The following is a 55,168-nucleotide window of genomic DNA, read 5'->3' as shown; positions in this document are numbered from 1 at the left end:
GGCCCTCCCACGAGTTGCCGTCCAGGGGGAAGCCGTGGATCAGGACGACGGGCTGACCCTGGCCCTTGTCCTCGTAGTGGAGCGCGATGTCGACGCTGTTCTCGGTCCCGACGGTGATGGATCCCATGGTGTTCCTCCTGGTGAAGTGCACTGAGGCCGTCCAGAGAACGGTCGTTCTCCGGCGGTGTCGCCTACACTAGAGAACGATCGTTCCCGACGCAACCCCGTCGTCGTGGACACCGAGTGGACGGAGCATGGACATGGCGACGAGCACGGTCGAACCCGAGACGGCAGCACGGATCGTCGAGACCGCGGACACGCTCTTCTACACGCGCGGCATCCAGGCGGTCGGCATGGACGAGATCCGCTCCACCGCCGGCGTCTCGCTGAAGAAGCTCTACGCCGCGTTCCCCGGCAAGGAGCAGCTCATCGCCGCCGTCCTCGCCGGCCGTCACGACTTCTGGGAGCAGGGCATCCGGGCCGCGGTCGACGCCGCCGACGGCCCCCGTGCGCAACTGCTCGCCGTCTACGACTTCCTCGAGTCCTGGTTCGGGGACGAGACCTTCCGCGGCTGCGGCTTCATCAACGCGTTCGGGGAGCTCGGCGCGACCTCCCCCGCCATCGCCGAGATCGCCCGCGCGCACAAGGACTCGTTCCAGCGCTTCGTCGCCGGGATCACCGCGCAGGCCATCCCGGACACCGACCGGGCGGAGGAGCTCGCAGCACAGCTCGCGCTGCTGGCCGAGGGCGCCCAGACCACCGCTGCCATCGCGGGGACGACCGAGGCGGCCGTGCACGCCCGCCGGGCGGCTGCGGTGCTGATCGACGCCGCGACGCACTGAGGCCGGCGGACCCGGCGCCCGACGGGCCCGCCGCCCAGCATCCGCCCGCTGCCGGTCCGGTCACCCACCCGCCGCCCGCATCGCTAGGTTGGGGCGATGGCCACTCCGTTCGATGGACCGAGCACCCTCCCCTACGCCCTCCCCCCGTTCGACGACGTCCGGACCGAGCACTACCGGCCGGCCTTCGACGCGGGCATGGCCGAACACCGCGCGGAGGTCGAGGCGATCGCCACCGACCCGGAACCGCCGACCTTCGAGAACACCCTGGTCGCGCTCGAGCGTGCCGGGCAGCTGCTGCAGCGCGTCGAGATGGTCTTCTCCACCGTCACCTCGGCCGACTCCACCGACGAGCTCCGTGACCTCGAGGCCGAGCTCTCCCCGCTCCTCGCCGCCCACCGGGACGCCATCGTCCTGGACGGCCGCCTGTTCGCCCGGGTCCGCGCCGTGCACGACGCGCTGGATGCGACCCCGGGCCGTTCCGACGAGGACCGCCACCTGGCCGAACGCACGCTGACCGAGATGACCCTCGCCGGCGCCGGACTCGACGACGCGGGCAAGGAGCGCCTGACCGCGATCAACCAGGAGCTGTCGACCCTCACGACGACCTTCGAGCGGAACCTGCTCGAGGACACCAACGACGCCGCGGTGCACGTCACCGACGAGTCCGAACTCGCCGGCCTCGACGACGGCGCGAAGTCCGCCGCCGCGGGTGCCGCCGCCGACCGTGGTCTCGACGGCTGGCTCGCCACCCTGCCGCTCTACACCGGACACCCGTGGCTGGCGACGCTCACCGACCGTGGCCTGCGCCAGCGGATCATGGAGGCGTCGCTCTCCCGCGGCCGTCGCAGCAACGCCTTCGACAACCGGGACGTCCTGCTGCGCATCGTCCGCCTCCGCGCCGAGCGAGCCGAACTGCTGGGCTTCCGCGACCACGCGTCGGTCGTCACCGCGGACGAGACGGCCGGCACCCCGGAAGCCGTGGCGGGCCTCCTGTCCTCCCTGGTCACCGCCGCCGTCGGGAACGCCCGCGACGAACGCGAGGCACGCGCCCGCACCGTCGGCCACGACGTCGAGTCGTGGGACTGGGCGTACGCCACCGAGGTCCTCCGCGGTTCGCAGTTCGCCGCGGACAGCAGCGCGCTCCGCCCGTACCTGGAGGCGGACCGGGTCCTCCGCGACGGCGTCTTCCACGCGGCGGGCGCCCTCTACGGCCTGCGGTTCACCGAGCGCCCGGACCTGCACGGCTACAACGACGAGGTCCGCGTCTTCGAGGTCGTCGACGAGCAGGACGCCCCGGTCGGGCTCTACCTGCTCGACCTGTACACGCGCGACGGCAAGCGCGGTGGGGCGTGGATGAACCCCGTCGTCGAGCAGTCACACCTGCTCGGCACACTGCCCGTCGTCGTGAACAACCTCAACGTGCCGAAGCCCGCGGCCGGCTCGCCCACCCTGCTGACGCAGGACGAGGTCGAGACCCTGTTCCACGAGTTCGGCCACGCCCTGCACGGGCTGATCGCCCGGACGACGTACCCGCGGTTCTCCGGCACGAACGTCGAGCGCGACTTCGTCGAGTTCCCGTCACAGGTGAACGAGATGTGGGTCACGTGGCCGTCGGTCCTGGCGAACTACGCCAAGCACCACGAGACCGGCGCGTCGATGCCGCCCGAGCTCGTCCTGGGGCTCAGCGACTCCGAGGGGTTCAACGAGGGGTTCGGCACGACCGAGTACCTCGCCGCCGCGCTGCTCGACCAGGCCTGGCACCGACTCACCGCCGCCGAGGCCGCTGCCGTCACCGACGTCGAGGCATTCGAACGGGAGGCCCTGGTCGCCTCCGGCATCGACGCCCCGGCCGTCCCGCCCCGCTACTCGTCGACGTACTTCGCGCACACGTTCTCCGGCGGGTACGACGCCGGCTACTACGGGTACATCTGGAGCGAGGTGCTCGACGCCGACACCGTGGAGTGGTTCCGCGAGCACGGCGGACTGTCCCGCGAGGCCGGTGGACGCTTCGCGCGGCTGGTGCTCGGCGTCGGTGGCGCGAAGGACCCGCTCGAGGCCTACCGTGAGTTCCGCGGCCGCGATGCCGAGGTCGGCCCGCTCCTGCGGCGCCGCGGCCTCGAGTAGCGGCGCGGCCGGCCGGTCCAGTCCAGTCCACGAAACACCGGTGTTCGTCGGTTGCGCCGCGGAAAGACGCGGCGTGACGCACGAACACCGGTGTTCCGCGAACTCGGCGGACGGACGGGAGGCGCGGTGCCGGCCCGCCCCGTGCGTCCGACTACGCGGACTTCTCGACGCGCTTCGGTGCGGACCGCGGCACGATCGTCGGCGCCGCGTTCTCGAGCACCGACGCCCGGGTGACGACCACACGGGCCACGTCGTCGTCCGAGGGGACGTCGAACATGATCGGCCCGAGGACCTCTTCCATGATCGCGCGGAGGCCGCGGGCACCGGTCTGGCGGAGGACCGCCAGGTCGGCGATCGCCTCGAGCGCCGCGTGGTCGAACTCGAGCTCGACGCCGTCGATCTGGAACATCCGCTGGTACTGGCGCACCAGGGCGTTCTTCGGCTCGGTCAGGATCTGCATGAGCGCGGCCTGGTCGAGCTTCGACACCGTGGTGACGACGGGCAGACGACCGATGAACTCGGGGATCAGACCGAACTTGTGCAGGTCCTCCGGCAGGACCTCGGAGTAGAGGTCCTGGTGGTCGGTCGGGCTGTGCAGCTGGGCACCGAAGCCGATGCCGTGCTTGCCGACGCGCGACGAGACGATCTCTTCCAGCCCGGCGAACGCCCCGGCGACGATGAACAGCACGTTCGTCGTGTCGATCTGGATGAACTCCTGGTGCGGGTGCTTCCGACCGCCCTGCGGCGGCACCGAGGCGACCGTGCCCTCGAGGATCTTGAGCAGCGCCTGCTGCACGCCTTCGCCGGAGACGTCGCGGGTGATCGAGGGGTTCTCGGCCTTCCGCGCGATCTTGTCGACCTCGTCGATGTAGATGATGCCGGTCTCGGCGCGCTTGACGTCGTAGTCGGCCGCCTGGATCAGCTTGAGCAGGATGTTCTCGACGTCTTCGCCGACGTACCCGGCCTCGGTCAGGGCGGTGGCGTCCGCGACGGCGAACGGCACGTTCAGCCGCTTGGCCAGGGTCTGCGCCAGGTACGTCTTGCCACAGCCGGTCGGGCCGATGAGCAGGATGTTCGACTTGGCGATCTCGACGTCGTCGCGGTCCTCGGCGGCGGTGATCTGCCCCTGCGCCCGGATCCGCTTGTAGTGGTTGTAGACGGCGACCGCGAGTGCGCGCTTCGCCGGGTCCTGGCCGATGACGTACTCCTGCAGGAAGTCGAAGATCTCGCGCGGCTTCGGCAGGTCGAACTCGCCGCTGCCGGTGTCCTCGCCCGCTTCGGCGAGGCGCTCTTCGATGATCTCGTTGCAGAGCTCGACGCACTCGTCACAGATGTAGACGCCGGGTCCGGCGATCAGCTGCTGTACCTGCTTCTGGCTCTTCCCACAGAAGGAGCACTTCAGGAGGTCGGCGCTCTCTCCGATGCGTGCCATGCTCTCGGCCTTCCCTGGTCGACGTGCACCGCCAGTGCGGTCCACGAGGTCGTCGTGGGACCGAGCCTAACCGCAACCAGGGACACAGTCGGGGACCCCCGGCCGCGTTCGCCCAGGGCGTGGTCGGCCTGGTAGCGTGAGGGGCGTTTCTCTACAAGTTGTAGAGAACGGCTCCTGGAGGAACCATGCAGAAGCGCCTCGCCACCGGCGGTGTCGTGACCCTCGGCGTCGCCGCCGCCATCGTCCTCGGCACCGCGGCCTCGGCCAGCGCCCACGTCGAGGCCGAAGCGTCGTCGACCGCCGTCAACTCGTACACCACCGTCACGTTCTCCGTGCCGCACGGCTGCGACGGCTCCCCCACCACGAAGCTCCAGTTCCACGTGCCCGAGTCCGTGATCGAGGTCACGCCGACCGTGAACCCGAACTGGACCATCACGAAGGCCACCGAGCCCTACACGGCCCCGAGCTCCGCCGCCGGTTCCGACGAGGACGAGGCCGAAGCCGCCGCCGAGCGCGTCACCAGCGTCACCTACACCGCGAAGACCCCGCTCCCCGCCGACGAGCGCGACACCTTCTCGCTCTCGTTCTCCCTGCCCGACGGCAAGGCCGGCGACACCGTGTCGATGCCCGTCACGCAGACCTGCGAGAAGGGCTCCACCGAGTGGGACCAGGCCACCAAGGCCGGGCAGGCCGAGCCGGAGCACCCCGCGCCGACCATCACGCTGACCGCCGCCGCCGCCGGCGACGACGAGCACGGCACCACCGCGTCGACCGAGTCCGACGAGGCCGCCGCGACCACGGCCTCCAGCGCGTCCACCTCCGTCCCGGCGGACCCGGACCTGGTCGGCCGCTTCCTCGGCCTCGGCGGTCTGCTCCTGGGCGCCGTCGCGCTGGTCGTCTCGGTCGCCGCCACGCGGCGACGCGGCAGCAGCAAGTGACGACGGGCGAGCGGCCGGGCACGCATCCGGCGGCGCGCCGCCGGGTCCGGGCCGGGAGGCTCGGTGCCGGGACGCTCGCCGCCCTCACGCTCGTGGGTGGTGCGGTGCTCGGCCTCGCGGCCCCGGCCAGCGCGCACAACTACGTCATCGCCGCGACCCCGGCGTCGAACAGCACGCTGACCGAACTGCCGAAGACCTTCGCGATCACCACGAACGACCGCCTGCTCGACATCGGCGACACCGACTCCGGGTTCGCGTTCCGCATCGTGGGTCCGGACGGCCGGTACTTCGAGAACGGCTGCGTCGACGTCGAGGGCCCGACGATGTCCACCGCGGCCGCGCTCGGGAAGTCGGGCAAGTACCAGGCCGAGTGGCAGATCATCTCGGCCGACGGGCACACCGTCTCGGACTCGTACGACTTCACGTGGAAGGCCCCGGCGGGCTTCTCCCCCGCCACCGGCACCACGAAGCCGCCGACCTGCGCCACCGCGGGCAACGGTTCGACCGCCGCGGCGAGCACGACGGGCACGGAGTCCGGCACCTCGGCGTCGACGACGTCCGACGCACTGTGGATCGGTGCCGGCGGGCTCGTCGTCGTGGCCGCGGTCGTCGCCGTCCTGTTGCTCGTGCGTCGTCGCCCGGCGCCCGCCGCTGACGCCGACGAGGACTGACCGGCACGCCACGCCCGCCGGCGTCGTCCCGACCGGTCGAGACACCCCGCTCACCTCCGCCGAGCGGTCACGAATCGTCGGACTGGCCTCGCGAGAGCGACCGTTCGTGACCACTCGGCGAGACGCATGCGGGCGTAGCGGATCCACTCACCCCGGTGACGACGACCGACCCCGGGTACGACGACGGCCCCGCACCGAAGGGGTGCGGGGCCGTCGTCGTACCGAGCGCTACTTGACGAGCGCGGGGAGGTTCTTGCGGCTGGTGAGGACCTGGTCGATCAGGCCGTACTCCACGGCTTCCTGGGCGGACATGATCTTGTCGCGCTCGATGTCGTGGTTGATCTCGGCCGGCGTCTTGTTCGAGTGCTTCGACAGCGTCTCCTCGAGCCAGGTGCGCATACGGAGGATCTCCGCTGCCTGGATCTCGATGTCGGACGCCTGGCCACCACCCTGCTGGACGGCAGGCTGGTGGATGAGCACACGGGCGTTCGGGAGCGCCAGGCGCTTGCCCGGCGTGCCGCCGGCCAGGAGCACCGACGCGGCCGAGGCCGCCTGACCGAGGCAGACCGTCTGGATCTGCGGACGGATGTACTGCATCGTGTCGTAGATCGCCGTCATCGCGGTGAACGAGCCACCGGGCGAGTTGATGTACATCACGATGTCGCGGTCGGGGTCCATCGACTCGAGCACGAGCAGCTGGGCCATGACGTCGTCCGCGGACGCGTCGTCGACCTGCACGCCGAGGAACACGATGCGGTCCTCGAAGAGCTTCGCGTACGGGTCCTGACGCTTGTAGCCGTAGGCCGTGCGCTCTTCGAAGCTCGGGAGGATGTACCGATCAGAGGGGGCCGGGACGTTCTGCGCGCCACCGAGCATGGGGAGATGCATTCTCGTTTCCTTTTCTTCGGTGGTGATCAGGACTGGGCGTCGGGCTCGGCCGCAGGGGTCTGCGTCTCGCCGTCGTTGACGGTTCCGCCACCACCGACGACCTCGGCGGACGAGGCGCGGAGGTGGTCGACGAAGCCGTACTCCAGGGCTTCCTGCGCCGAGAACCAGTTGTCGCGGTCGTTGTCCTTGAGGACCTGCTCGATGGACTTGCCGGTCTGCTCGGCAGTCAGCTCCGCCATGCGCTGCTTCATGTCGAGGATGACCTTCGCCTGCGTCTGGATGTCGGCAGCGGTGCCACCGAACCCACCGGACGGCTGGTGCAGGAGCACACGGGCGTTCGGCGTGATGTAGCGCTTGCCGGGCGTGCCGGACGAGAGCAGGAACTGCCCCATCGAGGCGGCGAGGCCGATGCCCACCGTGACGATGTCGTTCGGCACGAACTGCATCGTGTCGTAGATCGCCATGCCGGCGGTGATCGAGCCACCGGGCGAGTTGATGTAGAGGTAGATGTCCTTCTCAGGGTCCTCGGCGGCGAGCAGCAGCAGCTTGGCTGCGATCTCGTTCGAGTTGTCGTCGCGGACCTCGGAGCCGAGCCACACGATCCGGTCTCTCAGAAGGCGGTCAAAAACACTGGGGTTCAGTGTTGCTTCGGCCATGGAAAAGCTCCCGTTCAGTTGTCGCTTGTTGTCGAACTTATCGGTTGCAACGCACGTGGTCGCGTGTGTTCGCTGTCGGCGGTCAGCAGGTCAGGGAACGCGGTCGGGACGTGCGGTGGAACGAACGGGAGGCACGGTGCCAGCTGGCACCGTGCCTCCCGTTCGTGCGGATGGTCGCGACTACTTCGCGTCGGCCTCGGCCGACTCGTCGTCCGTGTCGGTCGACTCGTCGCCGGCGTCCTCGGCGACACCCGCGGTGAACGCGGAGAGGTCGACCGGCTTGCCGTCGGTGTCCTTCACGGTGACCTTCGACAGGACGGTGGCGACGGCCTTCGAGCGAGCGACCTCGCCGACCATGCCGGGGATCTGGCCGTTCTGGTCGATGACCTTGATGAACTCGGCCGGCTCCATGCCGTACTGCGCAGCGGCCTGGATCAGGTACTGCGTGAGCTCTTCCTGCGAGACCTGGATCTGCTCCTTCTCGGCGATGGAGTCGAGGAGGATCTGCGAGCGGAAGGCCTTCTCGCTGGACTCGGCGACCTCCTTGCGGTGCTCGTCGTCCTCCAGACGGTTCTCCTGCTCGAGGTGACGGTGCACCTCGTCCTCGATGAGCTTCTCGGAGATCGGGATCTCCACCGACTCGAGGAGCTGCTCGACGAGCTTGTCGCGAGCGGCAGCGCCCTGGCCGAAGGTCTTCGACTTGGCGATCTGCTCCTTGAGGTCCGCCTTGAGCTCGTCGAGCGTGTCGAACTGGCTCGCGATCTGGGCGAACTCGTCGTCGGCCTCGGGGAGCTCGCGCTCCTTGACGGCGGTGACGGTCACGGCGATCTGGGCGGTCTCGCCCTCGCGGTCGCCACCGACGAGCTTCGACTCGAAGGTGGTGGACTCGCCGGCGGTGAGGGACTCGAGCGCCTCGTCGATGCCCTCGAGCAGGTCGCCCGAACCGATCTCGTAGGAGACGCCGGTGGCCGAGTCGACCTCGTCGTCACCGATGGTGGCGGTCAGGTCGAGCTGGGCGAAGTCGCCCGAGGTGGCCGGACGGTCCACGGTCACGAGGGTGCCGAAGCGCGTGCGGAGGTTCTGCAGCTCTTCGTCGATCTCGTCGTCGGAGACCTCGACCGCGTCGACCGTCAGCTCGAACGAGCTGTAGTCGGGCAGGTCGAACTCCGGACGGACGTCGACCTCGAAGGTGAGGACGAGGTCGCCGGAGAAGTCCTTGACGTTCGGGAGCTCGGCGACGTCCGCCTCGGCACGGCCGAGGATGCGCAGTTCCTGCTCGTCCACCGCCTGGCGGTAGAAGGTGTCGATGGCGTCGCCGACGGCGTGGTTCAGGACCTCGCCACGACCGACGCGCTGGTCGACGATCGCCGGCGGGACCTTGCCCTTGCGGAAGCCGGGGATGTTGATCTGCTCTGCGATGTGCTTGTACGCGTGGTCGATGCTCGGCTTGAGATCGTCCGGCGTCACGTTCACGGTGAGCTTGACGCGGGTGTCGCTCACCTTGTCGACGGTGCTGGTGGCCAAGGGATGTTCTCCTGTTGGTTGACGTTCGATGTGACCTGGTCGGGGCGACAGGATTTGAACCTGCGACCTCCCGCTCCCAAAGCGGGCGCTCTACCAAGCTGAGCTACGCCCCGGTACGAGGGCCAGGATCGTCGCGTGCGCCGTTCAGCGCGCGGGCAGGACGAGTCCAGCCCAGCGACCTCGACGAGTCTAGCGGGCTCCAGGTGCACGATCCCCGGTAGGACTCCCGGTTGTGGGAAGTCAGTCGTCCGCGGCCCGTCGCAGACCCCGTCGCCACTGCACCCCGACGACGACCTGGACCGCCAGGGCAGCCGCCCCGAGGAGCAGGCCGGCGACGATGCGCCACACGTGCAGCAGGGCGTGCCAGGGCTGGGTCTGCGGGTCGCCGAACAGGTCCGGGCGGAGCGAGAACACCACCGCGGCCAGGGCCACCAGCACGTAGGACAGCACCCGGGAGCGCTTGATCGTGCGCTGCGACGACTCGTCCGGCGGCGGCAGGATCATGGCGGTGTCGATCGTCCGGTATGGTGGTGGGGCTGCGACACGTGCGCAGGCGCGGGGATGTAGCTCAATGGTAGAGCCCCAGTCTTCCAAACTGGCTACGCGGGTTCGATTCCCGTCATCCCCTCCAAATCCGGGCTGTCACTATGCATCCGGGCTGGCACTGCACCGATCCGCGATCCCCGCCATCCCCTTCACCTCCGAGCTGGCACTGCGCCGATCGGCGATCCCCGCCGTCCCCTCCACTTCCCCGTTCCAGCGTCGGTTGGCGCCAATCTGGCCCGCCGTCTGGCCGGCGCTGCTCGGGCGCGCCGTCGTCCCGCTCGCGCGAGTCCTCCGCGACGGCGACAGCCCCGCCCGAGCACACGCGCACGGCCGTCGACGGCAGCGCTTGACAGTCGCCGGGCACGGTCCCTATGGTCATGGAATCGATTCCATGGAATCGATTCCATGACTCGCCCAACGGAGTGCTCACCGATGAACACCGTCACCATCAAGGACGTCGCCGCCCGCGCCGGCGTCTCCGCAGCGACGGCCTCCCGCGTGCTCTCCGGCAACGCCGCCACCAGCGAAGAGTCCCGCCGAGCGGTCGAGCAGGCCGCGAAGGACCTCGACTTCCGGCCGAACCTGCAGGCCCGCGCACTGCGCTCCACGCGGTCGGACACCATCGGCCTGCTGGTCTCCGACGTCCGCAACCCGTTCTTCGCCGACCTCGCGCACACGATCGAGCAGGCGGCACTGGCCGAGGGCTACGTCACGCTCCTCGGCAACGCGAACGAGCGCGCCGACCAGCAGAACCGGTACCTCGACACGCTCATCGCCCGTCGGGTGGACGGCGTCATCGTCGCGCCCCAGGGCAACGACACCGGCACCGTGCAACAGCTCGTCGACCGTCAGGTCCCGACCGTCTTCGTGGACCGCGTGATCCCCGGCCTCGACGTGCCGAGCGTGACGACGGACAGCAGCACCGGCATCTGCCAGACCGTCGAGCACCTCGCCGCCCTCGGCCACACCCGCATCGGCTACATCGCCGGCCCGCAGAGCGTCTCGACCGGCCGGGAGCGCTTCACCGCCTACCAGGACGCCGTCGCCGCAGCCGGGCTGAGCGAGGACCCCGACCTCATCGTCTTCGGCGACTTCCAGGCCGCGTCGGGTTCCGCCGGGGTCACCACACTGCTGCAGCTCGCCGACCCGCCCACCGCGATCTTCGCCGCGGACAGCCTGATGGCCGTCGGGGCGATCGCGATCCTGAACCGTCTCGGGCTGCGCCTGGGGCGGGACATCGCACTGGTCGCCTTCGACGACATCGAGTGGTTCTCCCTGCTGGAGCCCGCACTCTCCGTCGTCGCCCACAGCGTGGAGGACATGGGCCGCGTCGCCGTGGACCTCCTCCGCGACGTCATCGACGGCGGCCGTCCCGAGTCCGTCCGTCTGCCGAGCGAACTGATCGTCCGCGCTTCCTCGGCCGCCCCCATCCGACCCGTCCGGCCGGCCGCATCGTCGCGCCCCGCCGCAGAGCAGCACCCGGAGAACTGACATGGCCCAGACACCGCTCCTGACCCTCGACCGCGTCAGCAAGTCGTTCGGTCCGGTCCAGGTCATCACCGACGTCACGGTCGACGTCCACGCCGGCAAGGTCCAGGTCCTCCTGGGCGAGAACGGTGCCGGCAAGTCGACCCTCATCAAGATGATGTCGGGGATCCACCAGCCCGACGGCGGACGGATCCTGGTCGACGGAGCCGAGGTGAGCCTCCCGACCGTCACCGCCGCGGAGCGGCTCGGCATCGCGACGATCCACCAGGAGCTCAACCTGGTCGGCACGCTCAGCGTCGCCGAGAACGTGATGATGGGCCGGATCCCGACCCGCTTCGGGCTGGTCGACCGGAAGACGCTCCGTCGTCAGGCCGAGGCCGCGCTCGCCGTGATCGGGCTCGACGTCGACGTCGACACGCCCGTCGGCGAGCTCGGCATCGCCCGACAGCAGCTGGTAGAGATCGCGAAGGCGCTCAGTGTGGAGGCGCGGATCCTGATCCTGGACGAGCCCACGGCAGCACTCACCCGCCACGAGACCGAGGCGCTGTTCCGGGTCGTCGCCGACCTGCGCGCCCGGGGCGTGGGGATGCTGTTCATCAGCCACCACCTCGACGAGATCGCCGAGATCGGCGACACGGTCGCCGTGCTGCGCGACGGACACTTCGTCGCCGAGGTCCCGGCGTCGACCCCGGAGGACGAACTCGTCCGTCTGATGGTCGGCCGGAGCATCGAGGAGCAGTACCCGACCGGCAGCGCCGTCGTGGACCGCGCCGACCCGGTCCTGCGCGTCGAGCACCTCACGGCGGCCGGTCGGTTCCAGGACGTCTCCTTCGACGTGCACGCCGGCGAGATCGTCGGCATCTCCGGACTCGTCGGCGCCGGTCGGACCGAACTGGTCCGGGCGATCGCCGGGGCGGACGGCTACGACAGCGGCACGGTCACGGTCCGCGGGCGGCAGCTCGGCAAGGGCAGCGTCGCCGGGGCGATCCGCGCCGGCATCGGCCACGTGCCGGAGGACCGCAAGGGCCAGGGCCTGGTGCTCGGTGCCTCGGTCAACGACAACCTCGGCTACGCCACGCTCGCGTCCAGCGCCCGGGGCGGACTCGTCGACTTCGCCGGACAGAAGCAGCGTGCCGAACAGGTCGCCGCCCGACTGCGGATCCGGATGCACGACATCGAGCAGCCGATCGGATCGCTCTCCGGCGGCAACCAGCAGAAGGCCGTCTTCGGGCGGTGGATCCTGGCCGGCTCGAGCGTGCTCCTGCTCGACGAACCCACCCGCGGCGTCGACGTGGGAGCGAAGGTCGAGATCTACGAACTCGTCAACGCCATCACCGCGGCCGGAGGCGCCGTCGTGATGGTGTCGAGCGAGCTGCCCGAGGTGCTCGGCATGAGCGACCGGATCCTCGTGATGCGGGACGGCCGGATCGCCGGCGAACTCGACGGCGCCGATGCCACCGAGGACGCCGTGATGACCCTGGCGGCCCGCGACGTCCCGGACACCGAGGCCGACGCCGCCTGAGCCGCCGGTCGCCCGAGCGACTCCTCCCCCGCACGGCCCGACGCGGCCGCGCGCCCTCCCCGCGTACAGCGCAGTACCCACCAGAAAGCACAAGCCGCATGTCATCGACCACTGTGAAGGCCTCGAACCGGTCCTCCTCGTTCACGAAGTTCCTGGCGAACAACGGCGCCCTCGTCGGCCTCGTCGTGCTCTGCATCGCCCTCTTCATCGCGACGCCGGACTTCCTGACCGGCCGCAACATCCTCAACATCGGCATCCAGGTGTCGACCGTGGCCGTGCTCGCGTTCGGTGTCACGTTCGTCATCGTCGCGGGCGGCATCGACCTGTCCGTCGGCTCCGTCGCGGCACTCTCGGCGATGGTCTCGGCGTGGTTCTTCGCGACCGCAGGGCTACCCGGCTGGCTCGCCCTGGTCGGCGGTCTCGTCGCGGGGCTCGTCACCGGCGTCGTGAACGGTCTGGCGAGCGCCTACGGCAAGCTGCCGTCGTTCATCGCGACCCTGGCGATGCTCAGCGTCGCCCGTGGTCTCACGCTCGTGCTCTCCGACGGCAAGCCCGTGCCGACCTCGCCCCAGGTGTCGTTCCTCGGTGGGGACATCGGCCCCGTGCCGGTGCCGATCATCGTCCTCGTGGTCGCCGCCCTGATCGCGTCGTTCATCCTCAACCGCACCGTGATCGGTCGGAGCATGTACGCCGTCGGCGGCAACGCGGAGGCAGCACGGTTGTCGGGCCTCCCGGTCAAGCGCATCGTCGTCGTCGTCTTCGGCCTGTCCGGGCTGTTCGCCGCCCTCGCCGGTCTGCTGCTGGCGGGTCGCCTCGACTCGGCGCAGCCGCAGGCTGCCAGCGGCTACGAGCTCGACGCGATCGCGTCGGTCGTCATCGGTGGCGCCTCACTCGCCGGTGGTGTCGGCCGGATCTCGGGCACCTTCATCGGTGCGCTCGTCCTCGTCGTGATCCGCAACGGGCTGAACCTGCTCAACGTCAGCTCGTTCTGGCAGCAGGTCGTCATCGGCCTGGTGATCGCCGTCGCCGTCGGCTTCGACGTGCTCCGCCGCAAGACGCGCAGCAGCTGACGCGCGTCCCCCACAGCTTCCTCACTCCCCCACCCCTCTCCCCACTCCCTCTCCCTCTCCCCCAAAGGAATCAACGATGAAGTTCTCCTCCTTCCAGAAGGTCGCCACCGTCGGCGTCGTCGCCGGCCTGGTCGTCCTCGGCACCGCCGGGTGCAACCGCACGAGCAACACCGGCGCCTCAGGCGCTGGCGACATGAAGATCACGCTCGCCCTCTCCACGCTCAACAACCCGTTCTTCGTCGAGGTCCGCGACGGCGCGAAGGCCGAGGCGAAGAAGCAGGGCGTGACCCTCGACGTCGTCGACGCGCAGAACGACTCCGCCCAGCAGGCCAACCAGCTGCAGACCGCCTCGAGCGGCAGCACGAAGGCCGTCATCGTCAACCCGGTCGACTCCGACGCCGCCGGCCCGAGCGTCACCGCCCTGAACAAGGCGAAGATCCCGGTGGTCGCTGTCGACCGCACCGTCAACGACGCCTCGGTCGACTCGTTCATCGCGAGCGACAACGTCGCCGGTGGCAAGCAGGCCGCCGACGACCTGGCGAAGGCGATCGGCGAGAAGGGCGAGATCCTCGTCCTGCAGGGTCAGGCCGGCACCTCCGCCAGCCGTGACCGCGGCAAGGGCTTCGCCGAGGGCATCAAGGCCTACCCGGGCATCACGGTGGTCGGCAAGCAGACCGCGAACTTCGACCGCGCCACCGCACTCGACGTCACCACCAACCTGCTGCAGGCTCACCCCGACGTCGTCGGCGTCTTCGCCGAGAACGACGAGATGGCCCTCGGTGCGATCAAGGCCCTCGGTGCGAAGGCCGGCACGAGCGTCAAGGTCGCCGGCTTCGACGGCGAGGCCGACGGCCTGAAGGCGATCGAGGACGGCACGCTGAGCAGCTCGGTCGCCCAGCAGCCCGCCAAGCTCGGCGCCCTCGCGGTCGACCAGGCCGTGAAGGCGGTCTCCGGCAAGGCCGACAAGACCGTCCAGGTACCCGTCGTGTCGGTGACCAAGAGCAACGTCGGAGACTTCACCAAGTGAGCCGTCCCACTGGAACCGTGGTCGTCGTGGGTTCGCTCAACGTCGACCAGGTCGTGACCGTCGATCGCCACCCCGCGCCGGGTGAGACGCTCGTCGCGACCTCCTTCGCCCTGCTGCCCGGCGGCAAGGGCGCGAACCAGGCGGTCGCGGCCGCCCGCCGGGGTGCACCGACCGTGATGGTGGGGAGCGTCGGACGAGACGGTGCGGCGGAGGTGGCCACGAGCCTCCTGGCCGACAGCGGCGTCGACGTGACGCACGTCCGCGCGGTCGACGTCCCCACCGGGCTCGCGACCGTGACGGTCGACCGCACCGGCGAGAACACGATCGTCGTGGTCCCCGGGGCCAACGCGTCCACCGGTGCGGAGGCCGTGCTCGCGGCCTCGGACACCGTCGCGTCGGCCGCCGTGGTCGTCCTGCAAGGCGAGGTCCCTGCAGACGGCATCGCGGCCGCCGCCACGGCGGCGACCGGGCGGGTCCTGCTCAACCTGGCACCCGTGGTGCCCGTCGGACGGCAGGTCGTGCTCGCGGCCGACCCGCTCGTCGTCAACGAGCACGAGGCAGCCCTCGTCCTCGCGCAGCTCGTCCCCGGCTCAGCGGTGCCGACCGACGAGGCAGCGCTGGTCGGAGCACTGCGGTCGCTCGGCATCCGTTCGGTGGTCGTGACGCTCGGTGCACGCGGTGCGCTGGTCTCCGACGGAGAGCACGACGACGCCGGCGCCCGGCCCGTCGTGGTCGCCGTGCCGTCGCCCCGGGTGACCGCGGTGGACTCCTCGGGCGCCGGCGACGCGTTCGTCGGCGCGCTGGCGGCCGGGCTGGCCGCGGGCGACACCCTGCTCGGGGCAGCTCGACAGGCCGTCCGCGTCGGTGCGTTCGCCGTGCAGGGCGTCGGCACGCAGCCGTCCTACCCGACGCTCGACGACGAGCTGCCGCAGGTCGAGACCGAGGACGCGGAGGTCCGCGCGTGAAGAAGAGCGGGATCCTCAACGCCGAGCTGAACGCCGGGCTGAGCCGACTCGGGCACGGGGACCTGGTCGTCGTCGCGGACTGCGGACTGCCGATCCCGCCCGGGGTGCCGGTCGTCGACCTCGCCCTCGTGCACGGCGTCCCGCGGTTCGTCGACGTCCTCGGCGCACTGCTCGGCGACGCGGTGTTCCAGGAGTGCATCGCGGCGTCCGAGGCCGCAGGCACCGAGGCCGACACCTGGCTCGGCGACCGGTTCCCGGACCGCCGTTCGGTGTCGCACGAGGAGCTGAAGGCGATGTCCGCCCAGGCACGGCTGTTCGTCCGCACCGGCGAGGCCACGGCGTTCGCGAACGCGGTGCTGGTCTGCGGCGTCCCGTTCTGACCGTTCCCGCGGTGCTGCCGGGCTGACGTCGGCCGGTCTCGACCGGCCGGCCGGCGTCAGCCCAGCAGTGCGCGCAGGGCCGCGACGTGTCCGCGGTAGGCGATGCGACCCTCCGGGGTGAGTGCGAGCCACGTCTTGACACGTCCCTTGCCGGTCGGCTTGCGCACCGTCAGGTACCCGGCGTCCTGCAGCACCTTGACGTGCTTGCTCGTCACCGAGTCGCTCGCGCCGAGCACGTCGCGCACGACCGAGAACTCGGCCTGGTCGAGCGGCTCGAGGAACGCGCAGATCTGCAGACGGTTCGGCGCGTGGACGACCTCGTCGAACGCCCCGCTCCCGCCGCTCCCCCGGTCGGTCGTCGGCGTGGTGGTCACGAGACCCGGACCCGGCCGCGACGCAACTCCGACCGGAGCCGACGGTCGAACCGGCTGCCGGCCATGACCATCGCCAGGGCGACGACCACGGCCAGGACCCACACCGGCCACCGGAGGCCCGTGGACTCGTGCACGACGAAGGCAGCGAGCACCGCGACCAGGTCGAAGACCCCCACCGCCACAGCCCACCACGTCGCGGACCCGGCGCGGAGCCCGGAGACCCACACGCCGGTGAGTCGTCGGTAGGCCGAGACCAGCGCGATGATCCCGGCGAAGAAGACGAGGAGCACGACCACGCGGACGCGGGCGTCGCCGAGCACGTAGCCGACCAGGTACCCGCCGCTGAGCAGGCCGAGGACGGGGTGGTACCACAACGGGGTCACCAGACGATCGGCGACGGAGGCCCGGGTCGCGTCGACCGCGGCGAGCGCCTGTCGGGCGTCGGTCGGGTCCTCGTGGTCGACGTGCGCCGATTCGTTTTCCATGTCGGCAAGTCAATCACTTGCCGTTGCGGAAAGTCAATGGCCGGACGACACCGGAGGGTCGTCGCGCAGCCGCTGGAACATGCGGTGGTCCTGCCACCGGCCCGCGATCTCCAGGTACCGCGGAGCGAGCCCGTACTGGAGGAAGCCGTTCCGGACCAGGACCTGCTGGGACGCGGTGTTGTGGACGAGGGTCTCCGCCTGGACCCGGTGCAGGCCGAGGTCATCGAACGCGTGCCCGAGCGCGGCGGCGACCGCCCGGGTGGCGAGACCGCGGCCGGTGCGGTCCTCTGACAGCCAGTACCCCATCGCGCACGACCGGAACGGACCGCGCACGATGCCGCTGAGCGTCAGACGTCCGGCTACCTCACCGGCGGCGTCGAGGACCACGAACGGTACGCTCTCGCCGCGACGGTGGCGCTCCAGGGCCAGGTCGATGTCCCGCCGTTGCCCCTCGACGGTCTCGTGGTCGTCGGCGCGGATCGGACTCCACGGGGCGAGGAACGCCCGGTTGCGGACGAGCAGGTCGGCGAGCGCCGCGCTGTCGTCCGGTTCGACCAGACGGATCACGGTCATCGCGGGCGCCCGTCGAGCACCCGGACGAGTTCGAGCGTGTCGCCCGCCGTGAACCCGATGGGCCGTGTCCGCCCGGTCGGGACGAACCCGTGCCGCGTGTAGAAGCGTCGCGCTGGCTCGGCGTGCTCGTCCACGTACAACCGGAGGCGCGTGGCACCTCGTCCGTGCGCCCACCGGAGGATGCCGTCCAGCAGTGCGTCGGCCACCCCGTTCTCGCGCCCGCGGCGGTCCGGGGACACGAAGACGCCGGTGAGGACCGGGTCGGGTCCGTCGTCGTCGTTGCTCTGCGCGCTCATCATGCCGATCCACCGGCCGGTGTCGGTCTCGACGGCAGCGAGGCTGGTCGCGTCCTCGGCCTGGCCACGCCGGGCTCGGAGCCGCCAGTCGTCCTCCGTCATCGCGAGCGTCGTCTCGAGGGTCGCCCCGTAGGAGATCGGGTTGTCGGCCGCGTTCTCGCTCCGCAGGCCACGCACCAGCGGCCAGTCGTCCTCGACGGTTCGGCGGACGGAGAACGAGACGGCCATGTCAGCGACCGTACCGGGCTGTGCGCTCACGGCCGGGGTGCGAGGATCGGCGGGTGCAGAACGGACGAGTCCCCACGGGCCTCCGGGCGGTCGTCTTCGACGTGGGCGAGACGCTCGTGGACGAGTCCCGGATCTGGTGGCGCACCGCCGAGCTCGCGGGCGTCCCACCGTTCACGCTGATGGCGCTCCTCGGCGCGCTGATCGAGCGGGGCGAGGACCACCGCGAGGTGTGGCGGATCCTCGGGGTCCCGCACCCGCCCGTTGTGCCGCCGATCGAGGCGGTCGACCTGTACCCGGACGCGGTCGCGACGCTGGAGGCGGTCCGAGCCCACGGCCTCCTGGTCGGCATCGCGGGGAACCAGCCGGCCGGGGTCGAGCAACAGCTGCGAGCGGCCGGTTGCGCGCCGGACTTCATCGCGTCGTCGACGTCCTGGGGCGTGGCGAAGCCGTCGCCGGAGTTCTTCGACCGGGTCGTGGCGGCGTCCGGCTACCGGGCCGACGAGGTCCTGTACGTCGGCGACCGCCTGGACAACGACGTGCGGCCGGCGCAGGCGGCCGGGATGCGGACCGCGTTCCTCCGTCGCGGACCGTGGGGGCACGTGCACGCCGAGCGGGGCGAGGCCGGCCGGGCCGACCTCCGACTGGACACCCTGGACGACCTGGTCCGCGCACTCCCCTGACGACGCCACGGCTCTACGCTCGAGACCATGGGGACCCTTCGACCGATCGACCTGTCCACCTGGCCGCGGCGTGAGCACTTCGCGCACTACCGGGACCGCGTCCCCTGCACCTACGCGATGACGATCGACGTCGATGTCACCGAACTCCGGTTGGCCCTCAGCGGAACCGCGGTGAAGAGCTCGATCGCGGTCATCTGGGCCCTGTCGACGATCGTGAACCGGCACCAGGAGTTCCGGATGGCGCTCGATACGAGCGGCGCTGCCGCGGTCTGGGACGTCGTGCACCCGGCCTTCACCGTGTTCAACCCCGAGCGGGAGACGTTCGCGGGCGTCTGGACGCCGCACCGGGACGACTTCGCGACCTTCCACGACGAGGCGGCCGAGGTCGTCGACCGCCACCGCACGGCGACGACGCTCTTCCCGCAGGCCGACACCCCGGCGAACACCTTCGACGTGTCGAGCATCCCGTGGGCGTCGTTCACCGGGTTCACGCTGCAGATCGGGGACGGGTGGGACCACCTGCTCCCGATCATCACGCTCGGTCGCTACCGCCAGTCAGCGGACCGGACACTGATGCCCGTCGCGGTCCAGGTGCACCACGCGGCGGCGGACGGGTTCCACACGGCACGACTCGTGAACGAGCTGCAGGAACTGCTGGCGGCGCCGGAGTGGGCGCTGGCGGCTCGACACTGACGAGTTTGTAACGCCGGAGCCGTGACCGGACACTCCTCGGTGTGCAGGACGAACAGGACGACAGGGCCCCTGACCCGCCGTGCAGACCGTCAGCCCCCGACCCGCCCGAGCGTGACCCACTCCTCGTCACGGACGTAGCCGAGCGCGACGTTCGCCCGCTGGATCGCGGCGTTGTCCGCCGACCCGCCGGTCCGGAAGCGCGTGACACCCGCCGCAGACAGCTCGAGGACCGACGCGGCCTTCACGGCGACACCGAGGCCACGCCCACGTTCCGCCCGGTCGACGACCGTGAAGTCCGTCTCGGCCTCGGCTCCGTCGACGCTGACGAACGTCATCGCGACGAGTCCGCCGTCCGTCCGGAAGGCGCCGAACGCCCGGCGCGCGGCCGACGGCGTCGCACCGGCCCGGTCGAGCGGCTCGTGCTGTGTCGCGACGCTCCCCGGGTAGTCCCCGATCGTCGCCCGGTCGAGCGCGAGCACGGCGTCGACGTCCGCGGCCGCCAGAGCCCGTACCGATCCGGGAGCGCCGACGACGAGCGCCCGCAACCGCTGCTCGTCGATCCGTTCCGCATCCAGTTGGGCGCCGAACGAGCGGGCGATGACGGCCCATCCGAGCGCTTCGAAGTCTGTTCGCCGCGGTGACTGCGCCGGCAGCACGATGGTCTCCCCCATGACTCGATGGTCGCATGCGGGCGACGCCGGGACTGTGGTCATGCTCATGGAGTCGACCCGCGGCTCCGCCATACGATCGTCTGTCGAACGCCGTCCTGCCCGACGACGGCGGGGTGGTCGACGCCATCGGCCGCTCTCCTGCGCCCGCCCCTGAACCGACCGAGGACCATGTCGTCGTACCTGCTCTGCGCCCCACCCGTCTACGGTCACCTGGCACCGCTCGTCGCCGTCGGACGGGGTCTCGTCGTCCGAGGACACGAGGTCACGATGCTGACGGGCGCGAAGTACCGCGACCTCGTCACGGCGGCTGGGATCCGACACGTGCCGCTGCCCGCGAGCGTCGACTTCGACGACGGGCACCTGGAGGAGGTGCTCGCCGACGCCGGCAGCGCCCGTGGCATCGCCCGTGTCCGCGAGGGCATGCTCGCCGTCTTCGTCCGGGTCATCCCGGGCCAGTACCGGGCGATGCGTGCGCTGCTGGACCGCGGCGGGTTCGATGCGGTCCTCGGCGAGGCGGCCTTCACCGGCCTCGCGCCCTACCTCGCCCTGCCGCCGGAGGACCGCCTGCCCGTCCTCGGCGTGGGGACGACACCGGTGACGATGGGGAGCGTCGACACGGCTCCGTTCGGCGCCGGCCTGCAGCCCGGACGGGGACCGATCGGCGCCCTGCGCAACCGGCTGCTCACCGCTGCGCTGCGACCGGCGCTCACCCAGCCGCTCCGTCGCGCGGCCGACACGATGCTGGCGCAGGTGGGCGCGCCGCCGTCCCCGATCGACACCTTCGACTTCGCCTACCGGTGCTTCGACCAGCTGTTCCAGCTGGGTGTGGCAGAACTCGAGTACCCGCGGCGCGAGCTGCCCACCTCGGTGCACTTCGTCGGACCGTTGCGTTCGACCGACGACCCGCGTCACGCCGAGGACCTGCCGGACTGGTGGTCGGACCTCCGCCTCGGCCGCCCCGTCGTGCACGTGACGCAAGGCACGATCGACAACGTCGACTTCGGTCGACTGGTGGTCCCCACCCTGCGCGCCCTCGCCGCGGAACACGTGCTGGTCGTCGTGAGCACCGGCGGACGGCCGGTCGACGAGGTGGAACGTGCGTTCGGCGGCGCGTTGCCCGGGAACGCACGAGTGGCGACCCACCTGCCCTACGACCGCCTGCTGCCGCTGTGCGACGTCGTCGTGACGAACGGCGGGTTCGGCGGGGTGCAGCGAGCCCTGGCCCACGGTGTCCCCCTCGTGGTCGCGGGCTCGACCGAGGACAAGCCGGAGGTCGCCGCCCGGGTCGCCTGGGCCGGCTGCGGGCGCGATCTGCGGACCGGCACGCCCCGGGACCAGGCCGTCGGCCGTGCGGTCACCGAGGTGCTGACGTCACCGACGTTCGCTGCGCGGAGCCGGGAGCTCGCGGCGGCCATCGCCCGACTCCCCGATCCGGTGGACGTCATCGAGGCCGCCCTCACCGCGGCGGTCGCGCACCGCTGACACCGCGGTGTGGGACGCCGGCGTCGCCCCCGCCCGACGCCCGCGCCCGCAGCCCCTGGTCGAGGAAGTCGATCATCCACGTGAAGCTCTCGTCCACGTCGGTGCCGAGCTGGAACCCGCCGGACACCTCGAGCGTGGCGAACCCGTGCAGCATGCTGCGGAGCATCCGGAGCGCGTGCACCTCGTCGGCCGGGTCCAGTCCGTAGTCCCGTAGGACGGTGACGAACGCCGACAGCGACCGGTCGAGGGCCGTGGCGAGCGGGTCGTCGGCGTCCGCCGGCCGGCTGCCGGTGGTGGCCGCGTAGCGGCCGGGGTGCCGTTGCACGTACCGGCGGACGGTGCGCGCGGCGGCGACCAGGGCCTCCCGTCCGGTGTGTCCGCGCGTCGCGTCGGCCAGTTCCTCGGTCAGCTCGGCGGCGGCGAGCGCGGCGATCCGCCGGGTCAGGTCCGGGAGGCCCGCCACGTGTTTGTAGAGGGACGGCGGCTTCACGCCGAGCCGGTCCGCGACGGTGCTCATGCTCAGCTGCGCGAGGCCGTTCTCGTCGGCCAGGGCGGCGGCGGCCGCGGTGACGACCGCTGCGTCGAGTCCGGCCCTAGGCACGGTCGCCGCCGGTGGTGGTCGCGGTGAGGGTGCGGCCGAGGAACGGCAGCACGAGCGCCAGGACCTCGGCGGGCGTCTCGGTGTGCGGGTAGTGGCCGGCGCCGTTGATGACGGCGAGGTCGCCGAGTCCGGTGGGCAGGTCGGCGAGGATGCGTCGGCCCTCGGCGGCGGGGTCGGCCCAGTCCGGGTCGGCGCCACCCTGGACGACGAGGACGGGGCAGCGGACGTCGGCGAGTCGGGCTCCGGCGTCGGCGGGGGTCGTCTTGGTCATGGCCTGGAGGACCGCCATCCGTCCGGGACGTCGCAGTGCGTCCTCGATGCGGCTGCGTTCGACGGCCCAGTCGGCGGGCTTGGTGGGGACGGCGAGGTCGAGGTAGGCGAGCCAGCCGGGCAGGCTTCCGGCGGCCATGACGCGGAGGAGTTGGACCGTGCCGGAGCGGTGGTGGTTCCGGTTGCGGAGGAACCCGCCGAGGTCGAACGACTGCGCCCGGGTGAAGGGGGCGAGTTCGACGACGCCGGTGATGACGTCCGGGGCGTCGGCGGCGGCGATGGTCGCGGCCCCGCCGCTGATTGACTGCCCGACGACGACGGCCGGGCCGCCGAGGTGTCGGACGATGGCGACGAGGTCTCCGGCGATGTCGGTGCGGGAGTACCCGGCCCACCCGGTGCTCGAGTCGCCGCAGCCGCGGACGTCGACGTTCGCGACCCGGTACCCGGCGGCGACGAGTTCCGGCACGAGGAACCGGTACGAGTGCCGGCTGTCCCCCATGCCGTGGGCGAGGACGACGAGTGGTCCGGTGCCGCTGACGTCGACGGCGATGGTGCCGCCGTCGCGTTCGATGTGTTCGAGCATGGTTGCCTCCTGGCTACGAGTGTTAGCCAAAAGCTAACACTCGTAGCCAGGGGCGTCAACACCCGGTCAGGGAGCAGACCCGTCCGCCGCGATGAGCTGCAGCTGCGTCAGCGCGATCGGCGTCAGCGCCTCGAACGCGAGCGTCCCCCCGTCGACCCCGCCGGCGAACGGGAACACCCGGGTCTGGGCGTCCCAGTCGAACACCTCGTCCCGACCGTCGAGCACGTGCACCGCCGCACCGTCGGCGTCCCGCAGCAGGATCCGCCACGACCCGGTCCCCGCGGCGGCGACGGTCACCGTGACGAGCGAGGCCGCCGACACCGTGACCGGCACGACGACCGACTCCCCGGCCCCGAGCGACACGACGCTCAGGCCGGTGTCGTCGGTGAGCGGCGACACCCCGACCGGCAGCACGTCGTCCGGTGTGTCCCGGTACCCGTGCAGCGCGGAGGCCGACGCGGGGCGAGTGTCCGCCGCCCAGCCCTGGGGCGTCTCGGCGAGCGCCACCTCGACGTGCGAGGCGCCGACCACGACCGCGTGCGGGATGCTCACCGACTCCCAGGGCTCACCGTCGACCGTGACCGACGCGATGTACGCCCCGCTGCCGGTGGTCTCGATGACGGTGGACGCGCCTCCCGCCCGGTTCAGCACCGTCCGGCGGACCGACGGCGGCACGATCACGTAGGTGCCGGTCGACGGTGCCAGCGGGTAGAGCCCGATCGTGGCGAAGACGTACCACGCGCTCATCTCGCCGTTGTCCTCGTCGCCCGGGTACCCCTGGCCGAGGTCGGAGCCGACGAACAGCCGCTCGAGGCACTCGCGGACGACACGGTGGGCGTCGTCGTGGCGACCGGTGGACATCGGGAAGAACGGGATGTGGTGCGCCGGCTGGTTGGACAGGCCGAGCATGCCCATCCGGACGTCGCGGGCCTCGGTCATCTCGTGGATCGCGAAGCCGTAGGAGCCGGACCGGTCGGTGCCACCGGTCTCGCGTCGCGCCCAGAAGCGGGCGAACGCCTGGTCGAAGGCGGCCGGTCCACCGTGCAGGTCGACGACCCCGGCGCTGTCGTGCGGGGCGGTGAACATCGTGCCCCACGCGTTCGTCTCGGTGTAGTCGCTGCCCCACACGTCGGGGTCGAAGCCGCCGTCGGGACCGGCGCCACGCCAGCCGCCGTCGGGCGTCCGGCCGATGAAGAACCCGCGCTCGCGGTCGAAGACGTTCCGGTACTGCAGTGACCGCCGCGCGAACCACTCGTGTTCCGCCCGGTACCGGGCAGCACTGCTGTCGTCCCCGGCCGCGACCGCCCGGTCCGCCATCGCGTTCGCCAGCACGGCGACACCCCAGTCGTTGATGGCCGCGTCGAGGGTCCACGACATGCCCTCGCCGGTCGCCGTGTCGACGTACCCGCGGAACAGGCCCGGGAGGCTCCCCTTCCGCCCGACCCGCCGGTCCCGTGCCGGGACGGTCGCGTTGCGCACCGCGGACCGGTACGCCTGCGCGACGTCGAACCCGTCGACGCCCTTCGCGACGAGGTCGGCGAACACGGTGTCGCTCGTGGTGCCGGTCATCACGTCCTCGGCGCCGGGGGCACTCCAGCGCGGGGTCCAGCCACCGTCGGTGAAGTGTCCGACGACACCCTCGGCCAGGTCGGCCGCGGTGTCCGGGGTGAGGAGCGCGAGGAGCGGCCAGGCGGTCCGGTAAGTGTCCCAGAACCCGTTCGTGGTGGTGAGCGGCCCGTCGACGACCTCGGGGCCGGGCTCGTCGCGGATCGGCTCGGACAGGACGTCGCCGTACGGGGACCGGTGTCGGGGGCGTCCGGCGGGGTCGGTCTCGCGGACGAGGGCGGTCTCCCCCGCCCGGGTCGGGTAGAGGAACGCCCGGTACAGCCCGGAGTACAGCGACACGAGCTGGTCCGGGGTGGCGCCCTCGACCTGCAGTGTGTCGAGTTCGGCGGTCCAGCGGCGCTCGGCGTGGTGGCGCATCGCGTCGAAGTCCCCCGCGGCGCGGAGGTTCGCGGCTGCGTCCTCGGCGGAGACGGTCGAGATGCCGAGCAGGACGTCGGTGTCGCCGGACACTTCGACCCGACCGCGGAGCAGTCCGTCGACGAACGTGGTGTGGTCGGCGACGGCGTTCGCGATCCGGAGGTGCACGTGGTGTGGCGGCGTCTCGGCCCGGTCGTCGAGCAGGGCGTCCACGACCGCCGTGCCGTCCTCGAGCCGGACGGTGCACGAGCGGAGGACGCCGTGGTGGTCGAGGACGATGCTCCGGACGCCGGTGAAGCGCCACGCCAGGGCGAACTCCCCGGCGGTCATCTCGGCGGTCACGCCCCCGTCAAGGAGGACCCGGTAGCGGTGCGGGCCGTCGAGCTCGTCGACGTGGTCGAACCCGAGCGCGCGGGCGGTGCGGTCGACGTCGGGGTCGGTGAGCGGGGACGGCATCACCTGGAACACCCCGCGGTCGGCCATCCACGGCGACGGCAGGTGACTCGTCGCGAAGGCCTGGATCGTCGGCCGGTTGTCGCTCGGTCGGTTGTGCTCCTGGTAGGCGTACGGCCACCGGCTGTCGGCGGCGTTCGTCATCGGCAGCCCGAACACCCCGCCGTGCGGCAGGCCGACGAGCGGGGCGTTGTTGCCGCGCGAGAACGTGCCGGACGAGTGCGTGCCGCGGGTGGTGCGGACGTGGTCGAGGGGGCGGGCGTCGGCGGGCAGGGCGCCGGTCGCCCGGCCGGCGGGCTCGATGCGGACGTCGTCGAGCCAGCCGCGGACCGGGCGGTGCGCAGCAGTGGTGTCGTCCGCGCCGGTGGCGGGGGCGGGCTGGTCTGCTCGGCCGAGGCGGGCCTCCAGGCGGTCCACCACCCGGCCGACGTGCGCCGACAGGTCGACGGTGCGCCGGTTCCACTGGTCGACCCACTGCTTGCGGGCGTCGTCCTGCGCCTCGGGGGTGACCGCGTCACCGTACTGGTCGACGGGATGAGCCTGGTCGGGCGTGCCGTCGCTCAGCCGGGTGCCGTCGGTGAAGACGACGTCGAGTGCGAACGCCGTGGCGGCCCAGAACCCGTCCAGGTCCCGTTCGGCCGGTTCGGTCTGCCCCGCGGGCAGGGACCGTTCCGGGAACCAGACCCAGGTCAGGACGTCGGTGGGCCCGACCTCGTGACCGTCGAGCCCGGGGACGACCACGACGGTCGTCCCCGGGCCGGTCCGTTCGACCAGGGTCGCCTCGTGCGAAACGAACCCGACCCCGTTCCGGGCCGCAACTGCGGTCGACGGGCCAGCGGTCGTCAGGCCAGCGGTCGTCGGGCCGGCAGCCGAGCCGCCACGGCGTTCGTCACTCATGGATCCGTCGTCTCCTACTTGTAGACGGCCGACTGGCCGTAGAGCACCTTCGTGAACCCGGACACGTACGGGCTGAGGTCGCCGTCCGGCAGGTTGTACGTCATGAAGACGCCGTACCCGTCGGCCTTGCTCCGCTGCGCCAGGCTCACCGCGGTCGCTGCCGGGGTGTTCTGGATGTCGATCGCGGCGGCCGACAGCTTCGACTTCCCCACCCCGGGGATCGTCGGCGCCGTGTAGGTGCCGTAGTAGGGGTTCCAGGCGTAGTCGAGCTTCTTGCCGATGGACGGGTTCGCGGTCTTCAGGGCGTCGGACGACGGGCCGATGTCGTAGAACGAGATGATCTTGCCCGGCATGTCCGCCCGGAGCGCCGAGATCAACCATCCGATCGACTGCTCGTTCGGCTGCGGGGTGCCGTCCACGCCGTAGTCCGAGTACTCGTCGTCCAGGTCGACTCCGTCCAGGCCGTACTGCTTCACCGTGGCGGCGACCTGCGCGGCGAAGTCCCGCGCCTCGGCCTTCGAGGTGAAGTTCGCCAGCCCGGTGCCCTGGTGGTTCCCGAGCACCGAGAGCGTCACCTTGATGCCCTTGGCCTGCAGCGGACGGATCTGCGTCGCCGCCTGGTCGAGGGTGCGCTGCACGTTCTCGTTGGCGTACAGGACCGCGTCGCCGTCGGCGTCGCGGTTGATGTTCGCGGCGAAGATGATCGCCACGTCGAACGCGTTCGCGCCGTTCTCGAGCGTGTACCGGCCGACGTTCCGCAGTTCGTCGTTGTTCACCTCGACGTACGCGATGCTCGTCGGCCCGGTCTTCGTCGGGGCGCCGTGGCCCGGCCGCCCGTGCCCGTGCCCCTGGCCGTGCCCCTGCCCCTGCCCCTGGCCCCCGTGGCCCTGGCCGTACCCGTGCGATGCCGCTGCCGGCCCGCCCGGTGCTGCCGATGCGGCGGCGGGCACCATCGGCGCCGCCACCATGGCGACCAGCGCCGCCACGATCCCGATCTTCATGGACTTCTGCATGACACTCCTCTTCGAGTGGTGTCCGCGGCGACGAGGTGCCGCCGCGGGTCCACGACCGACCGGCCGTGGGACCCGCCGCCGGGACACCCGAAGTCCCGACGGCGGGGGTCTCAGCGGGCGCCGGTCAGCGGCCGCTCCGCGGGAAGCGGAAGGTGCGGACCTCGAAGGCGTCGACCGCGAAGGCCGCCACACCGTCGGTGACCGCCGCGACGCCGGGCAGTGCCGGGTCGGCCTCCTCGAGCAGCGTGACCTCGACCGGCTCCCCGAAGGGCCCGTCGACGCCCAGTCCGCCGATGCCCCGTCGTCCCGCCGGCTCGTACACGCGGACGACCAGGTCGCCGGAGCGGTCGTCGGCGAGCTTCACGGCCGACACCACCACGTCACCGGAGGCCTGGACGAGCGGCCCGAAGCCGTGGTCGCCGGTGACGGTTCGGGCGGCGCTGTTCATCGCCGTGCCGGCCGCGGTCGCCCCGATCACGTCGGTGCCGATGACCAGGCCGTACCGGTGCGTCTGCACGCCCTGGTCGGTCTCCGGGTCCGGGAACCGCGGCGCCCGCAGCAACGAGAGCCGCAGGGTGGTCGTGACGTGCCCGTCGACCGAGTCGCGGGTGACGTCGAACCCGTGGATCGAGTCGTTCACGAGCGCGACGCCGAACCCGGGCTCCTCGGCGAGCACGAAGCGGTGCATCGACGTCTCGAACTTCGCCGCCTCCCACGAGGTGTTCGTGTGGGTCACCCGCTTCTGCGCGCCGAACTGGGTCTCCGCGATGGTGTGCTCGGCGCGGACGTCGAGCGGGAACGCCACCTTGAGGAACTTCTCGGTCTCGTGCCAGTCCGTGACCTGCGCGAACTCCAGGGTGCGGGTGTCCGGTGCGAGGGTGACCTCCTGCGTCACGGTCGACTCGCTGAACGCCCGCGAGACGGTGACGCGGGCGGTGCCGTCCGCGTCGACCGAGCCGCGCAGGGCGGTGACGTCGACCAGGTCGTCGACCCGGTTCCGGTAGTACCGGTCGACGTCCCATGCGTCCCACATGTTCGGGAAGTCCTGGTGCAGCTGCAGCAGGTTCGCGACCTGCCCGGGGGCGATCGCGTCGCGTCCGGTGGTCAGGTCGACGGCACTCGTGACGAGTCCACGGCCGTCGACGACGACGCGGACCAGCTCGTTGGTGAGCACGAACCCGCCGTCGGCCTCGGTGAGCGACACGGCGGTGGCCGCCGAGACGTCGGTCGCGACGACCGCGCTGAGCGCTCCGGTACCGGCCTGGAGGACCGGGGCCGGGTTGACGACGACCGTCCGGTCCCCGTTCCCGGCGAGGGCCGACAGGGCGGCGGCGATGAGGGCCTCCAGACGCTCCGCGACCTCGGCGTACCGCTCGACCGCCTCGCGGTGCACCCACGCGATCGAGGTGCCCGGCAGGATGTCGTGGAACTGCTGGAGCAGGACCTGCTGCCACAGCGCGTCGAGTTCGTCGTACGGGTACGCGAAGTCGGTGCGGGCGGCGGCCGTGGCGCACCACAGCTCCGCCTCGACGAGCAGGTGCTCGCTGCGGCGGTTGCCCTGCTTGGTCTGGTGCTGGCTGGTCAGGGTCGCGCGGTGCAGCTCGAGGTAGAGCTCGCCGACCCACACGGGCGGGTTCTCGAGCTCGGACTTCGCCCGGTCGAAGAACGCGTCGGGGTGCTCCCAGGTGACGCGGGCGCTGCCCTCGAGGTCGGCGAGCCGTGCGGCGGTGCCGGTCATCTCGCGGGTGGTGCCACCGCCGCCGTCGCCCCAGCCGACCGGGGCGATCGAGCCGGAGGCCAGGCGGTTCTCACGGAACTGGCGCGAGGCCTTCGCCACCTCGGAGCCGGACAGGCGCGAGTTGTACGTGTCCATCGACGGGAAGTGCGAGAACACCCGCGACCCGTCGATGCCCTCCCAGAGGAACGTGTGGTGCGGGAACTTGTTCACCTGGTTCCACGAGATCTTCTGCGTGAAGAACCACTCGAACCCCGCGCGGCGCATCAGCTGCGGCAGCGCCGGCGAGTACCCGAAGCTGTCCGGCAGCCACACGCCCTTCGGCCGGATGCCGAACTCGCACTCGAAGAACCGCTGGCCCTGCGAGAACTGCCGGACGATGCTCTCGCCGGTCGGCATCACCGTGTCGGACTCGACCCACATCCCGCCGAGCGGCAGGAACCGGCCCGCGGCGACGGCGTCCTTCACCTTCGCGTAGACCTCGGGACGGTGCTCCTTGATCCAGGCGTACTGCTGCGCGCTGGACATGCCGTAGAGGAAATCGTCGGTCTGGTCGATGAGCTCGGTCATGCTCGAGGTGGTGCGCGCGACCTTGCGGATCGTCTCGCGCACCGGCCAGAGCCAGGCGGAGTCGATGTGCGCGTGGCCGACGGCCGAGATCCGGTGCGCGGAGGCCTCGGCGGGAGCGGCGAGCACCTCGGCGAGCGCGGCGCGGGCATCGGACGCCGTCTCCGGGATGTGCTGCAGGTCGAGGGCGTCCAGGGCGTCATCGAGCGCCTGCAGGATCCGCATCCGGCGCGGGCCCTGCGGCAGTTCCTCCTGCAGTTCGAGCAGGACGTCGATGTCGAGCGCGAGTTCGTGCACCTCGGACGCGAACACGGCCAGGTCCATCCGACGCGACGTGTAGAGCCGCTTCGGGGACGAGGTCCGGATGTCGCCCTCCTGCGTGACGAGGAAGGGGTGGTAGTCGAGCAGCACCGGGTTGGACGCTGCCTCGACGAAGAACTCGACGGTCTCGCCGCCGACGGCCTCTTCGGCGAGGAGCACCCACTGGTTGCGGGGGTTGATCGACTTCACCGGGGTGCCGTCGGACAGGTACACGAGTCCTTCGCACTGGAAGCCCGGCATGTTCTTGTCGAACCCGAGGTCGACGAGCGCCTCGACGCGCTGCCCGGCCCACTCGGCCGGGACCGTGCCGCTGAGCCGGAACCAGGTGGTGCCCCACGCGGCGCCCCAGGGGGTGCCCACCTCGTACGGCTCGAAGGTGAGCGCGAGCCCCTCGGTGGGAGCGATCGGCTCGCCGGGCAGCTCGTGCCAGGCGGTGTCGAGCGGGACGGCGGTGGCGTGCACCTCGGGCAGGATGCGCTCGTCGAGCACGCGGCGTGCGCGGCCGATGGTGAGCGGGATGTCGTCGTGCATGGGTCCTTCCGGGGACGGCGGGGAACGGCGGTGGTCGTGCGGTTCGGTCAGGGCATGGTCGCGGGGTGCGCGACCGACAGCGTGGTCGTCGTGGTGTCGGCGGGGACGTCGACGCAGGTGCGGATGCCGCGCGCGGCCAGCAGCGCGGTGTCGCCGAGGCGGGAGCGCAGGACCACCTGCGGGCCGCGTCCGTCCTGCTCGGCGAGGCTGAGCCAGGCGGCGGCGAACCGGCCGCCGGGGGCCGAGTCGGCGCGGGTGCCGGAGCGCGGCGCTCCGTCGGGTGTGACGTCGTCGAGCACGAGTGCGGTCGACGGCGGGGTGGGTGCCTCGGAGCGACCGTCGCCGAACGCCAGCGCCATCTCGCGGAACCGCTCCCCCGTCGGCTTCACCCGGCCGTCGTTCGTCAGGAGACCGAGGTCGTACTCGAGCTCCGGGAAGTCCGCGAGCGACCGGGACACGTCGTGCGAGCACCACCACGTGATGCCGGCGAGGTGCTGCACGTCGAGGGCGTGCCGGATCGTCTGCTCGGTGAAGTCCGGGGCGTCGGCCACGTCCACCACGTTGGTCGGTGCGCCGACCTCCTGCAACCAGTTCGGCCGGTCAGCGCGCTCGTTCCACGCGGCGGCGAGCTGGAGCAGGTACTCGCCGTGTCGGACGGATCCGGCGCCCATGGCTCCGTGCAGGCGGGCGGCGCCGTTGAACACCCACGAGTGCGTGACGGTGGCGTCGCCGTGCTCGGCGGCGTGCTCCGGACCGAAGGGTTGGGCGTCGTCGTACCAGGCGGCGTCGTACTGGGCCAGGGTGACCAGCGGTCGCCGGGGCGGCGGGGCGGACGTGCCACGGGCCTCCCGGCCGGTGCCGGACGCAGCGGCGCCGGTGCTGCTGCCCAGCCCCGCGCGTGCCGCGTCGACCATCGCCCCAGCCCACGCGTGCCCCTGGGCCGGCGTCGTCGGGAACGGTGCCGGGTGCGGGGCGTGCGCGAACTGGTTCACCTCGTTGCCGATGGTGACCCCGAGCAGGTTCGGCCGGTCGGCCACCGCGTCGGCGAGCGCCCGGACGTAGTCGGCGGTCGACGCGACGACGTCGGGGTCGGTGAACATGTTCCGGCGGTGCCAGCTGTCCAGCCACGACGGCACGAAGTCGAAGCTCGACAGGTGCCCCTGCAACGCGTCGACGTTGACGTCGAGTCCGAACGAGCCGGCGATGTCGACGACGGTGGCGATGTCCTGCAGCGCCGCTGGCCGGATCAGCGTCCGGTTCGGCTGCACGACCGGCCAGAGCGGGAAGATCCGCACATGATCGGCGCCGAGGCCGGCGATGGCCTCGAGGTCCCGCGCGGTGTCCGAGGGTGAGAAGTCGAGCCACGAGTGGAACCACCCGTTCGACGGGGTGTGGTTGACGCCGAAGCGCATCAGCCCTTCACCCCGCCCTCTTCCACGCCCTTGAAGAAGAAGCGCTGCAGGAGCGCGAAGATCACCGCGATCGGGATGAAGGCGATCATCGTGCCGGCGGCGATCATCCGCTGGTCGGTGGCGAACGTGCCCTGCAGGTACTGCAGGCCGACGGTCAGGGTGAGCTTGTCCGGCGACTGCAGGACGATGAGTGGCCAGAGGAAGTCGTCCCAGGCGCCGATGAACGAGAAGATCGCGATCACGGCGATGGTCCCCTGCACGGCCGGGAACGAGATGTACCGGAGCCGCTGCAGGGCGTTCGCGCCGTCCATCACGGCGGCCTGGTCGATCTCCTCGGGCACCTGCCGGAACGCGTTGAACATGAGCAGCACGTTGAGCGCCGCGATCATGCCGGGCAGGGCGACCCCGACCAGGGAGTCGGCGAGGCCGAGGTCCTTGACGGTGACGAACTGGGAGATGATCGTCGCCTCGCCCGGCAGCACCAGGGTGGCGAGGAACAGGCCGAGGACGAGCTTGCGGAACCGCCACTGCAGCCGTGCCAGGGCGAAGCCGGCGAGGGTCGCGAAGACGATGTTCCCGAGCACGTCGATCGCGGCGACGATGAGCGAGTTGCCGATGTACCCGAAGACCGGGATCGCGTCGGCCACCCGCAGGTAGTTGCCGATCGTCGGCTGCGAGGGGATGAACGACGGGTTCGCGGTGTAGATGTCCTCGCCGGTGCCCTTGAGCGACGTCGAGAGCTGCCAGACGAACGGGCCGATCGTGATGAACAGCACGACGACGAGCAGGACGTAGCGGATGATCTTCTCGCGGGTGGACATCACGCCCCACACCGCACGGCGGCGCCGCTTGCCGGTCGGCCTGGAGGCTCCCCCTCTGCCCGTCGCGCCGGCCACGTCGGGCGTCGGTGCGGCCAGGCCGGCGTTGCCGCCGATGACGGGTTCGCTGGTGTCGGTCGTGTTCGTCACTTGTCCGCCTTGCTGTTCATCCGGGCGAGGGCGAGCATCGGGATGAGCGTCACGGCGAAGAGCAGGAGGCTCAGGGCGGACGCGTAGCCGAGGTTGCCGGTGAAGCCGCGGGCGTACTGCTGGATGAGCATGACGAGGGAGTTGTCCTGGCCGCCGGGGCCACCCGTCCCGTTCGTCAGGATGTAGAGCTCGCTGAACACCCGGAGCGCGGAGACGCAGACCAGGATGCCGACGAGGGTCATCGTGCCGCGGACACCGGGCATGGTGACCGACCAGAAGCGGCGGACCGAGCCGGCACCGTCGAGGGCGGCGGCCTCGTGCAGGTCCTTGCCGACGTTCCCGAGGGCCGCCAGGAAGATGATCATGTAGTAGCCGAGGCCCTTCCACACGGTCAGGCTGATGGCGCTGAACAGCAGGAGCCACCGGTCGGTGAGGAACGGGATCGCCCCCTGCACGATGCCGAGCGACTGGGCCATCTCGTTGACGACGCCACGGTCGTCGAGGATCCAGTTCCAGATGAGCCCGACGACGACCGCGCTCGCGATCACCGGCGTGTAGTACGCGGTGCGGAAGAACGCGATGCCGGGCATCTTGTGCTGGACGAGCACCGCCATCAGGAGCGGGAGGACCGTCAGCAGCGGCAGGCACACCGCCATGTAGATGACGCTGTTGAGCAGCGCCTCCCACACCTGCGGGTCCGCGAGCAGGGTCCGGAAGTTCGCCGTCCCGACCCAGGCGCTGACCCCGCCGAGTGGGCTGGCGTTCGTGAACGACAGCCGCACGGTGTTGATCGACGGCCAGAGACTGAACGCGAGCAGCCAGACCAGTGCGGGCAGCACCAGCAGCCAGGGCGTGAACCAGCGGTTCGCACGCATGACGATCCTCCCTCTTCCTTGACGTGACGGGGCTGGATCAGCCGTTGGCGAGCAGGGTGTTCATCTTGTCCTGGGCGGTCTGCAGCGCCTTCTCGGGGCTCACGCCGCCCTTCATCGCCAGCGCGATCTGCTGGTCGAGGAAGTCGGTCATGGCCGAGTTGGCCTCGACCGGGTTGAGGTTCTTCGCGGTCTTCAGCGCCTCGTTCGCGAGCACACGCGCCTTGGCCTGCACGGTGCCGTCGTCCTTCGAGAAGAACGGGTCGGACTGCGAGGACTTCGTCGAGGGGAAGATGTTCACCAGGTGTGCGAACGCCTCCTGGTTCTCCGCGTTCGTCATGAACTTGGCGAGCGCTTCGGCGGTGGCGATGTGCTTGCTCTTCGCCGAGACGCTGAGGCCCTGCACGTACAGCGGCGGGTTGTCCAGTGCCGGCGAGACGATGATGTTGCCCTTGAGCGACGGGTTGTTCTTCTCGAAGTCGCTGATCGCGGTCGCGCCACCGGTGGTCCAGGCGACCTTGCCCTGGGTGAACAGGGTGGAGTTGCCGAGGTAGTCGGTGTTGAGGACCGACGACGGCATCAGGCCCTCCTTGTAGGCCTTCGCGTACTTCATGATGAGGTCGGCCGCCTTCGACGAGTTCGCGAACGTGAACTTCGTGCCGTCGGCGTTGAGGATCTTGACGCCGGCGAGCGAGAAGTCGCTCAGGCCGGGCTTGCGGCTCATCAGGTAGTCGTCCGGGCACTTCTGGTGCATGGTCTCGGCCTGCGAGAACAGCTCGTCGGTGGTCTTCGGCGGGCTGGCCGGGTCGAGACCGCACTTCGTGAACATCGTCTTGTTCCAGTAGTCGATGTCGGTGTTGAGGTACCAGGGGTAGCCGAAGGTGCCGTCGACGCCCTTGTAGTCGTATGCGGTGAGCGAGCCCTTGACGTAGGTGCTCGAGAGCGTGCTGTCGTCCTTCGCGACGTCCTGCAGGAACCCGCGCTTGGCGAGGGGCAGGGCGATGTCCGGCGGCAGGTTGATGACGTCGGGCAGCGAGTTGCTCGACGCCTGGCTGAGCACCTTGTCGGCGTACCCGTCGCCGGGCTGGTCGACCAGCTTGACCTGCGCGTCCGGGTACTTCTTCTCGAACGCCTTCACGACCCCGTTGAGGTAGTCCGTGTAGGTCGGCGTGAGGGCCCAGGTCTGCAGGGTGATCGCCCCGCTGACCTTCCCGTCACCGCCGCCGGTGCTGGCGGTGCCGCCGCTCGAGCAGCCGGTGAGGACGAGGGCGGTCGCTGCGGCGCCTGCCAGGATCGCGGCCACTCGGCCCGACGTGGTGCGGTGGGTGCTTCTCATCGTTGCTGACTCCTTCGTCGAGCTGCTGAACCGGTTCAGCGATGTGCGCCGAACCCCTGCGTGACGGCGACGATGCCTGACTAAAGCGCTATAGTCAACCCCGTGGCCACAGGACGTCGAACGACGATCGCGGACATCGCAGCCCGGGCTGGCGTGTCCATCAGCGCCGTGTCGTTCGCACTGAACGGGCGCCCGGGCGTCTCCGAGGCGACACGGGAACGGGTGCGCCAGGTGGCCCGGGACCTCGACTGGCAGCCGCACACCGCCGCGCGGGCCCTGGGCGGCGCGAAGGCCGGGTCGATCGGCTTCGTCCTCAACCGGCCGGCCCGCACCCTGGGCACCGAGTCGTTCTTCGGCGACCTGATCTCCGGCATCCAGCTCGGTCTGACCGGCACCCACATCGGCATGACGCTGCTCGTCGCACGTGATGCCGAGGAAGAGCTCGAGACCTACCGCGACTGGTGGCGCGGACACCGCGTCGACGGCGTGATCGTGATCGACCCGCGACGGGACGACGACCGGCTGCGCCTGCTCGCCGAACTCGGCATGCCGTCGGTCGTCGTCGGCTCCCACCCCTCGCCGGCCGGGACCGCACCGAGCGTCTGGATCGACGACTCCGACGCCACCGACACGGTCCTGCGCTACCTGCGCGCCCTCGGACACCGGCGGATCGCGCACGTCTCCGGGCCACCCGAGTTCGAGCACACCGCTCTGCGGATCGACCGGGTGCGGGCGTTCGCCGGCGCGGGCGACGACCCCGACGACCGGACCGAGTCCGTGCCGACCGACTACTCCGCCGAAGCCGGCGCCGCAGCCACCCGACGCCTGCTCTCGGCGGCGACCCAACCGACCGCGATCGTGTTCGACAACGACGTCCTCGCCGTCGCCGGGCTCGGCGTCGCCAGCGAGATGGGCGTGCGGGTGCCGCAGGACGTCTCGATCGTGTCGTTCGACGACTCGGCGATGATCCGACTCGTCCGGCCCGCGATCACCTCGCTGACGCGCGACACGGTCGAGCTCGGGCAGCGGGCCGCCGTGTTGCTCCGGGAGCAGATCGAGTCCGACGCTCCCCTGCCGTCGCGCCCGGGCCCCGAACTGACCCTGAGCGTCCGCGAGTCCACCGCCCGCGCCACCCCCTGACCGACGTCGCCGGGTCGTCCCGGACACGCCGGAGCGCACGCGGGACTTGATGCCGCGTTCGAACACATGTTCGAATACGCGGGTGGGACGGCGTCGCGAGAACCGGTGGCAGCCCCCGGAACACCCGGAGGTGGAACGCCCGAGCGCCTTCACCCTGTCGGAGGAGGCCCGGGGCGGCGACGTCTGCCACGCGGTCACCCCGATCCCGGTCTGGGCCTGGGTGCAGTTCCCGACCTTCCACGTCCGCGTGAAGGCCTTCGCCCGCAGCTGGACCCGCGACGCCGTCCTGGTCGAGTGGGCGCAGTTCGGGCAGCAGGCCGACGCGTGGATCTGGCGCTCGGCCGTCAAGCACCGCACCCTGCGCCCGGTCGATCCCCGGACCGGGCACGCGCCCACGAACGGCAGCCGGTCCGACCCGCGGCCCGCGCGATCGCGTTCTCCGGAGTCCGCATGACGCACTGCGTTGACTTCCCGTCCGCCGACGAGGATCGTTCGTGACACGCCGGTTCGTGGAACTACTCGATCATCGAGACATCCGGCCGGACCGCAGGGAGGAGGCACCGTGAAGAAGACCGACGTGCCCTCCTGGGTCGCCCACGTGCTCACCCCGCCCGAGGTCATCGCCGCCTACGTCGACCGCCGGGTCAACGACCCGTCGCTGCTGTCCGGCGTGCAGGCGGAGCCCACGTACGCGGACTTCCTCCGCGCCGAGTAGGCGCCGAGTAGGCGCCGAGTCACCGGCACCGCGACGCCCGGTCAGGTCGACGCGATGCCCCGTCAGACCGCCGCGACGACCGGTCAGGCCGCCGCGATGCCCCGCCGCGACGTGAGCGTGACCCCGGCGCTCGCCGCGGTGACGCAGACCAGGGCGACGACCTCGAGCACCGACAGGGCCTCCCGGAGGACCACCAGGCCGGCGAGCGCCGCGATCGCCGGGCCGAGGCTCTGCAGCACGCCGAACACCCGTGTCGGCATCCGGCGGAGCGCGGACATCTCGAGTGCGTAGGGCAGCACGCTCGACAGCAGTCCGACGACGGTGAACACGACGAGCAGCGTCGGGTCACCGGCGACCCCGGCGACGGCTGGCCGCAGTCCGAACGGCAGCGCCACCACCATCCCGACGAGCATCGACACCGCCAGCCCGTCGATGCCGGGGATCGCCGCACCGACCCGGCGGTTCATCACGATGTAGGCGGCCCAGCACGCGGCGGCGAGGACGGCGGCCACGACTCCCCCGACGTCACCGATCGCGGACGGTCCGACGCCGAGCAGCACCACGCCGGCGAGCGCCAGTGCCGCCCAGACGGCGTCTCGCCAGCGCCGGGTGTGGGCGAGGGAGAGGATCAGCGGGCCGAGGAACTCGATCGTCACGGCGACGCCGATCGGGATCGTCGCGAAGGCCACGTAGATGAACAGGTTCATGCCACCGAGGGCCAGGCCGAGCAGGACCGCGGCGAGCCACTGGGCACGGGTCCAGTGCCGGACGCGCGGGCGGACGACGAGCGCCAGGACGACCGCACCGATGACGAGCCGGAGTGTGGCGGCCCCGACCGAGCCGACCTCGTCGAAGCGGGTCTTCGCGACCGCGGCGCCGATCTGCACGGACACCATCGCGGTGAGGGCCAGCAGCGGTGCGGGGACCCGGTTCATCCGAGGTAGGCCAGGACCGCCAGGACACGGCGGTGGTCCTCGCCGGTGTCCTCGAGGGCGAGCTTGCCGAAGATGCTCGTGACGTGCTTCTCGACCGCACCGGTGCCGATCACGAGCGCGCGGGCGATGGCGGCGTTGGTGCGGCCCTCCGCCATCAGGCCGAGGACCTCGCGCTCGCGGGGCGTCAGCGCCGCCAGGGGGTCACGGCGGCGACTCATCAACTGGGTGACGACCTCGGGGTCCAGCACCGTGCCTCCCGAGGCGACCCGGCGGACCGCGTCGTCGATCTCGTCGAGCCGGGTGACGCGGTCCTTCAGCAGGTAGCCGATGCCGGCGCTGCCGGCGGCCAGGACGTCCTCGGCGTAGGCGGCCTCGACGTACTGCGAGAGCAGCAGGATGCCGGTCCGGGGTGCGATCCGCCGGGCCTCGACGGCGGCACGGACGCCCTCGTCGGTGAAGGTCGGCGGCATCCGGACGTCCATCACGACGACGTCCGGCGTCAGCGTGGGGAGGGCGGCGAGGAACGAGGCCGGGTCGCCGAACTGGCCGACGACGTCGATGCCCGCCTCGTCGAGCACGCGGGCCAGGCCTTCGCGCAGCAGGACGGCGTCGTCGACGACGACGGCCCGGATGCGGACGGCCCGGATGCGTGCTGCATCCGGGCCGTCGGTCATGCGGTCAGCCTAGTGGCGGACGCGGTCCGCTCACGTGCGCGGGACGGGCACGCCGTTCAGGGCACCGAGCGGGATCCGCGCGGTCGCCTCGGTCGGTCCGCCGAGCGGGCTCGACACGGTCAGCTCGCCGTCCAGGGCCCGCATCCGGCCCATCAGGCCCTCGATGCCGTGCCCTTCGCGTGCAGTCGCCCCGCCGCGGCCGTCGTCCGTGACGCTGACCGTCAGGAACCAGGTGCCGGCGGTGTCGACGAGCAGCCCGAGGTACACCCCGGCCACCGAGGCGCCGGCGTGCTTCGCGGTGTTCGTCAGCAGCTCGCTCACCGTGAAGTACACGTTCCGCTGGATCTCGGTCGCGAGCTCCAGCCCGTCGGGCAGGCGGATGTCGAGTCCGACCGGGATCGGCGAGCGGGAGCACAGCGCCTCGAGTGCGGCGACCAGCCCACGGTCGAGCAGGATCGGCGGCGCGAACCCGCGGGACAGCGCCCGGAGTTCGTCGAGCGCGTCCTGCGCGTGACCCGAGGCCTCGCCGATCAGTCGCTTGGCCCGCTCCGGGTCCTTCTCGAACGACCGCTCGGCCGCGGCCAGGTCCATCCGCAGGCGGACGAGTCGCTGCTGCGGCCCGTCGTGCAGGTCGCGTTCGATCTGCCGGAGCGCCTGCCCCTCGGCGGTCACCGCACCGGCGCGGGAAGCCTGGAGGCCCGCCACCCGCTCCTCGAGCACCTCGGCTCGGAAGCCGCCGAGCAGACCGTGGTCGATCCAGTAGTGCGCGAGCACCGAGCCGCGCAGCCAGAGCGGGAAGAGGACGACGCTCGCCGCCATCGACAGCAGGGCGAGGAAGAGCACGCCCGCACCCGAGCCGATGTCGTTCGGGTCGAGCAGGTACCGACCGCCGATGACGTAGGCCAGGACGACGGCGACCGGCCAGAGGAACCCGACGGCCAGCAGCAGCCCCGCACCGACGGTCACGACGGCGGCGAGCGGGTAGACGACGACCGCGTGCAGCAGGTACAGCCAGTAGTGCGGGTTCGCGACGGCCGAACCCGTGCGCGTCCACCAGTTCTGCTGCCACTTCGGCGTCCAGTCCACCGGGCGGATCGGCCGCGGGTCGGCCCAGCTCATCCGGAGCTTCTCGAACTGGCCGAGCCACCGGGCGACGAACAGCGCCACGAAGAAGAGCAGCAGGGTGAACGGGTTGAACACGTCACGGGAGCCGAGGCCACCGATGCCCAGGATCGCGGGGAACGCGAAGTACAGGGTGCAGAGGAGCACCGCGGTGAGGGCCATGTAGCCGAAGTCCCGCGGCGACCGACGCCAGGCTTCCCGGTAGAAGGCACCGGCGCTCGCCCGGCCACCGCTGCCGCCGGTGCCTCCGCTGCCTCCGCTGCCGGAGCGGATCGGGGCGTCCGGACCGCGCCCGCCGGGCGTCGACCCGGTCGGCTTCGACGTCGGGGCCAGTGTCACGGGCGGGGTCGCGTCCCAGCCGCCGGGAGGCCCGCCAGGACCGGGTGCAGGGGCGGAGGGCATCGGGATGGTCGCTTCCGGTGTCGTGGTGTCGAGCGGGACGGTCTCGGCATGGTCGGGCGAGGGCACGGCGTCGTCCAGGGGGACGGTGCGAGCCAGGTCGAGCCGGTCGGTGTCGGTCATGCATCGAGCCTCGCCCAGGAGCGGGCCCGGTCCCATCCTGCCGCCTCCCGGACCCGTGGTGGGGTTGTCCCCACCCCGGGCTCTCCACAGCCCGAGAACGGCTCTGGCCGCGGCGACCGGTGATGTGTAGAGTTCCGACACCGCACCGCACCGCACCGGGGACAGCACGACGCAGGACAGTTCGAGGGGGAACCATGCACGACACCACACGCGACCGACTGACGGCACTCGCCGCGGTCGTCGCCGCACTCGTCCCGGCGCTCGCCGTCGTGTCCGACTGGCTGCAGTTCGCCCTCGACCTGCAGGAGGACCAGTACGTGGTCGGCTTCCGGACCGTGCTGGCCGTCGGCATCGTCGCCGCCGCCCTGGTGGCGGTCCGGGCCCTCCGCGGTCAGGACCGCGTCCTGCTCGGGTTCGCCCTCGCCGTGCTCACCTGGTCGCTCGCCGGGTTCGTGCCCAGCAGCGCGTGGCCCGTGGGCACCGTGCTGTTCATCGCGGCTCGGGCGCTGCTCTTCGTCTTCGGGGTCCTGCTCGTGCTGCGCACCAGGGCCGACACCGCAGCCGGAGCTGGCACCAGCACCACCAGCACGGGTCCGGCTGGCGGGCGGGTGCACCGCGTGGCTGCCTGGGCCGTGCTCGTCGGTGCCGGCGTGTGGCTCGCGTGGACGGTCGTCGAACCGGTCCTCTTCACGCTCTGGATCCCACCGCAGGGCGCGCTCACCGGGCTGTTCGCGATCCCGCAGGCCGGCCAGTTCGTGGCGTTCGTCGGCGCCGTGCTGGTGTTCGTGCCGCCGCTGGTCCGCCCGGTCCGCGACGGTGCCCGGCGGCTGTGGGAGACGGCCGACGTCCGCTGACGCCGACCGCCCCCAACAGCCAGACCGACGAGCCCCGCGCCGGACCCGGACCCGGAACCAGATTCAGACGAGCGCCGCGGCGACCTCGGGTGACTCCGCCGGCACCGACCACGGGCGCTGCGTCATGCCGCTGTCGCCCCGGACCGACACGATCGCGCCGGAGTCGTCACGGGTGAACACGATGTCCTCGTCGATCGACCCGAACCGGTTCCCCGACGCCATCCGCAGCGTGTCGGCGTCGACGACGTCCAGGCGCACCGGCGACTCGGTCGGCACGGGCTGCGTCGGGTCGATCGCCAGCAGCCGGTCCCCGACGCGGGCGATGTCGGTGATGCCCTCGAACGTGGTGAAGCGTCCGGTGTAGCGGTCGGTGTCGACGTCGGCCGGCACGGGTGTGCCGGGGGCGTGCTCGTCCGCGGCGGCGTCGAGCAGGTGCACGATGCCGTACGCCAGCATCGTCGCCGGACCCGTGGCGCTGCTGGTCAGCACCGACACGACCAGCGAGGACGCGGGGTCGAAGACGGACTGCGTGATCTGCCCGGGGAACCCGCCGGAGTGGCCACGGACCTCCCGGCCGTTGATCCGGTCGACGACGAACCCGGCGCCGTAGCCGCGCGCGGCGGGGTCGCTGTCCAGGGCGCTCCACGCCTTCCGCTGGGCCAGGCGTTTGGCGTGGTCGGAGAGCAGCGAGCCTCGGCCGGGAACGTGTGCGGAGAAGTACCGGACCAGGTCCGAGGCGGTGCCGTGGAACCCGGTGGCCGCGGCGAGCGCCCCGGTCGTCACGTGCGGGACCCGCTGCCGGGTGCGGGCGGTGTGCAGGCCGGTGTAGCCGACGACGTACTCGTCCTCGCGCGCCGGGTCGAACTCGGCGCCGGTGCCGGTGAGGCCGAGCGGCTCGGTGATCGCCGTGCGGACGTGCTCGGCGTAGCTGGTGCCGGTGACCGCCTCGATGACCAGGCCGAGCAGGCCGTAGCCCAGGTTCGAGTAGTTGAACGCCGACCCGACCGGCACCTTCGCGCCACCCGCGACGACGAGGGCGATCAGTTCGTCGGCGTCCGGGAACGGGTGTGCCAGCGCCCAGTGGTCACCGTCGGCGCCGTCGCGGACGACACCGGCGCCCATCTCCATGAGCTCACGGACCGTGGCGTCGGCGATCGGCGAAGCGGCCTCGACCAGGGCGGGAACGAACGTGCCGACGGTGTCGTCGAGGCGCAGGGCACCCTGGTCGGCGAGCTGGAGCAGCGCGGTCGCGGTGAACGTCTTCGAGTGCGAGGCGATCCGGAACAGGTCGGCGTTCGTCAGCCGACGGCCGGCCTCGACGTCCGCGTACCCGAACGCGTCGGCGAAGAGCTCCTGGCCCTCGAACCCGACGGCGACCTGCACGCCCGGCAACCGCAGCTGCCACACCTTGTAGGCGATCCACTCGCGGACGTAGGGCAGGACGGACTCGTAGGCAGCGCGCTTCTCCATGCCGGACAGCCTGGCATGTGCCACGCTCGTCGCATGCGGCACACACCCTCCTTCCTGATGACCGAGGTCGACGAGGTCCGACGGCTCATCGACGGGAACCCCTGGGCGACGATCGTGTCGCACACGGCCGCGGGGCTGGTGGCGTCGCACTACCCGTTCCTGCTCGAACCGAGCGCCGACGACGAACTCGTCCTGGTGTCCCACGTCGGCCGTCCGGACGAGGTCGCGCACGAGCTCGGGCAGCACGAGGTCCTGGTCGTCGTGCAGGGCCCGCACGGCTACGTCTCCCCCGCCTGGTACCCGCCGGAGCAGTTCGTGCCGACCTGGAACCACACCACCGCGCACCTGTGGGGCACGCCGGAGATCCTGTCCGACGACGAGAACTTCCGGGTCCTCGGTGACCTGGTCGACCACTTCGAGCGGGCGATGCCGTCCCCGGTGTCGCTCGACGTCGACGAGGACACCGCCCGCCGCATCGCCCGCGGCACCGTCGGCATCCGACTGCGGGTCACCCGGTTCGACGCGCGTGCGAAGCTCAGCCAGAACAAGGCACCCGAGGTCGTCGACCGGGTGATCGCGGGCCTCCGTGCCGACGGGCCGTACACGGCGCCGGCACTGGCCGACGAGATGGAGCGGGTGCGGACACGCTCCGTGGACGTGCGCGCCGACGGGCGGGAGGCACGGTGACGGTCGTCCTGCTCCGCACCGTCCGGCGGGTGGGGACGTCCGGCGCCCCCGCCGACGTGCTCGTCGTCGACGGACGGATCGCCGCGATCGGGCCCGCCGGGACGGTCGACGTGCCGCGCGCCGCCGACGTCCCGCCCGGCACCGTGCTCGACGTCGAGGTCGTCGAGGCCGACGGCGCCTGGCTCGGACCCGGCCTCCGCGACCACCACGTGCACTTCGACCAGTGGGCCCTGATGCGGCAGCGTGTCGACGTCCAGGACTGCACCTCCGCCGAGGAGACCGCCGACCGCCTCGCCGACGCGGCCCGGACCGCGCTGCCGGACCACGTCCTCGTCGGTCACGGCTACCGGGACGGGCTCTGGCCCGCACCCGCACGACGCGAGTTGCTGGACCGAGCCGCCGCGGGCCTCCCGGTCGTCGTCGTGGCCGCGGACCTGCACGCCGTCTGGTGCAACACGCGTGCCCTCGCGCACTTCGCCGGTCTGCTAGGCCGCGCCCTGCCGACCGGGGCGGACGGCGTCCTCCGCGAACAGGACGCCTTCGACGTCACCGGCGCACTGTCCCGCGTCCCCGACGAGCTGCTCGACGCCGCCGTCGAGGAAGCGGTCGACGCCGCTGCCCAGCGCGGGGTGACCGGGGTCGTCGACCTCGAGATGGTCTTCGGACTCGACCGGTGGGCGCGCCGGATCGCGGCCGGCACGGACGGCATCCGCGTCGCCTCCGGGGTCTACCCGGGCGAACTCGACGACGTGGTGGCCCGCGGCCTCCGCACCGGCGACGTCGTCCCGGGCACCCGTGGGCTGCTGACGATGGGGCCGTTCAAGGTGATCACCGACGGATCCCTCGGCACCCGGACCGCCGCCACCTCGGACGGCGCGGGGCTCCTCACCTGGACCCCCGAGGACCTGGTCCCCGTCCTCCGCCGTGCCGTCGCGGCCGGACTCGTCCCCGCCGTGCACGCCATCGGCGACCGCGCCGTCACGCTCGCCCTCGACGCGTTCGAGACCGTCGGCACCCGCGGCACGATCGAGCACGCCCAACTGCTGCAGCCCGAGGACGTCCCCCGGTTCGCGCAGCTCGGGGTCGTCGCCTCGGTGCAGCCCGAGCACGCGATGGACGACCGCGACATCGCCGACCACCACTGGGCGGGCCGCACCGACCGGGCGTTCCCGTTCGCGTCCCTCGAGCGCGCCGGAGCCCGGATGCAGCTCGGCTCGGACGCCCCCGTCGCGCCGCTCGACCCGTGGGTGGCGCTCGCCGCCGCCGTCGGGCGGGACCGCGACGGCCGCAGCCCGTGGCACCCGGAACAGCGGATGTCGGCGCTCGCCGCGTGGCGGGGCAGCACCGACGGGCGCGTCGGCGTCGCCGTCGGTGACGTCGCCGACCTGGTCCTCGTGCCGGCCGACCCGCTCACGGCGACCTCGGCCGAGCTCCGCACGATGCCGGTCCTGGCCACGGCCGTCGCCGGCCGCTGGACCCACCGCACGCTGTAGGTCCTGGCTACTTCTGGTCCTTCGGGCACCAGTAGAGCTTGCGGCCGGCCATGTCGGCGATCCGGATCTCGGTGCCGCAGACCCGGCAGGGCTCCCCCTGGCGGTGGTACACCCAGTGGCGGTCCTTGCGGGAGCGCAGCGCCTTCTTGTGGTCAGCGTCGGACAGCCCGTCCATCGTCAGCATCAGGCCGTCGCGGACACCGTCGTGCAGCAGCTTCGACCAGTCCGCCCAGAGCGCCTTCGCCTGCTTGACGGTGATCTTCTTCCCCACCTTGTACGGGTCGAGCCGCTGCCGGAACAGCAGCTCGGCGCGGTAGATGTTGCCGATGCCGCTCACCACGGACTGGTCCATCAGCAGCTGCCCGATCGCCACGTTGCGCTTCCGGACGTTCTCGACGAAGACCTTCTCGGCCTCGGGACCGTCGTCGTTCATCGGGTCCGGACCGAGCTTGTCGAGCGCACGCTGCACCCCGGCCGGGTCCTCGACGACACAGGCGGTCGGCCCGCGGAGGTCGGCGACGGTGTCCTCGGTGAGCAGCCGCACACGCACCTGGCCGACCGGGTCCGGCGGGAACGCCTCGATCGGGTCCTCGTTCTTCTCCTGCTCGGCCATCCGGTAGCGGGCGAGCCGCGGGGCACCGATCGAGGACAGCGACTCCTCGCGGTCGTCGTCGTCCGACAGCGCCTCGGCCGTGGAGATCACGCCGGCGAAGTCCCACGCACCGTACAGGCCCAGGTGCACCCGGAGGAACAGGTCGTCCTCGAACTCCAGGAACATCTGCTTGCCCACGGCCCGGGAGGCGATCAGCTTCTTCCCGTCCAGCTGAGCGGCGCCCGCGGCGAACCGGCCCTGGGGGCTGGACACCTCGCAGCGCTTGCCGACGAAGTGGCGGGTGAACTGGTTGGCGATCCTGTGGACGGAGTGACCCTCGGGCATGGCTCCAGTTCTACCCGGTGCCGCTGACGGGTCGTGTCCCCCGACCGGCTCCTACGCGTCGACCTGCTTGCCTGCGATCGTGCCGGTCTGCTCGTACTCGGCGAGCTGCGCGATGCGGCGGGCGTGCCGTTCCTCGCCCGAGAACGGCTCGGCGATGAACAGGTCGACGAAGCGGATTGCCTCTTCCTCGGTGTGCTGGCGCGCCCCGATCGAGATGACGTTCGCGTCGTTGTGCTGGCGGGCGAGGACCGCGGTCGACTCGTTCCACACCAGTGCGGCCCGGATGCCCTCGACCTTGTTCGCGGCGATCTGCTCGCCGTTGCCCGACCCACCGAAGACGACGCCGAGCGCCTGGACGCCGGCCCGCTGGTCCTGCACCACGGCGTGCGCGGCGTTGATGCAGAACGAGGGGTAGTCGTCGAGCGGCTCGTACGCGGTCGGACCGTGGTCGACGACCTCGTGGCCCGCTCCGGTCAGGTGCGTGGCGAGGGTCTTGTTGAACTCGAGGCCGGCGTGGTCCGTTCCGAGGTGGATGCGCATGGACCGATCCTATTCCCGGGTCCGCAGCGGACGGACCGGTCCGACGACCCGGCCGACGGGCGGACGGGAGGCGCGGTGCCGGACCCGGGGCGGGCCTCCCGTCAGCGCTGCCGCACCACGACGACGACGTACCGGCACGGCTCGTCGCCGGCGTTGCGGTACACGACGTCGGCGGGCTCGCCGAGCTCGATCCGGTCGCCCGCGCCCAGCCGCGTCGCGGCGTCGCCGACCTGCAGTTCGAGGGTGCCGTCGACGACCCAGATGCAGTGCCGCAGGAAGGCGTAGGCGCTGGCGGGGTAGGCGACCTCGCGGCCGGCCGGCAGGCGGACCTCGGTGACGTCGGCCGGGAAGTCCGCGCTCGACAGGGGACGGCGGCGGTACCCGGTCTCCGGGTCGGTCCACGAGTCGGCCGAGGCGGCGCGCTGGATCCCGCGGGCCTCGTCCGGGTCGCTGGTGCGGGGGACCTCGTGTTCGAGAGCGTCGTCGAGGAGCTGCGAGACGGTGAGGCCGAACGCTCCGGAGAGACGGCCGAGGATCGTCGCGGTCGGGCTCGAGATGCCCCGCTCCACGCGGTTGATCATGGCGCGGGAGACGCCGGACTCCTCGGCGAGCTCGGTGAGGCTCCAGCGGCGCTCGGTACGGAGGCGCTGCAGGCGCTCCCCCAGGCGGCGCTGGTCGGCGTCGTCGGGGTGTTCCGGACCGCCGCGTTCCGCATCAGGGTGATCCACGTCGGGGGTTGCGCCCGTGCCCTCCGGCTCGTCTACGATGTGAGACATGGCGACAGCATATGCGACGGATGCCGTCAGCGTCCGCGACTGCACCCCGGCCGACCTCGACGTCGTGCACGCACTCCACGTCGACGCGGTCCTGCACTCGACCGCGATCTGGCAGGAGGTCCCGCACCCCCGCGCCTGGTTCGACACCTGGCTCGCCGAGCGGCAGGGCGACGGCTGGCCGGTCCTCGTCACCGAGGTGGACGGGGTCGTCGCGGGCTACGCCACCTACTCCCAGTGGCGGCCGCAGCAGGGCTACCGGCTGACCGTCGAGCACAGCGTCTACGTCGTCGAGTCGTTCCGCGGACGGGGCATCGCCTCGACGCTGATGGCAGCGCTCGTCGCCCGGGCCACCGCGGAGGGTCGGCACGTCATGATCGCCGGCATCTGCAGCGCCAACACCGGGTCGATCGCACTGCACGAACGGCTCGGCTTCACGACCGTCGCCGTCGTGCCCGAGGTCGGTCGCAAGGCCGACCGGTGGCTCGACCTCACGCTGATGCGGTTGCCGCTCGGCTGAGCCGGCCGCCCCGCCCGGCCCGGCCGGGGCCGAGCCTCGGCCCAGCGGACACTCTGCGGCGTCGAGGAGGCGCGAGGTGTCCGCGGAGCCGAGGCTCGGCGGGCGCAGGCGGTGTGGCGGGGCCGGGCCGCGCCTCCCGTCAGTCGACCGTGTCGAAGACCGGGCCGGTCGTGCGCGAGCGCTTGAGCTCGAAGAAGCCCGGATAGCGGGCCGCGGCGACGACGCCGTCCCAGAGGTCGAGCGCCTGCTGGCCCTTCGGCGCCGGGGAGATGACCGGGCCGAAGAAGGCGACGCCGTCGACGGCGATGACGGGCGTGCCGACGTCCTGGCCGACCCGCTCGATGCCGTCGCGGTGGCTCTCGCGCATCGCGGCGTCGGTCTCGTCGGTCCACGCGGCGTCGGCGAGGTCGGCCTCCAGGCCGAGCTGCTCGAGCACGGCCGGCACGACCTGCTCGGGGTCCTTCTGCTGGCGGTGGTGGATCTGCTCGCCGAGGGCGTCGTAGAGCCGCTTCACGACGTCCTGGCCGTGGCGGGCCTTCGCGGCCGTCACCAGACGCGAGTACACCTGGTTCCGCTCCATCGCCTCGCGGTACTCGGCGGGCATGTCCTCGTTGTGCTCGTTGAGGACGAACAGGCTCATCACGTTCCAGGTGACGTCGAGGTCGCGGTGCTGCTCGACCTCACCCACCCAGCGGCTCGTCATCCACGCCCAGGGGCAGGTCGGGTCGAACCAGAACTCCACATCAGTCCGGGTCGCATGAGGGTTCTCCACAGTCGTGTCAGTCACGGATCGCAGCGTACGCCCGCTCGCTAGGCTGGTCACGAGCCGTCCCGCCGACGCACGACGCCGAGCGGGACCCACCGACACGCGGACATCGATCGTCCGCGTCCGCAGCGAAGATGGAGCGTCCGTGCCCGGAGAGAACCTCACCAGAACCGAAGCCCAGGAACGTGCCGGCATCGTCAGCGTCCAGACGTACGACGTCGAACTCGACCTGACCCGCGGCGCCGACAGCTTCGGCAGCACCACCCGCGTGCGCTTCACCGCGACGCCCGGCGCCAGCACGTTCATCGACGCCATCACGAAGACCGTCCACTCGGTCACCCTGAACGGCACGGCGCTCGACGTCGACGCCGTGAACGACGGCGTCCGGATCCAGCTCGCCGACCTGCAGGAGCAGAACGAGCTCGTCGTGGTCGCCGACGCGCTGTACACGAACACCGGCGAAGGCCTGCACCGCTTCGTGGACCCCGTCGACGACGAGGTCTACCTCTACTCGCAGTTCGAGGTCCCGGACAGCCGCCGCATGTTCGCGGTGTTCGAGCAGCCCGACCTCAAGGCCGAGTTCCGCTTCACCGTGACCGCACCGGCGCGCTGGCAGGTCGTCTCGAACGCCCCCACGCCCGAGCCGCACGTCGACGGCGACCACGCCACGTGGACGTTCCCGCCGACCGCGAAGATCTCGAGCTACATCACCGCGCTCGTCGCCGGCCCGTACGAGGTCGTCCGCAGCGAGCTCACCAGCCGTGACGGCCGCACCATCCCGCTCGGGGTGTTCGCCCGGAAGTCGCTGGCCGAGTACCTCGACCCGGAGTACGTCTTCGACATCACCCGCAAGGGCTTCGCGTACTTCGAGGAGAAGTTCGACGTCGCGTACCCGTTCGAGAAGTACGACCAGCTCTTCGTGCCGGAGTTCAACGCCGGCGCGATGGAGAACGCGGGCGCGGTGACCTTCACCGAGACCTACGTGTTCCGCTCGAAGGTCACGGACGCCATCAAGGAGCGCCGGGTCGTCACGATCCTGCACGAACTCGCGCACATGTGGTTCGGCGACCTCGTCACCATGAAGTGGTGGAACGACCTGTGGCTCAACGAGTCGTTCGCCGAGTGGGCGTCGACGATCGCCACGGCCGAGGCCACCGAGTGGACCGAGGCCTGGACGACGTTCCAGGCGATGGAGAAGTCCTGGGCCTACCGGCAGGACCAGCTCCCCTCGACGCACCCGATCGTCGCGACGATCAACGACCTCGAAGACGTGCAGGTCAACTTCGACGGCATCACCTACGCGAAGGGCGGCTCGGTCCTCAAGCAGCTCGTCGCCTGGGTCGGCATCGACGCGTTCTTCGCGGGCGTCTCGGCGTACTTCAAGAAGCACCACCACTCCAACACGGAGCTGGCCGACCTGCTCGTCGAGCTCGAGTCCACCAGCGGCCGTGACCTGTCCGAGTGGTCGAAGCTCTGGCTCGAGACCGCCGGCGTGAACACCCTGCGCCCGGAGATCGAGACCGACGCCGACGGTGTCATCACGTCCTTCGCCGTGCTGCAGGAAGCCCCGGCCGACCACCCGACGCTGCGCCCGCACCGCCTGGCCATCGGCGTGTACTCGTTCACGAACGACGCCTCGGCCCCGTTCGGCGCCGACACCGCGTCGTCCGGCGGCAAGCTCGAGCGGGCACACCGCGTCGAGATCGACGTCGACGGTCCCCGCACCGACGTGCCCGAGCTCGTCGGCGTGCACCGGGGCGACCTCGTGCTGCTCAACGACGACGACCTGGCCTACGCCAAGATCCGCCTCGACGAGCAGTCCCGCCGCACCGCGATCGAGCACCTCGCCGCGATCGCGAACCCGCTCGCCCGTTCGATCGTCTGGGGTGCCGTCTGGGACGCCACGCGCGACGCCGAGTCCCCCGCCAGCGACTACGTGTCCCTGGCACTCGGCAACATCGCGACCGAGACCGAGTCCACGACGATCCGGACCACGCTGTCGCAGCTCCTGCTGACCGCGCGGAACTACGTCGCACCGGCGAAGTCCGACAGCACCGTCCGCACCGTCGGCGACACCCTCTGGCAGCTCGCGTCGTCGGCTGAGTCCGGCTCCGACGCGCAGTTCCAGTTCGTGAAGTTCTTCGCGCAGATCCCGTCGACGCCAGAGCACGTGGCGACGCTGCAGGGCCTGCGCGACGGTTCGGTGACGCTGCAGGGGCTCGAGGTCGACACCGACCTCCGCTGGGAGCTGCTGGAGGGCCTCGTGCTCGCCGGCGCCGCGGGCAACGACGAGATCGACACCGAGCTCGCCGCCGACCGCACGGCCTCCGGCGAGCAGGCCGCCGCGCGTGCCCGGGCGACGATCCCGACCGCCGAGGGCAAGCTGGCGGCGTTCTCGTCCCTCGTGGACAGCGACGACGCACCGAACGCGATCGTCCGCCAGACCACGATCGGGTTCCAGCACGTGAACTCCCCGGTCGTGCTCGAGGGCCTCGTGTCGCGGTACTTCGACGTGATCACCCGCATCTGGGACGAGCGCAGCTACCACATCGCCGACACGGTCGTCACGGGGCTCTACCCCGCGCCGCTGGCGTCGACGGAGCTGCGTGACGCGGCCGTGGCGTGGCTCGAGGCACACCCGGAGACGCCGGCCCTGCGCCGCATCGTCACCGAGAACCTCGCGGGCACCGAGCGTGCCCTCCGCGTCCAGGCGGCGGACGTCTGAGTCTGATGTGACCGGCGGCGAGGCCTCGGCGTTCCTCCAGGGACGCCGAGGCCTCGCCGCTTAGCATCGACCGGATCATGCTCTTGGTTGCAGACTCCCCCGACGTCTCGAAGTGGGCGTCGAACACGTTCACCCAGTTCGTCGACACCTGGCACGTCCCGATCACCATCGTCATCGTCCTGCTCGCGGCGGTGATCCTCCGACTCATCCTGCGCCGGACCATCAAGCAGGTCGTCGACCGCATCGTCAACGGCGTCAAGAAGCGGCAGGGTGCGGCGGACACGCAGGCGCTCGTCGCCTCGCCGTTGCAGACCGCCCGGGTCGTCCAGCGCACCCGCACCCTCGGCAGCGTGCTCGAGAACCTGGCGACGGTCGTCGTCGCGGTGATCGCGTTCGCCATCGTCATCTCGACGGTCTTCCCCACCGCCGCGGTCGGCATCGTCGGTGGCGCTTCGGTCGTCGCCGCCGGCCTGGCGGTCGGTGCGCAGAGCATCGTCCGCGACATCCTGTCCGGCATCTTCATGATCCTCGAGGACCAGGCAGGCGTCGGCGACGTCGTCGACACCGGGCAGGCCACCGGCATCGTCGAGAGCGTCGGGCTGCGCGTCATGCAGATCCGCGACGTCAACGGGATCCTCTGGTTCGTGCCGAACGGCCAGATCCTCCGCGTCGGCAACCTGTCCCAGGGCTGGTCCCGCGTCCTGGTCGACATCACCGTCCCCTACGACACGGACATCGACGCCGTGCAGGACGCCCTGCTCCACGCGGCCGTCACCATGTCGCAAGAGCCCCGGTGGCGCCAGCGCATCGTCGAGAAGCCCGAGATCTGGGGACTGCAGTCGATCACCGACACCGGCATGGTGTTCCGTCTCGTCGTGAAGACCCGCGCCTCCGAACTCGACGTCGTCGGCCGCGAACTCCGGATCCGGCTGAAGCACAGCGTCGACGAACTCGGCGTGACCCTCCCCGCGATGTCGATGATCATGCCCGCCGGGTGGGAGAACGCGACGTCGGTGAACGGCCTGCGCCCGGTGCGGACCGCGCCCGTCCCGGCACCCACCAGGTCACGCAGCGCCCGGCGGAACGTCTTCGGGCGCCCAATCCGCACCGGGGACGAACCCAGCACCGACCACGAGGACTCGCCATGACCGGACCGTCACTGCCCATCGGCCCGCCGCCCGGTGAGCCCGGGACCGGTGGGTCTGGCCTCGGCGGCGTTGCCGGTGCCGGTGGCGTCGGCGGCGTGCCCGCGCAGCCCGTCACGCTCCGCGTCGGCCTCGGTGGTGCGGCGGCGAGCGGCTCGCTCTTCGACCGCATCGGCGGCGCCCCGACCTTCGACCGCCTGGTGCGCCGCTTCTACGAGGGTGTGCAGCAGGACGAGGTCATCTGGCCGATGTACCCGGCCGAGGACCTCGACGGCGCGATCTGGCGCCTGTCGCAGTTCCTGCAGCAGTACTGGGGTGGACCGTCGACGTACAGCGAGCAGCGCGGGCACCCCCGGTTGCGGATGCGCCACAACCCGTTCCGCATCACGCCCGAGGCCCGCGAGCACTGGTTGCAGCACATGCACGACGCGGTCGAGTCGCTCGGCCTCGCCCCGCTCGACGAGGCTGAGCTCTGGGGCTACCTCGACCGTGCAGCCCACGCGATGACGAACTCGTTCGACTGACGTCGACGTCGGTCGGCGCGGTCCGTCCTCTGGTCCCGCGCGCCGCGCTGCGGCCGCCTCGTGCTCTCGCGTGCCGTGCTGTCGCGTCCGCGTCAGGCGGCGCGTCCGTGTCAGTCGGCGCGGTAGCCGCTCCGGAGTTCCTCGACCAGGGTCGGGTGCGACGGCTTCCACCCGAGGCTGCGGGCGTGCGCACCGGTCGCCGCCTGGTCGAGCAGCAGGGCGTCGGCGAAGTCCGTGCCGAGGCGCTCCCGCGATTCGTCGACGGACTCGGCGACCACGGCGGCATGGGCATCGGCCTGTCCCCCGACACCAGGCTGTCCGTCGACGCCGGCCTGCGCCAGGTCGCGGACCGTCGGGTTGTGGCCGGACGCTGCGACCAGGTACCCGTCCTGATCACCGCGTTCGACCGCGAGGACGTAGAGCTCGGCCAGGTCGTCCACGTGCACGGTCGTCCAGCGCTGCGTGCCGTCACCGACCAGACGGACCGGTGCCTCACCGTCGGGGACGAACATCGTCGGGATGCCCGCGCCGTGTCCGTGGACGATGCCGGGCGCGACGACGGTCGTGCGGACGGTGCTCGCGCGGACGCGAGCCTCGTTCGCCGATCGCCACGCCGTGAGTGCCGGCGGGGCGATCGGTGCGTCCTCGGTGATGTCGCTGGACGCCCCGAAGGTGAAGATCCCCCCGGTGTGGACGAACGGCTTCTCGGTGCCGTCGAGCGTCGTCAGGACGGTCGCGATGAAACCAGGGTCGACGTCCTCGGCCGAGGCAGTGTGGACGACGGCGTCGGCCTCGCGCGCGAGCCGGGCGACGAGCTCCTGGTCGGCCAGGTCGCCGACGATCGCGGTGGCGCCGGCTTCACGGGCACGGGCCGCCTTCTCGTCGGATCGGAGGACGGCTGTGACGGTGTGGTCACGGGCGATGAGTGCGCGGAGGACGGCCGAGCCGATGTACCCGGACGCGCCGGTGAGGAAGACGTGCATGATCCCGAGCGAACCACGCGTGCCTGTTGGCGGGCTGGTGGCCCCGGCGTCGGGTTCGGTCGGCGGTCGACGCCCGGTGTGCGCGTCGGCGTTGCGGCTAGGAGCTCAGGGTCCAGGCTCGACGCTTGACGAGCACGTGCCCCCGCGAGGTCGTCAGTCGGCTCCACGGACCGGTCTCGAACAGCCGGACCGGTTCAGTGCCCAGGAAGCCGAGGCTCTCGGCAGCGAAGCCCGCACCGGCGGGCAGGTGCTCGACGCCGGCGATCGGTCGGCCCCACACCTCGGAGCGGACACGTCGGACGATGGACTCCCCCGAGCTCGCCGGTACTGCGGCCGCCACCTCGTCGATGCCCTGCCGAGCGGCACGGTGAAGGAGCTCCGCTGAGACGTCCGACAGCGGTGCCCATCCCCCGCGAGGCGGTGAGATCGCGGCCCAGGTGACGGTGTGGACCTCGAGGGGCAGCTCGACCTCGATCGGCGTGGCCCGCGTCGGGTCGGCACTGTCGACGTCCGCGGCGTCCTGCGCCTCGGCGAGCAGACGCAGGCGTTCCTGGAATGAGCGCAGCGGTACGACGACGTCGATGTGCTCCGGCTGGGTCAGCGCGAACGTCCGGAGCCCGAGCACGGTCGGCAGCTCGTCGAGCAGTCCGAGCGGGTACAGGATCGCCGTGTAGACGGCCAGGACGCCGGAGTCGGCGATCAGACGGACCGACCCGTCCTCGATCCGAGCGGCTCGCCCGAGGTAGGTGCGGAGATCGCCGAGCGACGCGGCGTCAGGGAGGGTGAACGAGCTGCTCATGTCGCCGTCGATCCTAGCCGCGACCGTTCGGACGCTGGCTGGCTGTGCTCTCGGCGTCCTCTGAGCAGTCTTTTGGCACTCTCCGGGTTCGAGTGCTAAAACAGGTCGCAGTTGAGTCACGGCGACTCAACTGCGAACCACTCAGAGAAGGAGTTGATGTCAGATGGCCATGAACTTCGATCCGTTCCGCGAGCTCGACCGTCTCGCCGGGTCCCTCCTCGCCGGAGCCGGTACCGGCCCCCGCTCGATGCCGATGGACCTGTACCGCGCCGGCGACCACTACGTGATGGACGTCGACCTGCCCGGTGTCGACCCGGGTTCGGTCGACATCGACGTCGACGGCTCCGTGCTCACGATCCGGGCCGAACGGACGCTCGGAGCCCCCGAGGGCGCGCAGTGGCTCACCCGCGAGCGGCAGCCGGGCTCGTTCGTCCGACAGCTGACGCTCGGCGACGGCCTCGACGTCGAGCGCATCGCCGCCCACTACGACAACGGTGTGCTGAGCGTCACGATCCCGGTGCAGGAGTCCTCGAAGCCGCGCAAGATCGCCATCAGCACGGGCGGTGGCACCGAAACGCTCGCGGTCGAGCAGGCCGCCGCCAGCAGCTGATCTGCTGGCGATCCGATCGACCGAAGCGCGAGACACACCACCACCGTTCCCCCGACCGACGGGTCGGCCCCCCCCCCGGCCCGCCCCGGGGGGCGGTGCCCCCCCCCCCCCCCCCCCCCGGGACCCGCCGGCCCGGG

At 71.4% G+C, this 55,168-nt stretch carries 54 protein-coding genes and 2 tRNA genes (1 of these 56 cut by a window edge); 25 read left to right on the top strand and 31 right to left on the bottom strand.

Features of this window, described 5'->3' with window-relative positions; genetic code table 11:
• Nucleotides 1-127: the 5' end (the start) of an alpha/beta fold hydrolase gene (locus tag QCD68_RS05550; protein WP_301222333.1), read on the bottom strand. Its footprint begins 713 nt before the window's first position; the window shows 127 of its 840 coding nt (coding positions 1-127); the start codon lies at nt 125-127; the stop codon falls past the left edge of the window.
• A 133-nt stretch (nt 128-260) separates the two neighbouring features.
• On the opposite strand from QCD68_RS05550, the gene QCD68_RS05545 reads away from it, so the two are divergent.
• Both QCD68_RS05545 and QCD68_RS05540 read left to right on the top strand, forming a co-directional pair.
• Nucleotides 261-842, top strand: a complete 582-nt coding sequence (locus tag QCD68_RS05545) for a TetR/AcrR family transcriptional regulator (protein ID WP_301222332.1) — start codon at nt 261-263, stop codon at nt 840-842.
• 96 nt (nt 843-938) lie between these two features.
• Nucleotides 939-2,966, top strand: a complete 2,028-nt coding sequence (locus tag QCD68_RS05540) for a M3 family metallopeptidase (protein WP_301222331.1) — start codon at nt 939-941, stop codon at nt 2,964-2,966.
• A 151-nt stretch (nt 2,967-3,117) separates the two neighbouring features.
• On the opposite strand, the gene clpX is transcribed toward QCD68_RS05540, so the two are convergent.
• Entirely contained in the window at nt 3,118-4,398 is a 1,281-nt protein-coding gene (gene clpX, locus QCD68_RS05535; protein WP_110903996.1) for an ATP-dependent Clp protease ATP-binding subunit ClpX, read from the bottom strand.
• 185 nt (nt 4,399-4,583) lie between these two features.
• Here clpX and QCD68_RS05530 point away from each other — a divergent pair, with 185 nt between their 5' ends.
• Together QCD68_RS05530 and QCD68_RS05525 are read left to right on the top strand one after the other, a co-directional pair.
• Nucleotides 4,584-5,336: a YcnI family copper-binding membrane protein gene (locus QCD68_RS05530; RefSeq protein ID WP_301222330.1), complete on the top strand. Its 753-nt coding sequence runs from the start codon at nt 4,584-4,586 to the stop codon at nt 5,334-5,336.
• The gene (locus tag QCD68_RS05525; protein ID WP_301222329.1) at nt 5,333-6,007 is read left to right on the top strand and encodes a copper resistance CopC family protein; all 675 of its coding nucleotides are present in this window, start codon (nt 5,333-5,335) and stop codon (nt 6,005-6,007) included. The genes QCD68_RS05530 and QCD68_RS05525 overlap by 4 nt, the downstream gene beginning before the upstream one ends.
• A 228-nt stretch (nt 6,008-6,235) precedes the next feature.
• Here QCD68_RS05525 and QCD68_RS05520 read toward each other — a convergent pair whose 3' ends face one another.
• From QCD68_RS05520 to QCD68_RS05500, 5 genes are all read right to left on the bottom strand, one after another.
• Complete coding sequence (locus QCD68_RS05520; protein WP_111075987.1) at nt 6,236-6,895, bottom strand: ATP-dependent Clp protease proteolytic subunit; 660 nt, start codon at nt 6,893-6,895, stop codon at nt 6,236-6,238.
• A 26-nt stretch (nt 6,896-6,921) separates the two neighbouring features.
• Nucleotides 6,922-7,551, bottom strand: a complete 630-nt coding sequence (locus tag QCD68_RS05515; protein WP_111075986.1) for an ATP-dependent Clp protease proteolytic subunit — start codon at nt 7,549-7,551, stop codon at nt 6,922-6,924.
• 180 nt (nt 7,552-7,731) lie between these two features.
• Entirely contained in the window at nt 7,732-9,075 is a 1,344-nt protein-coding gene (gene tig / locus QCD68_RS05510; RefSeq protein ID WP_301222328.1) for a trigger factor, read from the bottom strand.
• A gap of 36 nt (nt 9,076-9,111) precedes the next feature.
• Nucleotides 9,112-9,188 (bottom strand) — tRNA-Pro (locus QCD68_RS05505).
• Between the two features lie 127 nt (nt 9,189-9,315).
• Nucleotides 9,316-9,579: a hypothetical protein gene (locus QCD68_RS05500; RefSeq protein WP_301222327.1), complete on the bottom strand. Its 264-nt coding sequence runs from the start codon at nt 9,577-9,579 to the stop codon at nt 9,316-9,318.
• A 53-nt stretch (nt 9,580-9,632) separates the two neighbouring features.
• Here QCD68_RS05500 and QCD68_RS05495 point away from each other — a divergent pair.
• The 7 genes from QCD68_RS05495 to rbsD all read left to right on the top strand — a co-directional run bounded on the left by QCD68_RS05495 (nt 9,633) and on the right by rbsD (nt 16,073).
• Nucleotides 9,633-9,706: transfer RNA gene (locus QCD68_RS05495), tRNA-Gly, on the top strand.
• Between the two features lie 347 nt (nt 9,707-10,053).
• Nucleotides 10,054-11,112 carry a LacI family DNA-binding transcriptional regulator gene (locus QCD68_RS05490; protein WP_301222326.1) on the top strand — a complete coding sequence of 353 codons (1,059 nt, stop codon included), beginning with the start codon at nt 10,054-10,056 and terminating at the stop codon, nt 11,110-11,112.
• Nucleotide 11,113: 1 nt separating this feature from the next.
• Entirely contained in the window at nt 11,114-12,631 is a 1,518-nt protein-coding gene (locus QCD68_RS05485) for a sugar ABC transporter ATP-binding protein (protein ID WP_301222325.1), read from the top strand.
• A 98-nt stretch (nt 12,632-12,729) separates the two neighbouring features.
• On the top strand, nt 12,730-13,701 hold the full coding sequence (locus tag QCD68_RS05480) for an ABC transporter permease (protein WP_301222324.1): 972 nt from the start codon (nt 12,730-12,732) through the stop codon (nt 13,699-13,701).
• A gap of 76 nt (nt 13,702-13,777) precedes the next feature.
• On the top strand, nt 13,778-14,728 hold the full coding sequence (locus QCD68_RS05475) for a substrate-binding domain-containing protein (RefSeq protein ID WP_221850672.1): 951 nt from the start codon (nt 13,778-13,780) through the stop codon (nt 14,726-14,728).
• Nucleotides 14,725-15,693, top strand: coding sequence for a ribokinase (locus QCD68_RS05470; RefSeq protein ID WP_301222323.1), 969 nt, complete (start codon nt 14,725-14,727; stop codon nt 15,691-15,693). Before QCD68_RS05475 ends, QCD68_RS05470 begins: the two co-directional genes overlap by 4 nt.
• The gene (gene rbsD / locus QCD68_RS05465; protein WP_301222322.1) at nt 15,690-16,073 is read left to right on the top strand and encodes a D-ribose pyranase; all 384 of its coding nucleotides are present in this window, start codon (nt 15,690-15,692) and stop codon (nt 16,071-16,073) included. Before QCD68_RS05470 ends, rbsD begins: the two co-directional genes overlap by 4 nt.
• 56 nt (nt 16,074-16,129) lie before the next feature.
• Here rbsD and QCD68_RS05460 read toward each other — a convergent pair whose 3' ends face one another.
• Genes QCD68_RS05460 through QCD68_RS05445 form a run of 4 tightly spaced genes read right to left on the bottom strand, consistent with a single transcriptional unit; the run spans nt 16,130 to nt 18,029 of the window.
• Nucleotides 16,130-16,447 (bottom strand): transcriptional regulator, encoded by a 318-nt coding sequence (locus QCD68_RS05460; RefSeq protein ID WP_301222321.1) that lies wholly within the window; start codon nt 16,445-16,447, stop codon nt 16,130-16,132.
• On the bottom strand, nt 16,444-16,932 hold the full coding sequence (locus QCD68_RS05455; protein WP_301222320.1) for a hypothetical protein: 489 nt from the start codon (nt 16,930-16,932) through the stop codon (nt 16,444-16,446). The genes QCD68_RS05460 and QCD68_RS05455 overlap by 4 nt, the downstream gene beginning before the upstream one ends.
• 33 nt (nt 16,933-16,965) lie before the next feature.
• On the bottom strand, nt 16,966-17,505 hold the full coding sequence (locus QCD68_RS05450) for a GNAT family N-acetyltransferase (protein ID WP_301222319.1): 540 nt from the start codon (nt 17,503-17,505) through the stop codon (nt 16,966-16,968).
• Nucleotides 17,502-18,029 (bottom strand): GNAT family N-acetyltransferase, encoded by a 528-nt coding sequence (locus tag QCD68_RS05445; RefSeq protein WP_301222318.1) that lies wholly within the window; start codon nt 18,027-18,029, stop codon nt 17,502-17,504. The genes QCD68_RS05450 and QCD68_RS05445 overlap by 4 nt, the downstream gene beginning before the upstream one ends.
• Nucleotides 18,030-18,082: 53 nt before the next feature.
• Between QCD68_RS05445 and QCD68_RS05440 the strand changes: the two genes are divergently transcribed.
• Both QCD68_RS05440 and catA read left to right on the top strand, forming a co-directional pair.
• Nucleotides 18,083-18,709 (top strand): HAD family hydrolase, encoded by a 627-nt coding sequence (locus QCD68_RS05440; RefSeq protein WP_301222317.1) that lies wholly within the window; start codon nt 18,083-18,085, stop codon nt 18,707-18,709.
• Nucleotides 18,710-18,736: 27 nt separating this feature from the next.
• Complete coding sequence (catA, locus tag QCD68_RS05435) at nt 18,737-19,402, top strand: type A chloramphenicol O-acetyltransferase (protein ID WP_301222316.1); 666 nt, start codon at nt 18,737-18,739, stop codon at nt 19,400-19,402.
• Between the two features lie 89 nt (nt 19,403-19,491).
• Here the strand turns inward: catA and QCD68_RS05430 are convergent, their stop codons facing one another.
• On the bottom strand, nt 19,492-20,073 hold the full coding sequence (locus tag QCD68_RS05430; protein ID WP_301222315.1) for an acetyltransferase: 582 nt from the start codon (nt 20,071-20,073) through the stop codon (nt 19,492-19,494).
• Nucleotides 20,074-20,241: 168 nt separating this feature from the next.
• Here QCD68_RS05430 and QCD68_RS05425 point away from each other — a divergent pair, with 168 nt between their 5' ends.
• Nucleotides 20,242-21,555 (top strand): nucleotide disphospho-sugar-binding domain-containing protein, encoded by a 1,314-nt coding sequence (locus QCD68_RS05425; protein ID WP_301222314.1) that lies wholly within the window; start codon nt 20,242-20,244, stop codon nt 21,553-21,555.
• On the opposite strand, the gene QCD68_RS05420 is transcribed toward QCD68_RS05425, so the two are convergent.
• The 9 genes from QCD68_RS05420 to QCD68_RS05380 all read right to left on the bottom strand — a co-directional run bounded on the left by QCD68_RS05420 (nt 21,530) and on the right by QCD68_RS05380 (nt 35,097).
• The gene (locus QCD68_RS05420) at nt 21,530-22,156 is read right to left on the bottom strand and encodes a TetR-like C-terminal domain-containing protein (protein ID WP_301222313.1); all 627 of its coding nucleotides are present in this window, start codon (nt 22,154-22,156) and stop codon (nt 21,530-21,532) included. The genes QCD68_RS05425 and QCD68_RS05420 overlap by 26 nt on opposite strands.
• On the bottom strand, nt 22,149-23,009 hold the full coding sequence (locus QCD68_RS05415; RefSeq protein ID WP_301222312.1) for an alpha/beta fold hydrolase: 861 nt from the start codon (nt 23,007-23,009) through the stop codon (nt 22,149-22,151). The genes QCD68_RS05420 and QCD68_RS05415 overlap by 8 nt, the downstream gene beginning before the upstream one ends.
• Before the next feature lie 66 nt (nt 23,010-23,075).
• A complete protein-coding gene (locus QCD68_RS05410) occupies nt 23,076-26,342 on the bottom strand; it encodes a GH92 family glycosyl hydrolase (protein WP_301222311.1) in 3,267 nt (1,088 codons plus the stop codon).
• Between the two features lie 14 nt (nt 26,343-26,356).
• Nucleotides 26,357-27,355 carry an endo-beta-N-acetylglucosaminidase H gene (locus QCD68_RS05405; protein ID WP_301222310.1) on the bottom strand — a complete coding sequence of 333 codons (999 nt, stop codon included), beginning with the start codon at nt 27,353-27,355 and terminating at the stop codon, nt 26,357-26,359.
• A gap of 124 nt (nt 27,356-27,479) precedes the next feature.
• Nucleotides 27,480-30,509 carry an alpha-mannosidase gene (locus QCD68_RS05400; RefSeq protein ID WP_301222309.1) on the bottom strand — a complete coding sequence of 1,010 codons (3,030 nt, stop codon included), beginning with the start codon at nt 30,507-30,509 and terminating at the stop codon, nt 27,480-27,482.
• 47 nt (nt 30,510-30,556) lie between these two features.
• Nucleotides 30,557-31,921, bottom strand: a complete 1,365-nt coding sequence (locus QCD68_RS05395; protein WP_301222308.1) for a glycoside hydrolase 5 family protein — start codon at nt 31,919-31,921, stop codon at nt 30,557-30,559.
• On the bottom strand, nt 31,921-32,889 hold the full coding sequence (locus QCD68_RS05390; protein ID WP_301222307.1) for a carbohydrate ABC transporter permease: 969 nt from the start codon (nt 32,887-32,889) through the stop codon (nt 31,921-31,923). The genes QCD68_RS05395 and QCD68_RS05390 overlap by 1 nt, the downstream gene beginning before the upstream one ends.
• Entirely contained in the window at nt 32,886-33,764 is an 879-nt protein-coding gene (locus QCD68_RS05385) for a carbohydrate ABC transporter permease (protein WP_110904020.1), read from the bottom strand. Before QCD68_RS05385 ends, QCD68_RS05390 begins: the two co-directional genes overlap by 4 nt.
• A gap of 37 nt (nt 33,765-33,801) precedes the next feature.
• On the bottom strand, nt 33,802-35,097 hold the full coding sequence (locus QCD68_RS05380; protein ID WP_301222306.1) for an ABC transporter substrate-binding protein: 1,296 nt from the start codon (nt 35,095-35,097) through the stop codon (nt 33,802-33,804).
• A gap of 102 nt (nt 35,098-35,199) precedes the next feature.
• Here QCD68_RS05380 and QCD68_RS05375 point away from each other — a divergent pair, with 102 nt between their 5' ends.
• From QCD68_RS05375 to QCD68_RS05365, 3 genes are all read left to right on the top strand, one after another.
• Entirely contained in the window at nt 35,200-36,237 is a 1,038-nt protein-coding gene (locus tag QCD68_RS05375) for a LacI family DNA-binding transcriptional regulator (RefSeq protein ID WP_301222305.1), read from the top strand.
• 82 nt (nt 36,238-36,319) lie between these two features.
• Nucleotides 36,320-36,691 carry a hypothetical protein gene (locus tag QCD68_RS05370; protein ID WP_221850626.1) on the top strand — a complete coding sequence of 124 codons (372 nt, stop codon included), beginning with the start codon at nt 36,320-36,322 and terminating at the stop codon, nt 36,689-36,691.
• Between the two features lie 108 nt (nt 36,692-36,799).
• Complete coding sequence (locus QCD68_RS05365; RefSeq protein WP_181439339.1) at nt 36,800-36,952, top strand: hypothetical protein; 153 nt, start codon at nt 36,800-36,802, stop codon at nt 36,950-36,952.
• 83 nt (nt 36,953-37,035) lie between these two features.
• Here the strand turns inward: QCD68_RS05365 and QCD68_RS05360 are convergent, their stop codons facing one another.
• The 3 genes from QCD68_RS05360 to QCD68_RS05350 are packed head-to-tail and all read right to left on the bottom strand — an operon-like array spanning nt 37,036 to nt 40,205.
• Complete coding sequence (locus QCD68_RS05360) at nt 37,036-37,887, bottom strand: EamA family transporter (RefSeq protein ID WP_301222304.1); 852 nt, start codon at nt 37,885-37,887, stop codon at nt 37,036-37,038.
• The gene (locus QCD68_RS05355; RefSeq protein WP_111075961.1) at nt 37,884-38,561 is read right to left on the bottom strand and encodes a response regulator transcription factor; all 678 of its coding nucleotides are present in this window, start codon (nt 38,559-38,561) and stop codon (nt 37,884-37,886) included. Before QCD68_RS05355 ends, QCD68_RS05360 begins: the two co-directional genes overlap by 4 nt.
• A 30-nt stretch (nt 38,562-38,591) precedes the next feature.
• The gene (locus QCD68_RS05350) at nt 38,592-40,205 is read right to left on the bottom strand and encodes a sensor histidine kinase (RefSeq protein ID WP_301222303.1); all 1,614 of its coding nucleotides are present in this window, start codon (nt 40,203-40,205) and stop codon (nt 38,592-38,594) included.
• Between the two features lie 194 nt (nt 40,206-40,399).
• Between QCD68_RS05350 and QCD68_RS05345 the strand changes: the two genes are divergently transcribed.
• Complete coding sequence (locus QCD68_RS05345; RefSeq protein WP_301222302.1) at nt 40,400-41,059, top strand: hypothetical protein; 660 nt, start codon at nt 40,400-40,402, stop codon at nt 41,057-41,059.
• A 63-nt stretch (nt 41,060-41,122) separates the two neighbouring features.
• Here QCD68_RS05345 and QCD68_RS05340 read toward each other — a convergent pair whose 3' ends face one another.
• A complete protein-coding gene (locus tag QCD68_RS05340) occupies nt 41,123-42,529 on the bottom strand; it encodes a serine hydrolase domain-containing protein (protein ID WP_301222301.1) in 1,407 nt (468 codons plus the stop codon).
• A 33-nt stretch (nt 42,530-42,562) separates the two neighbouring features.
• Here QCD68_RS05340 and QCD68_RS05335 point away from each other — a divergent pair, with 33 nt between their 5' ends.
• Entirely contained in the window at nt 42,563-43,216 is a 654-nt protein-coding gene (locus QCD68_RS05335; protein WP_301222300.1) for an FMN-binding negative transcriptional regulator, read from the top strand.
• Nucleotides 43,213-44,709: an amidohydrolase gene (locus QCD68_RS05330; protein WP_301222299.1), complete on the top strand. Its 1,497-nt coding sequence runs from the start codon at nt 43,213-43,215 to the stop codon at nt 44,707-44,709. Before QCD68_RS05335 ends, QCD68_RS05330 begins: the two co-directional genes overlap by 4 nt.
• Nucleotides 44,710-44,716: 7 nt before the next feature.
• Here the strand turns inward: QCD68_RS05330 and QCD68_RS05325 are convergent, their stop codons facing one another.
• The 3 genes from QCD68_RS05325 to QCD68_RS05315 form a co-directional block, all read right to left on the bottom strand.
• Nucleotides 44,717-45,646 carry an Fpg/Nei family DNA glycosylase gene (locus QCD68_RS05325; protein ID WP_253462008.1) on the bottom strand — a complete coding sequence of 310 codons (930 nt, stop codon included), beginning with the start codon at nt 45,644-45,646 and terminating at the stop codon, nt 44,717-44,719.
• 51 nt (nt 45,647-45,697) lie between these two features.
• The gene (locus tag QCD68_RS05320) at nt 45,698-46,186 is read right to left on the bottom strand and encodes a ribose-5-phosphate isomerase (protein WP_111075954.1); all 489 of its coding nucleotides are present in this window, start codon (nt 46,184-46,186) and stop codon (nt 45,698-45,700) included.
• Nucleotides 46,187-46,287: 101 nt separating this feature from the next.
• Nucleotides 46,288-46,962 (bottom strand): helix-turn-helix domain-containing protein, encoded by a 675-nt coding sequence (locus QCD68_RS05315; RefSeq protein WP_301222298.1) that lies wholly within the window; start codon nt 46,960-46,962, stop codon nt 46,288-46,290.
• On the opposite strand from QCD68_RS05315, the gene QCD68_RS05310 reads away from it, so the two are divergent.
• Nucleotides 46,961-47,479, top strand: coding sequence for a GNAT family N-acetyltransferase (locus QCD68_RS05310; RefSeq protein WP_301222297.1), 519 nt, complete (start codon nt 46,961-46,963; stop codon nt 47,477-47,479). The genes QCD68_RS05315 and QCD68_RS05310 overlap by 2 nt on opposite strands.
• Nucleotides 47,480-47,618: 139 nt before the next feature.
• Here the strand turns inward: QCD68_RS05310 and QCD68_RS05305 are convergent, their stop codons facing one another.
• Nucleotides 47,619-48,182: a mycothiol-dependent nitroreductase Rv2466c family protein gene (locus QCD68_RS05305; protein WP_260497637.1), complete on the bottom strand. Its 564-nt coding sequence runs from the start codon at nt 48,180-48,182 to the stop codon at nt 47,619-47,621.
• Between the two features lie 208 nt (nt 48,183-48,390).
• On the opposite strand from QCD68_RS05305, the gene pepN reads away from it, so the two are divergent.
• The 3 genes from pepN to QCD68_RS05290 all read left to right on the top strand — a co-directional run bounded on the left by pepN (nt 48,391) and on the right by QCD68_RS05290 (nt 52,639).
• Nucleotides 48,391-50,970 (top strand): aminopeptidase N, encoded by a 2,580-nt coding sequence (pepN, locus tag QCD68_RS05300; RefSeq protein WP_221850614.1) that lies wholly within the window; start codon nt 48,391-48,393, stop codon nt 50,968-50,970.
• Between the two features lie 77 nt (nt 50,971-51,047).
• Nucleotides 51,048-52,118, top strand: a complete 1,071-nt coding sequence (locus QCD68_RS05295) for a mechanosensitive ion channel family protein (protein WP_301222295.1) — start codon at nt 51,048-51,050, stop codon at nt 52,116-52,118.
• Nucleotides 52,115-52,639, top strand: a complete 525-nt coding sequence (locus QCD68_RS05290) for a globin (protein ID WP_367316828.1) — start codon at nt 52,115-52,117, stop codon at nt 52,637-52,639. The genes QCD68_RS05295 and QCD68_RS05290 overlap by 4 nt, the downstream gene beginning before the upstream one ends.
• Before the next feature lie 110 nt (nt 52,640-52,749).
• Here the strand turns inward: QCD68_RS05290 and QCD68_RS05285 are convergent, their stop codons facing one another.
• Both QCD68_RS05285 and QCD68_RS05280 read right to left on the bottom strand, forming a co-directional pair.
• Nucleotides 52,750-53,622 (bottom strand): NAD-dependent epimerase/dehydratase family protein, encoded by an 873-nt coding sequence (locus QCD68_RS05285; protein WP_301222294.1) that lies wholly within the window; start codon nt 53,620-53,622, stop codon nt 52,750-52,752.
• Between the two features lie 97 nt (nt 53,623-53,719).
• Complete coding sequence (locus QCD68_RS05280; protein WP_301222293.1) at nt 53,720-54,421, bottom strand: hypothetical protein; 702 nt, start codon at nt 54,419-54,421, stop codon at nt 53,720-53,722.
• 163 nt (nt 54,422-54,584) lie between these two features.
• On the opposite strand from QCD68_RS05280, the gene QCD68_RS05275 reads away from it, so the two are divergent.
• On the top strand, nt 54,585-55,031 hold the full coding sequence (locus tag QCD68_RS05275) for an Hsp20/alpha crystallin family protein (protein ID WP_301222292.1): 447 nt from the start codon (nt 54,585-54,587) through the stop codon (nt 55,029-55,031).
• The last annotated feature ends 137 nt before the right edge of the window (nt 55,032-55,168 follow it).

This window comes from Curtobacterium sp. PsM8, assembly GCF_030433875.1.
Lineage (GTDB): Bacteria > Actinomycetota > Actinomycetes > Actinomycetales > Microbacteriaceae > Curtobacterium.
Note: the sequence above shows the minus strand (reverse complement) of the source record. Positions and strands in the feature narration are given on the sequence as shown.

What these genes read in the sequence shown, in the direction of transcription:
- QCD68_RS05545 (WP_301222332.1), top strand. Translation starts at nt 261, where the DNA reads ATGGCGACGAGCACGGTCGAACCCGAGACGGCAGCACGGATCGTCGAG.
- QCD68_RS05540 (WP_301222331.1), top strand. Translation starts at nt 939, where the DNA reads ATGGCCACTCCGTTCGATGGACCGAGCACCCTCCCCTACGCCCTCCCC.
- clpX (WP_110903996.1), bottom strand. Translation starts at nt 4,398, where the DNA reads ATGGCACGCATCGGAGAGAGCGCCGACCTCCTGAAGTGCTCCTTCTGT.
- QCD68_RS05530 (WP_301222330.1), top strand. Translation starts at nt 4,584, where the DNA reads ATGCAGAAGCGCCTCGCCACCGGCGGTGTCGTGACCCTCGGCGTCGCC.
- QCD68_RS05520 (WP_111075987.1), bottom strand. Translation starts at nt 6,895, where the DNA reads ATGCATCTCCCCATGCTCGGTGGCGCGCAGAACGTCCCGGCCCCCTCT.
- QCD68_RS05515 (WP_111075986.1), bottom strand. Translation starts at nt 7,551, where the DNA reads ATGGCCGAAGCAACACTGAACCCCAGTGTTTTTGACCGCCTTCTGAGA.
- QCD68_RS05500 (WP_301222327.1), bottom strand. Translation starts at nt 9,579, where the DNA reads ATGATCCTGCCGCCGCCGGACGAGTCGTCGCAGCGCACGATCAAGCGC.
- QCD68_RS05490 (WP_301222326.1), top strand. Translation starts at nt 10,054, where the DNA reads ATGAACACCGTCACCATCAAGGACGTCGCCGCCCGCGCCGGCGTCTCC.
- QCD68_RS05485 (WP_301222325.1), top strand. Translation starts at nt 11,114, where the DNA reads ATGGCCCAGACACCGCTCCTGACCCTCGACCGCGTCAGCAAGTCGTTC.
- QCD68_RS05480 (WP_301222324.1), top strand. Translation starts at nt 12,730, where the DNA reads ATGTCATCGACCACTGTGAAGGCCTCGAACCGGTCCTCCTCGTTCACG.
- QCD68_RS05475 (WP_221850672.1), top strand. Translation starts at nt 13,778, where the DNA reads ATGAAGTTCTCCTCCTTCCAGAAGGTCGCCACCGTCGGCGTCGTCGCC.
- QCD68_RS05455 (WP_301222320.1), bottom strand. Translation starts at nt 16,932, where the DNA reads ATGGAAAACGAATCGGCGCACGTCGACCACGAGGACCCGACCGACGCC.
- QCD68_RS05450 (WP_301222319.1), bottom strand. Translation starts at nt 17,505, where the DNA reads ATGACCGTGATCCGTCTGGTCGAACCGGACGACAGCGCGGCGCTCGCC.
- QCD68_RS05445 (WP_301222318.1), bottom strand. Translation starts at nt 18,029, where the DNA reads ATGGCCGTCTCGTTCTCCGTCCGCCGAACCGTCGAGGACGACTGGCCG.
- catA (WP_301222316.1), top strand. Translation starts at nt 18,737, where the DNA reads ATGGGGACCCTTCGACCGATCGACCTGTCCACCTGGCCGCGGCGTGAG.
- QCD68_RS05430 (WP_301222315.1), bottom strand. Translation starts at nt 20,073, where the DNA reads ATGGGGGAGACCATCGTGCTGCCGGCGCAGTCACCGCGGCGAACAGAC.
- QCD68_RS05425 (WP_301222314.1), top strand. Translation starts at nt 20,242, where the DNA reads ATGTCGTCGTACCTGCTCTGCGCCCCACCCGTCTACGGTCACCTGGCA.
- QCD68_RS05415 (WP_301222312.1), bottom strand. Translation starts at nt 23,009, where the DNA reads ATGCTCGAACACATCGAACGCGACGGCGGCACCATCGCCGTCGACGTC.
- QCD68_RS05410 (WP_301222311.1), bottom strand. Translation starts at nt 26,342, where the DNA reads ATGAGTGACGAACGCCGTGGCGGCTCGGCTGCCGGCCCGACGACCGCT.
- QCD68_RS05405 (WP_301222310.1), bottom strand. Translation starts at nt 27,355, where the DNA reads ATGCAGAAGTCCATGAAGATCGGGATCGTGGCGGCGCTGGTCGCCATG.
- QCD68_RS05400 (WP_301222309.1), bottom strand. Translation starts at nt 30,509, where the DNA reads ATGCACGACGACATCCCGCTCACCATCGGCCGCGCACGCCGCGTGCTC.
- QCD68_RS05395 (WP_301222308.1), bottom strand. Translation starts at nt 31,921, where the DNA reads ATGCGCTTCGGCGTCAACCACACCCCGTCGAACGGGTGGTTCCACTCG.
- QCD68_RS05385 (WP_110904020.1), bottom strand. Translation starts at nt 33,764, where the DNA reads ATGCGTGCGAACCGCTGGTTCACGCCCTGGCTGCTGGTGCTGCCCGCA.
- QCD68_RS05380 (WP_301222306.1), bottom strand. Translation starts at nt 35,097, where the DNA reads ATGAGAAGCACCCACCGCACCACGTCGGGCCGAGTGGCCGCGATCCTG.
- QCD68_RS05360 (WP_301222304.1), bottom strand. Translation starts at nt 37,887, where the DNA reads ATGAACCGGGTCCCCGCACCGCTGCTGGCCCTCACCGCGATGGTGTCC.
- QCD68_RS05355 (WP_111075961.1), bottom strand. Translation starts at nt 38,561, where the DNA reads ATGACCGACGGCCCGGATGCAGCACGCATCCGGGCCGTCCGCATCCGG.
- QCD68_RS05350 (WP_301222303.1), bottom strand. Translation starts at nt 40,205, where the DNA reads ATGACCGACACCGACCGGCTCGACCTGGCTCGCACCGTCCCCCTGGAC.
- QCD68_RS05345 (WP_301222302.1), top strand. Translation starts at nt 40,400, where the DNA reads ATGCACGACACCACACGCGACCGACTGACGGCACTCGCCGCGGTCGTC.
- QCD68_RS05340 (WP_301222301.1), bottom strand. Translation starts at nt 42,529, where the DNA reads ATGGAGAAGCGCGCTGCCTACGAGTCCGTCCTGCCCTACGTCCGCGAG.
- QCD68_RS05335 (WP_301222300.1), top strand. Translation starts at nt 42,563, where the DNA reads ATGCGGCACACACCCTCCTTCCTGATGACCGAGGTCGACGAGGTCCGA.
- QCD68_RS05325 (WP_253462008.1), bottom strand. Translation starts at nt 45,646, where the DNA reads ATGCCCGAGGGTCACTCCGTCCACAGGATCGCCAACCAGTTCACCCGC.
- QCD68_RS05320 (WP_111075954.1), bottom strand. Translation starts at nt 46,186, where the DNA reads ATGCGCATCCACCTCGGAACGGACCACGCCGGCCTCGAGTTCAACAAG.
- QCD68_RS05310 (WP_301222297.1), top strand. Translation starts at nt 46,961, where the DNA reads ATGGCGACAGCATATGCGACGGATGCCGTCAGCGTCCGCGACTGCACC.
- QCD68_RS05315 (WP_301222298.1), bottom strand. Translation starts at nt 46,962, where the DNA reads ATGTCTCACATCGTAGACGAGCCGGAGGGCACGGGCGCAACCCCCGAC.
- QCD68_RS05305 (WP_260497637.1), bottom strand. Translation starts at nt 48,182, where the DNA reads ATGACGAGCCGCTGGGTGGGTGAGGTCGAGCAGCACCGCGACCTCGAC.
- QCD68_RS05295 (WP_301222295.1), top strand. Translation starts at nt 51,048, where the DNA reads ATGCTCTTGGTTGCAGACTCCCCCGACGTCTCGAAGTGGGCGTCGAAC.
- QCD68_RS05290 (WP_367316828.1), top strand. Translation starts at nt 52,115, where the DNA reads ATGACCGGACCGTCACTGCCCATCGGCCCGCCGCCCGGTGAGCCCGGG.
- QCD68_RS05285 (WP_301222294.1), bottom strand. Translation starts at nt 53,622, where the DNA reads ATGCACGTCTTCCTCACCGGCGCGTCCGGGTACATCGGCTCGGCCGTC.
- QCD68_RS05280 (WP_301222293.1), bottom strand. Translation starts at nt 54,421, where the DNA reads ATGAGCAGCTCGTTCACCCTCCCTGACGCCGCGTCGCTCGGCGATCTC.
- QCD68_RS05275 (WP_301222292.1), top strand. Translation starts at nt 54,585, where the DNA reads ATGGCCATGAACTTCGATCCGTTCCGCGAGCTCGACCGTCTCGCCGGG.